Annotated in this window: 47 protein-coding genes and 1 tRNA gene (2 of these 48 running past the window's edge); 20 read left to right on the forward strand and 28 right to left on the reverse strand. The window is 66.8% G+C overall.

Features of this window, described 5'->3' with window-relative positions; all coding sequences use genetic code 11:
• The 3 genes from AB0L82_RS22500 to AB0L82_RS22510 all read right to left on the reverse strand — a co-directional run.
• Positions 1 to 176, reverse strand: the start of a protein-coding gene (locus tag AB0L82_RS22500; RefSeq protein ID WP_364639356.1) for a protein phosphatase 2C domain-containing protein. It extends 616 nt beyond the left edge of the window; the window shows 176 of its 792 coding nt (coding positions 1-176); it begins with the start codon at positions 174 to 176; the stop codon falls past the left edge of the window.
• Between the two features lie 143 nt (positions 177 to 319).
• Positions 320 to 1,087 carry a trans-aconitate 2-methyltransferase gene (locus AB0L82_RS22505; protein WP_364639359.1) on the reverse strand — a complete coding sequence of 256 codons (768 nt, stop codon included), beginning with the start codon at positions 1,085 to 1,087 and terminating at the stop codon, positions 320 to 322.
• A 108-nt stretch (positions 1,088 to 1,195) separates the two neighbouring features.
• A tRNA-Met gene (locus tag AB0L82_RS22510) sits at positions 1,196 to 1,269 on the reverse strand.
• A 534-nt stretch (positions 1,270 to 1,803) separates the two neighbouring features.
• On the opposite strand from AB0L82_RS22510, the gene AB0L82_RS22515 reads away from it, so the two are divergent.
• On the forward strand, positions 1,804 to 2,346 hold the full coding sequence (locus AB0L82_RS22515) for a transglycosylase family protein (RefSeq protein ID WP_364639362.1): 543 nt from the start codon (positions 1,804 to 1,806) through the stop codon (positions 2,344 to 2,346).
• 112 nt (positions 2,347 to 2,458) lie between these two features.
• Here AB0L82_RS22515 and AB0L82_RS22520 read toward each other — a convergent pair whose 3' ends face one another.
• Positions 2,459 to 3,310: an SDR family oxidoreductase gene (locus AB0L82_RS22520; RefSeq protein ID WP_364639365.1), complete on the reverse strand. Its 852-nt coding sequence runs from the start codon at positions 3,308 to 3,310 to the stop codon at positions 2,459 to 2,461.
• A gap of 144 nt (positions 3,311 to 3,454) precedes the next feature.
• On the opposite strand from AB0L82_RS22520, the gene AB0L82_RS22525 reads away from it, so the two are divergent.
• Positions 3,455 to 4,429 carry an AsnC family transcriptional regulator gene (locus tag AB0L82_RS22525; protein WP_364639367.1) on the forward strand — a complete coding sequence of 325 codons (975 nt, stop codon included), beginning with the start codon at positions 3,455 to 3,457 and terminating at the stop codon, positions 4,427 to 4,429.
• 99 nt (positions 4,430 to 4,528) lie between these two features.
• On the opposite strand, the gene AB0L82_RS22530 is transcribed toward AB0L82_RS22525, so the two are convergent.
• Positions 4,529 to 7,522, reverse strand: coding sequence for a UPF0182 family protein (locus AB0L82_RS22530; RefSeq protein WP_364639370.1), 2,994 nt, complete (start codon positions 7,520 to 7,522; stop codon positions 4,529 to 4,531).
• A 176-nt stretch (positions 7,523 to 7,698) separates the two neighbouring features.
• On the opposite strand from AB0L82_RS22530, the gene AB0L82_RS22535 reads away from it, so the two are divergent.
• Positions 7,699 to 8,301, forward strand: a complete 603-nt coding sequence (locus AB0L82_RS22535; protein ID WP_364639373.1) for a PPA1309 family protein — start codon at positions 7,699 to 7,701, stop codon at positions 8,299 to 8,301.
• 123 nt (positions 8,302 to 8,424) lie between these two features.
• On the opposite strand, the gene AB0L82_RS22540 is transcribed toward AB0L82_RS22535, so the two are convergent.
• Entirely contained in the window at positions 8,425 to 9,450 is a 1,026-nt protein-coding gene (locus AB0L82_RS22540; protein WP_364639376.1) for a PDZ domain-containing protein, read from the reverse strand.
• 85 nt (positions 9,451 to 9,535) lie between these two features.
• Between AB0L82_RS22540 and AB0L82_RS22545 the strand changes: the two genes are divergently transcribed.
• From AB0L82_RS22545 to AB0L82_RS22555, 3 genes are all read left to right on the forward strand, one after another.
• Positions 9,536 to 10,978 (forward strand): zinc-dependent metalloprotease, encoded by a 1,443-nt coding sequence (locus AB0L82_RS22545; protein ID WP_364639379.1) that lies wholly within the window; start codon positions 9,536 to 9,538, stop codon positions 10,976 to 10,978.
• A 124-nt stretch (positions 10,979 to 11,102) separates the two neighbouring features.
• Positions 11,103 to 12,044: a hypothetical protein gene (locus AB0L82_RS22550; protein ID WP_364639381.1), complete on the forward strand. Its 942-nt coding sequence runs from the start codon at positions 11,103 to 11,105 to the stop codon at positions 12,042 to 12,044.
• Between the two features lie 44 nt (positions 12,045 to 12,088).
• Entirely contained in the window at positions 12,089 to 13,474 is a 1,386-nt protein-coding gene (locus AB0L82_RS22555) for an AarF/UbiB family protein (protein WP_364640428.1), read from the forward strand.
• 84 nt (positions 13,475 to 13,558) lie between these two features.
• On the opposite strand, the gene AB0L82_RS22560 is transcribed toward AB0L82_RS22555, so the two are convergent.
• The 3 genes from AB0L82_RS22560 to AB0L82_RS22570 all read right to left on the reverse strand — a co-directional run bounded on the left by AB0L82_RS22560 (position 13,559) and on the right by AB0L82_RS22570 (position 16,701).
• On the reverse strand, positions 13,559 to 13,846 hold the full coding sequence (locus AB0L82_RS22560) for a WhiB family transcriptional regulator (protein ID WP_067572507.1): 288 nt from the start codon (positions 13,844 to 13,846) through the stop codon (positions 13,559 to 13,561).
• Between the two features lie 163 nt (positions 13,847 to 14,009).
• The gene (locus AB0L82_RS22565; protein ID WP_364639384.1) at positions 14,010 to 14,375 is read right to left on the reverse strand and encodes a hypothetical protein; all 366 of its coding nucleotides are present in this window, start codon (positions 14,373 to 14,375) and stop codon (positions 14,010 to 14,012) included.
• A gap of 184 nt (positions 14,376 to 14,559) precedes the next feature.
• Positions 14,560 to 16,701: an ATP-dependent DNA helicase UvrD2 gene (locus AB0L82_RS22570; RefSeq protein WP_364640432.1), complete on the reverse strand. Its 2,142-nt coding sequence runs from the start codon at positions 16,699 to 16,701 to the stop codon at positions 14,560 to 14,562.
• A 104-nt stretch (positions 16,702 to 16,805) separates the two neighbouring features.
• On the opposite strand from AB0L82_RS22570, the gene AB0L82_RS22575 reads away from it, so the two are divergent.
• Positions 16,806 to 18,071 (forward strand): low temperature requirement protein A, encoded by a 1,266-nt coding sequence (locus AB0L82_RS22575; RefSeq protein WP_364639387.1) that lies wholly within the window; start codon positions 16,806 to 16,808, stop codon positions 18,069 to 18,071.
• Positions 18,072 to 18,105: 34 nt separating this feature from the next.
• Here the strand turns inward: AB0L82_RS22575 and AB0L82_RS22580 are convergent, their stop codons facing one another.
• Genes AB0L82_RS22580 through AB0L82_RS22590 form a run of 3 tightly spaced genes read right to left on the reverse strand, consistent with a single transcriptional unit; the run spans position 18,106 to position 19,405 of the window.
• Complete coding sequence (locus AB0L82_RS22580; RefSeq protein ID WP_364639390.1) at positions 18,106 to 18,570, reverse strand: MarR family transcriptional regulator; 465 nt, start codon at positions 18,568 to 18,570, stop codon at positions 18,106 to 18,108.
• Positions 18,567 to 18,989 carry an EVE domain-containing protein gene (locus AB0L82_RS22585; protein WP_364639393.1) on the reverse strand — a complete coding sequence of 141 codons (423 nt, stop codon included), beginning with the start codon at positions 18,987 to 18,989 and terminating at the stop codon, positions 18,567 to 18,569. Before AB0L82_RS22585 ends, AB0L82_RS22580 begins: the two co-directional genes overlap by 4 nt.
• Positions 18,986 to 19,405, reverse strand: coding sequence for a hypothetical protein (locus AB0L82_RS22590; RefSeq protein WP_364639396.1), 420 nt, complete (start codon positions 19,403 to 19,405; stop codon positions 18,986 to 18,988). The genes AB0L82_RS22585 and AB0L82_RS22590 overlap by 4 nt, the downstream gene beginning before the upstream one ends.
• 93 nt (positions 19,406 to 19,498) lie before the next feature.
• Here AB0L82_RS22590 and AB0L82_RS22595 point away from each other — a divergent pair, with 93 nt between their 5' ends.
• Positions 19,499 to 19,750, forward strand: a complete 252-nt coding sequence (locus tag AB0L82_RS22595; RefSeq protein WP_364639400.1) for a mycoredoxin — start codon at positions 19,499 to 19,501, stop codon at positions 19,748 to 19,750.
• 72 nt (positions 19,751 to 19,822) lie between these two features.
• On the opposite strand, the gene nudC is transcribed toward AB0L82_RS22595, so the two are convergent.
• From nudC to AB0L82_RS22615, 4 genes are all read right to left on the reverse strand, one after another.
• Positions 19,823 to 20,725, reverse strand: coding sequence for an NAD(+) diphosphatase (nudC, locus tag AB0L82_RS22600; RefSeq protein WP_364639403.1), 903 nt, complete (start codon positions 20,723 to 20,725; stop codon positions 19,823 to 19,825).
• A gap of 140 nt (positions 20,726 to 20,865) precedes the next feature.
• Entirely contained in the window at positions 20,866 to 21,933 is a 1,068-nt protein-coding gene (locus tag AB0L82_RS22605) for a potassium channel family protein (RefSeq protein ID WP_364639406.1), read from the reverse strand.
• Positions 21,934 to 22,023: 90 nt separating this feature from the next.
• Positions 22,024 to 25,692: an ATP-dependent DNA helicase gene (locus tag AB0L82_RS22610; protein ID WP_364639408.1), complete on the reverse strand. Its 3,669-nt coding sequence runs from the start codon at positions 25,690 to 25,692 to the stop codon at positions 22,024 to 22,026.
• A complete protein-coding gene (locus AB0L82_RS22615) occupies positions 25,689 to 29,408 on the reverse strand; it encodes an ATP-dependent DNA helicase (protein WP_364640435.1) in 3,720 nt (1,239 codons plus the stop codon). The genes AB0L82_RS22610 and AB0L82_RS22615 overlap by 4 nt, the downstream gene beginning before the upstream one ends.
• Before the next feature lie 139 nt (positions 29,409 to 29,547).
• Between AB0L82_RS22615 and AB0L82_RS22620 the strand changes: the two genes are divergently transcribed.
• From AB0L82_RS22620 to AB0L82_RS22630, 3 genes are all read left to right on the forward strand, one after another.
• Positions 29,548 to 30,324, forward strand: coding sequence for an alpha/beta fold hydrolase (locus AB0L82_RS22620; RefSeq protein ID WP_364639411.1), 777 nt, complete (start codon positions 29,548 to 29,550; stop codon positions 30,322 to 30,324).
• 22 nt (positions 30,325 to 30,346) lie between these two features.
• Entirely contained in the window at positions 30,347 to 30,652 is a 306-nt protein-coding gene (locus AB0L82_RS22625) for an MGMT family protein (protein ID WP_364639414.1), read from the forward strand.
• Positions 30,653 to 30,731: 79 nt separating this feature from the next.
• The gene (locus AB0L82_RS22630) at positions 30,732 to 31,472 is read left to right on the forward strand and encodes a VOC family protein (protein ID WP_364639417.1); all 741 of its coding nucleotides are present in this window, start codon (positions 30,732 to 30,734) and stop codon (positions 31,470 to 31,472) included.
• Here the strand turns inward: AB0L82_RS22630 and AB0L82_RS22635 are convergent.
• Both AB0L82_RS22635 and AB0L82_RS22640 read right to left on the reverse strand, forming a co-directional pair.
• A complete protein-coding gene (locus AB0L82_RS22635; protein ID WP_364640438.1) occupies positions 31,469 to 31,789 on the reverse strand; it encodes a WhiB family transcriptional regulator in 321 nt (106 codons plus the stop codon). The two genes, AB0L82_RS22630 and AB0L82_RS22635, sit on opposite strands and share 4 nt — an antisense overlap.
• A 22-nt stretch (positions 31,790 to 31,811) precedes the next feature.
• Positions 31,812 to 32,231, reverse strand: a complete 420-nt coding sequence (locus tag AB0L82_RS22640; RefSeq protein ID WP_364639420.1) for a hypothetical protein — start codon at positions 32,229 to 32,231, stop codon at positions 31,812 to 31,814.
• Positions 32,232 to 32,452: 221 nt separating this feature from the next.
• Here AB0L82_RS22640 and AB0L82_RS22645 point away from each other — a divergent pair, with 221 nt between their 5' ends.
• A complete protein-coding gene (locus AB0L82_RS22645) occupies positions 32,453 to 33,334 on the forward strand; it encodes an alpha/beta hydrolase (RefSeq protein WP_364639423.1) in 882 nt (293 codons plus the stop codon).
• A gap of 12 nt (positions 33,335 to 33,346) precedes the next feature.
• On the opposite strand, the gene AB0L82_RS22650 is transcribed toward AB0L82_RS22645, so the two are convergent.
• Positions 33,347 to 34,177 carry a helix-turn-helix transcriptional regulator gene (locus AB0L82_RS22650; RefSeq protein ID WP_364639426.1) on the reverse strand — a complete coding sequence of 277 codons (831 nt, stop codon included), beginning with the start codon at positions 34,175 to 34,177 and terminating at the stop codon, positions 33,347 to 33,349.
• A gap of 350 nt (positions 34,178 to 34,527) precedes the next feature.
• On the opposite strand from AB0L82_RS22650, the gene AB0L82_RS22655 reads away from it, so the two are divergent.
• Complete coding sequence (locus tag AB0L82_RS22655) at positions 34,528 to 36,276, forward strand: NTP transferase domain-containing protein (protein ID WP_364639429.1); 1,749 nt, start codon at positions 34,528 to 34,530, stop codon at positions 36,274 to 36,276.
• Positions 36,277 to 36,287: 11 nt separating this feature from the next.
• Here the strand turns inward: AB0L82_RS22655 and AB0L82_RS22660 are convergent, their stop codons facing one another.
• From AB0L82_RS22660 to AB0L82_RS22680, 5 genes are all read right to left on the reverse strand, one after another.
• Positions 36,288 to 37,070, reverse strand: a complete 783-nt coding sequence (locus AB0L82_RS22660; RefSeq protein WP_364639432.1) for a helix-turn-helix transcriptional regulator — start codon at positions 37,068 to 37,070, stop codon at positions 36,288 to 36,290.
• Between the two features lie 153 nt (positions 37,071 to 37,223).
• Positions 37,224 to 39,029 carry an ABC transporter ATP-binding protein gene (locus AB0L82_RS22665; RefSeq protein WP_364639435.1) on the reverse strand — a complete coding sequence of 602 codons (1,806 nt, stop codon included), beginning with the start codon at positions 39,027 to 39,029 and terminating at the stop codon, positions 37,224 to 37,226.
• Positions 39,026 to 39,940: an ABC transporter permease gene (locus AB0L82_RS22670; RefSeq protein ID WP_364639438.1), complete on the reverse strand. Its 915-nt coding sequence runs from the start codon at positions 39,938 to 39,940 to the stop codon at positions 39,026 to 39,028. The genes AB0L82_RS22665 and AB0L82_RS22670 overlap by 4 nt, the downstream gene beginning before the upstream one ends.
• Entirely contained in the window at positions 39,937 to 40,896 is a 960-nt protein-coding gene (locus AB0L82_RS22675; protein ID WP_364639441.1) for an ABC transporter permease, read from the reverse strand. Before AB0L82_RS22675 ends, AB0L82_RS22670 begins: the two co-directional genes overlap by 4 nt.
• Positions 40,893 to 42,482, reverse strand: coding sequence for an ABC transporter substrate-binding protein (locus tag AB0L82_RS22680; protein ID WP_364639443.1), 1,590 nt, complete (start codon positions 42,480 to 42,482; stop codon positions 40,893 to 40,895). Before AB0L82_RS22680 ends, AB0L82_RS22675 begins: the two co-directional genes overlap by 4 nt.
• Positions 42,483 to 42,766: 284 nt before the next feature.
• Between AB0L82_RS22680 and AB0L82_RS22685 the strand changes: the two genes are divergently transcribed.
• Entirely contained in the window at positions 42,767 to 45,079 is a 2,313-nt protein-coding gene (locus tag AB0L82_RS22685) for an arylsulfatase (protein ID WP_364639446.1), read from the forward strand.
• Positions 45,080 to 45,159: 80 nt separating this feature from the next.
• Here the strand turns inward: AB0L82_RS22685 and AB0L82_RS22690 are convergent, their stop codons facing one another.
• A complete protein-coding gene (locus tag AB0L82_RS22690) occupies positions 45,160 to 45,897 on the reverse strand; it encodes a TetR/AcrR family transcriptional regulator (protein ID WP_364639449.1) in 738 nt (245 codons plus the stop codon).
• 31 nt (positions 45,898 to 45,928) lie between these two features.
• Between AB0L82_RS22690 and AB0L82_RS22695 the strand changes: the two genes are divergently transcribed.
• Positions 45,929 to 47,545: an FAD-dependent monooxygenase gene (locus tag AB0L82_RS22695; RefSeq protein ID WP_364639452.1), complete on the forward strand. Its 1,617-nt coding sequence runs from the start codon at positions 45,929 to 45,931 to the stop codon at positions 47,543 to 47,545.
• Here AB0L82_RS22695 and AB0L82_RS22700 read toward each other — a convergent pair.
• Entirely contained in the window at positions 47,505 to 48,002 is a 498-nt protein-coding gene (locus tag AB0L82_RS22700; protein ID WP_364640441.1) for a YdeI/OmpD-associated family protein, read from the reverse strand. The two genes, AB0L82_RS22695 and AB0L82_RS22700, sit on opposite strands and share 41 nt — an antisense overlap.
• A 316-nt stretch (positions 48,003 to 48,318) precedes the next feature.
• Between AB0L82_RS22700 and AB0L82_RS22705 the strand changes: the two genes are divergently transcribed.
• From AB0L82_RS22705 to AB0L82_RS22725, 5 genes are all read left to right on the forward strand, one after another.
• Complete coding sequence (locus tag AB0L82_RS22705; protein WP_364639455.1) at positions 48,319 to 52,023, forward strand: nitrate reductase subunit alpha; 3,705 nt, start codon at positions 48,319 to 48,321, stop codon at positions 52,021 to 52,023.
• 10 nt (positions 52,024 to 52,033) lie between these two features.
• Positions 52,034 to 53,716, forward strand: a complete 1,683-nt coding sequence (gene narH / locus AB0L82_RS22710) for a nitrate reductase subunit beta (RefSeq protein ID WP_364640444.1) — start codon at positions 52,034 to 52,036, stop codon at positions 53,714 to 53,716.
• Positions 53,713 to 54,393: a nitrate reductase molybdenum cofactor assembly chaperone gene (narJ, locus tag AB0L82_RS22715; protein ID WP_364639458.1), complete on the forward strand. Its 681-nt coding sequence runs from the start codon at positions 53,713 to 53,715 to the stop codon at positions 54,391 to 54,393. Before narH ends, narJ begins: the two co-directional genes overlap by 4 nt.
• The gene (gene narI / locus AB0L82_RS22720) at positions 54,390 to 55,124 is read left to right on the forward strand and encodes a respiratory nitrate reductase subunit gamma (protein ID WP_364639461.1); all 735 of its coding nucleotides are present in this window, start codon (positions 54,390 to 54,392) and stop codon (positions 55,122 to 55,124) included. Before narJ ends, narI begins: the two co-directional genes overlap by 4 nt.
• Before the next feature lie 159 nt (positions 55,125 to 55,283).
• Positions 55,284 to 55,499, forward strand: coding sequence for a hypothetical protein (locus tag AB0L82_RS22725; protein ID WP_364639464.1), 216 nt, complete (start codon positions 55,284 to 55,286; stop codon positions 55,497 to 55,499).
• Between the two features lie 52 nt (positions 55,500 to 55,551).
• On the opposite strand, the gene AB0L82_RS22730 is transcribed toward AB0L82_RS22725, so the two are convergent.
• A complete protein-coding gene (locus AB0L82_RS22730) occupies positions 55,552 to 56,331 on the reverse strand; it encodes an SDR family NAD(P)-dependent oxidoreductase (protein WP_364639467.1) in 780 nt (259 codons plus the stop codon).
• Between the two features lie 30 nt (positions 56,332 to 56,361).
• Positions 56,362 to 57,671 carry the 3' portion of an amidohydrolase family protein gene (locus tag AB0L82_RS22735; protein WP_364639469.1) on the reverse strand. It continues 442 nt past the right edge of the window, so the window shows 1,310 of its 1,752 coding nt (coding positions 443-1,752); the start codon falls outside the window, past its right edge; the stop codon is at positions 56,362 to 56,364.

Below are 57,671 nucleotides of genomic sequence, written 5' to 3' on the forward strand. Positions count from 1 at the left end.
GCGACGACGAAAGCCGTTCGGCCCGAACGTTCATCGGTGAAGGTGGCCACCGCGTCGGCGTTGATGGTGCGCGATCCGATTCGGCTCACCGCCGCACCCGCCACCCTGCCCAGCCACGCCTGGTCTGCGGGTTCCACCGGATCTCCGGCGCCGATCTCGAACGCCTCGCTGTGCATGGCCCCTCCTGGGACTCGGCCTCACGGGGTGCTGTGGACCAGCACTCCCTCATTCAACGGCCGAAAACCGTGCGCTACTCCCGATTTGCCTGTGTGATTGCTGTGGAAACCGGCAAAAGCCGAGATCAGAACGTTATCGCGGATCAGTGCGCGGTCTGCGCGACCACGAAGATCCGGCGGAACGGTAGCCAGGTCGCACCGTCCGGCTGCTGCGGATACGCCTCGCGCAGCAGCGGCGCGAGCTGGGCGCGGAACTCGGCCCAGGCCGTGTCATCGAGCACATCGCGGACGGGGGTGAGCGCCGTGCCGGTGACCCACTCCAGGACCGGATCCGGACCGGTCAATCGCTGCAAATAGGTTGTCTCCCAGGCGTCCACGGCACACCCCTGCGCGGTCAGCACCTGGGCGTACCCGGCCGGATCGAGCACCGCACGCGGCTCCAGCAGTCCGGCCGGAGCCAGACGCTCCCGCCACTGTTCCGCACCGGCCAGTGCGCGAATCGCGAGATGCGAAGGCGCGTCGAAGTTTCCGGGCACCTGGAACGCCAGCCAAGCCCCGGCGGGCAGCTCCCGCGCCCACGTCGCGATCAACTCCGGATGACCGGGCACCCACTGCAATACCGCATTGGTCACCACCACATCGGTATCCGGACCCGGCCGCCACTCCCGCACATCCACCAGTCGCGCGTCGATACCGCGCGCCCGCGCCGCCGCCACCATCTCCGGAGAGGAATCAGAGGCCTCCAGCGCCGCGTCCGGCCACCGCTCCCCCAGCGTCAGCGTCAGATTGCCGGGGCCGCACCCCAGATCCACCACGCGGCGCGGCCGCTCGGCCCGCACCCGCTGCACCAGATCGAAGAACGGCCGCGCCCGATGATCATCGAAGGCCAGATACTGCCGCGGATCCCACATGGGAGTCACCCTAATCCGCCGGGTGCGCGCGGTCGCGCGAGCGCGCGAGGCATATGCCGAAACGAGAGAAGGCCCTCGAAGAATGATCTTCGAGGGCCTTCTCGCTAGTAGCGGGGACAGGATTTGAACCTGCGACCTCTGGGTTATGAGCCCAGCGAGCTACCGAGCTGCTCCACCCCGCGTCGGTGAACATAACATTACACACGGCTCGCAGTCAGTACCAAATCGTATGGTCAGGGGCGGTTTCCTCGATTGCCGGTCCGATCTTGAAGGCGACGCGGAGCGGGTTTCAACCATCCGGATGGTTGCAAAACGGAGGTCTTGGACAGAAAAACCTCCGCCTGGGAAGGCCTTCCTGCGCGCGTGTCCCGCGAAACGCGCCCGAAACGTGACTGGAGTCACATTTTCACAGTGAGTTGAATCACATCACGAGCATATAACAGACCGATCGGATCTACGAATTGCAGCATAGCCAACCTGCATGAAGGCTATTTTTTCGGTTATTCGCTTCATGCAATTCCGAAGTTATCAAGACGTGATCTGTCGAGATTCCCCCGTTATCGTCAGTCTCGGCCCGGATCAAACCCGTGATGGGCACCGCACCGAACCGCCGCACGCCGGAAACCCTGTCCCGCGGTTTGGTACCCAGAGCCCCTGGGGACAGGGACACGGCAGCAAAACGCCTGGTCGGTCGTTCGCAGGGAGGGAAAAACACCATGAAACAGAACCGGAAGATCAACACCCGCGCCCTCGGCCTCCTCGCCGTCACCGGTGCACTTGTTGCCGTCCCGTTCGGCTTCTCCGCGACCGCCTCGGCAGCCCCCGCCCACGACTGGGATGGCGTCGCCCAGTGCGAGAGCGGCGGTAACTGGGGTATCAATACCGGCAACGGCTACTACGGCGGCCTGCAGTTCTCGCCCAGCACCTGGGCGGCGCACGGCGGCCAGGGCAGTGCGGCCAACGCCTCCAAGGCCGAGCAGATCCGCGTGGCCGAGAACGTGCTCGCGAGCCAGGGCGTCGGCGCCTGGCCGGTCTGCGGCCAGTACCTGCGCGCCGGTGCCTCCGAGCCCGAGCCGGAGCCCTATGTCGAGCCCGCGCCCGCCCTCCCCGCCGCGCCCGCCCCGGTCAGCGATAAGCAGGTCCTGATCGATCAGGCCAAGACCGCCGCCGGTGGCCTCGCCCAGCAGTTCGGCGTGCAGGATCAGTACCAGCAGGTGCTGGATCAGAACGCCTCGCTCATCGAGTCCTGGGGCCGCTGAGCGCCCCCGGGTCCACTGAGCCCGCGCACTCCTTCCCCATACCGGAAGTGACAGGAAAGCGCTGCCGTCGCCCATGACGGCAGCGCTTTTCCTGTTCCGCAGGGGAATTCGATCAGTCGGCGAACTCCGCGCGGTGCGCCAGCGCCCAGTCTCGGAAGCCGCGCGGCGGGCGACCGGTCACCTGTTCGACGGTCGGATAGACCACCGAGGTGAAGGACTCCAGCGCGGTGGCGCGCAAGGCCGTGATGGCATCGGCCATCTCCGGCGAGACGCCGAAACCGATTATGGCCGAGCGTGATTCGTCCGCCGAGGTCTCGACGTAGTACAGCGGGCGGCCCAGGACTTCGGCGAGAATATCGGTCTGCTCACCCGGCGAGAGCGGCTGCGGACCGCTGAGGGTGTACACCCGGCCCGAATGCCCCTGTTCGACAAGGGATCTCACCGCGACCGCGGCGATGTCCACCGGGTCCACCACCGCGATACGGCCCTGGCCGAACGGGGCGCGCACCGTATCGGCGGCGCGGATGCCGGGAGCCCAGTGCAGGGCATTGGACATGAAACCCAAGGGGCGCACCATGGTCCACGCAATCCCGCTCGCCCGGACCGCGTTCTCACCGGCACGATGCCACATCGGGATCGGATCATTCGCCGCTTCGTCCCCGGCTCGGCCCGAGGACAGTTTCACGATCCGGCTCACCCCCGAATCCGCAGCCGCGGCAGCGATATTCGCATCGTGCTTGGGCAGTTCGGGTCCGCTCGACAACAGGAACACGCTCTCGACACCGCGCAGCGCGGGGACCAGACTGTCCGGCTCACCGAGATCACCGCGCACCACCTCGACCCCGTCGGGCAGTCCCGCGGTCTCCGGACGGCGGACCAGCGCACGCACCGGCGCACCCAGTTCGAGCAGTCCGTCGATCACGGCTCGGCCAACGGTTCCGGTTGCTCCGGTCACAAGAATCATCACGCACTCCAGCTCTTCAGCGGCTCTGCGCGGGGTTGATCACCGCGCTGGAACCAGCCTGTTCCAAGCGCCGGGCAACATCCATGAACGAGATTCGAATCGCGGGGATGTTCCATACAGACCGCGAATGCGATGATTTCTTCCATGCTGGATGAGATCGACCGCGGACTGATCCACGCCCTGCACCTCGACGGGCGCGCCACTTTCCATCGGATCGGCGAGGTGCTCGGCGTCTCGACCCAAACCGTCTCGCGCCGCTACGCACGCCTGCGCGAGACGGCGGGGTTGCGCGTGGTCGGCCTCGCGAACCCCGCGCGCACCGGGACCACACAGTGGCTGGTGCGCCTCACCACGACTCCCCCGGCGTCCCGTCAACTCGCCGAAATCCTTGCCCAGCGCGCCGATACGACCTGGGTCATGCTCACCTCCGGCGGCACCGAGATCTTCCTGATCGTCGATGCCCCCGAGACCGGCACACCCGAGCTACTCCTGCACGATCTCCCCCGCACCTCGGTGATCACGGGGATCTCAGCGCACTATGTGCTGCACACCTATCTGGGAGGTCCCACCGCCTGGCCGGGTCGCCTCACCGTGCTGGACGCGGACCAGCGGCGAATGCTTCAGTCCGGCAACGAGTTCAATATCCGGCGACCCGCGGCGGAGACCGATGACGCACTCTTCGCGGCACTGCGCGCGGACGGACGATTCGGCCTCGCACACCTTGCGACGGCCACCGGATGGTCGCAATCCACTGTGGCGCGGCGTATTTCGGAACTGCGGGCGAGCGGTGCACTGTACTTCGATGTGGAAGTGAACGATAACGAGCTCGGTGTCACAACCCGCGCGCTGCTCTGGGCCACGATCGCTCCCGGCCAGCTCGACCGCGTCGCGAAAGCCCTTGCCCAGCATGCGGAATTGGCCTTCCTGGCCGCTACCACCGGCAAGTCGAACCTCATCGCCGAGGCACTCTGCCCCGACCCCGCCAGCCTGCACACCTACCTGACCCAGCGCCTCGGCGCGTTCGACGCCATCCACACCCTCGAGACCACACCCGTACTCGCAACGGTGAAGTCCACCTCACAGCCCACCCTCGCGCACCAGCCCGCCCGACGCCGCTGAACGAATCCCGAAGGCATTCACCGTGTCTGGAGCGGTCGCATGAAAAAGGCGCTGCCGTCGTTGTCGACGGCAGCGCCTTTTCAGTCAGCGGTCAGTGGGTCAGTTGCCTGCCTTCTGGTAGGCGTTCACCGCTGTCTGCAACTGTTCCAATGCCTTGCCGAGTTGGCCGAGGTCGCCGGACTTCTGAGCGTCCTGGACCGCGCGCAGCGCATCGTCGAGTTGTTTGACCGCGGCGTCCTTATTGGCCGCCGGTGGGGTCACCGTCCCTTGATTGGGCGGAGTCGTCCCCTGGTTCGGGGGTGGGGAGGCCTGGTTGGGCTGGTCGGTGGCGGCGCTGCCGGTGCCCGGGAGCACCTGTTCGAGCGCTTCCTTGACCGTCGAGCCGTAGCCGACCTTGTCCCGATAGCTGGCCAGCACCTTCACCAACTGCGGGAAGGACGGTGTATTCGGGCCGCCCGCATTGCGTTCCAGATACCAGGGTTCGACGTACAGGATGCCGCCGTCACCGACGGGCAGCGTCAGCAGATTGCCGTATTTGATCTTGTTGACATTGCCGCCGGTCAGCAGGTTCCGGTCCCTGGACACTTGATCGTTCGTCGTCATCGACGTCTGTGTCTGGCCCGGCCCCGGCGTCTGCGAATCCGGTGGCAACTTCAAAACGGTCAGCTTGCCGTAGTTCTCGGGATCCGAATGCGCCTGGATGTACGCGGACAGGAAGTTTCGCTTGTACCCGACCATGACACTGGTCAGATTGAAGGTCGGCTTATTCGTCTTCGGATCGCCCACCAGCACGTAGTACGGCGGTTGATGCGCACCGCTGGCCGCACCCTCCTGCGTCGGATCGTTCGGCACCGACCAGAAGGCGTTATTGGTGAAGAACTCGCGCGGATCGTCCACGTGGTACTTGGCGAGCATCTCGCGCTGCACCTTGAAAAGATCCTCCGGATACCGGAAGTGCGCCCGCAGATCCGGGCTGATCGCGCTCTCCGGCTTCACCGCGTTCGGGAACACCCCGCTCCACGCCTTGAGCACCGGATCGGTCTTGTCCACCTGGTACAGGGTGACGGTGCCGTCGTACGCGTCGACGGTCGCCTTCACCGAGTTGCGGATGTACGAGACCTCCTTGCGCGGCAGCAGCCGGCCGGTGGTCTGGTCGATGCTGTCCTCGACCACGCCGTCCAGCGAGGTGCGCTGGGCGTACGGGTAATTGTCGAGGGTGGTGTAGGCGTCCACGATCCAGAGCATGCGCCCGTCCACCACGGCCGGGTACACATCGCCGTCGGCGGTCAGCCACGGCGCGACCTGGGTGACGCGATCACGCGGATTGCGATTGAAGATGATCTTCGAATCCGAGCCGATCGCACCGGAGAACAGGATGTTCCGCTCGGCGTACTTGGCCGCGAACGCGAACCGGTTGAACCAGTTGCCGATCGAGACGCCACCCGAACCGGAGTACGTGTACTGATCGGTGGGGGTGTCGTATTCGCGCGGGGCCTGATTGTTGCCGCCCACGATGGCGTAATCGGAATCGCCCTTGGAGATCAGCTCGCCGTAGTAGATGCGCGGCTGATCCAGCTTGATGGCCTGCTTGTCCTTGGGCGTGAACAGATCGCTCACCGTGGACAGATCGCCGACATTGAACACCGGATAGCCGTAGCCGCCGCCGGAATCACTGCCCGCGGACTGCTGGGCCTGCTGCGTGTCCTTGGGCGGAGCCTGATTCACCCGATTCGCCGGGGACGCGACGAAACCATTGCCGTGCGTGTAGACCGTGTGCTTGTTGATCCAGTCGGTCTGGTTGCCGGACAGGTTCTGCGGCTGCAACTCTCGGGCCGCCACGATGTAATCGCTCATCTCACCGTTGATGGTGTAGCGATCGATATCCAACGGATCCGGGAAACCGTAGAAGTTCTGCAACTGCTGATTGCGCTGAATGAACGTCTGCGTCAACAGGTTCGGGTCCAGCAGCCGGATGTTCTTGATGGTCGCCTGATCGGACGGCACCATGACCGGCTGTTTGGTCACCGGATCGGTGGTCGCCTCACCCTTGTAATTGGTGTATTCGACCTTGTCCGGTGTGAGCCCGTACGCATCACGCGTGGCCTCGATATTGCGCTCGATATACGCGCTCTCCTTGGTGGCCGCGTTCGGGCGCACCGAGAACTGCTCCACCAGCAGCGGCCACACCGCGCCGACCAGCACCGAGGACAGCACCAGCAGCGCCGCCGCCATGGCCGGAATCCGCAAGTCGCGCAGCACGACTCCGGCGAAGAACGCGATCGCGCAGATCACCGCGATGGACAGCAGGATCAGCTTGGCGGGCAGCACCGCGTTGATATCGGTGTACGAACCACCGGTGAAGGTCGGCTCCTTACGCGTGCTCGACAGCAGCGCGTACCGGTCGAACCAGTACGCGATCGCCTTGAGCAGCACGAACAGTCCAGCCAGAATCGCCAGCTGCACGCGCGCGGCGGTGCTCAGCGTGCCCTCGCGACCCGCCAGCCGCAGCCCGCCGAACACGTAGTGCGTCACCAGATTCGCGAAGAACGCGATCACCACGGCGACAAACAGCCAGTTCAGCACCATCCGATAGAAAGGCAGATCGAAGGTGTAGAAACCGATGTCCAGATGGAACTGCGGATCCTGCACACCGAACTTGCCGCCGTGCAGGAACAACTGCACCGTGGCCCAGCTCGATTGCGCCACCAAACCCGACAGCACACCGATCAGCAGCGGAATCCCGATGCCGAACAGCCGAAGTCGGCTCATGACGGTGGTGCGGTAGCGCGCGATCGGATCGCCCGGCCCCGAGACCGGTACGAACACCGGCCGCGATCGGTACGCCAGCAGCAGCGCCAGCCAGATGATCGCGCCGACAACCAGCGCGACGACCAGGAACAGTAGGAAGCGGGTCAACAGGACCCGGTGGTACACACCGCGGAAACCGACCTCACCGAACCACAACCAGTTCGTATAGGCGTCGGTGAGCCGCGGCCCGACCAATAACAATGCCGCCAGTGCCAGTGCTGTCACCAGCAATATCCGGCTGCGGCGTGACAGCGAAGGTAAGCCAGTCGGGGGGCGCATGCCCACGATGCCACTCTCCCAGGGTCCGGCAGGCCCGCCCGGAAAAACCAGGCGGTGCACCGCAGTCCGATGATGCGAGTTGGTCCCAGGGGACCGTTCGCGCCCCACTCTACGTAAATCGCCCGGGATCCGGCCCAACACCCGGGCTCGAGAGCGCGAGATCTCGATGCGAGGATTGCGGGGTGAACCCTGAGCAGTGGGCCGCGTCCGCCCTGTACCGGTGCATCCGTGAAGTCGCCGAGTATGTCGACGGCGAGGGCTGGGACCGTCCCCCGCAAATGTTCGCCCTGGTACCGACGGTGGACCTGGTCGCCGCCGAACCCTCGCTGATGGATCAGGTGGACGAGAAGGACGCCCTGACTCCCATTGCGCAGGAGCCGTTTCCGGAGGACATCAACGGCGACCATCCGCGCGCGCTCGACGAATTCCTGGCCACCACCAGCTGGCCGCTCGCCGTCGAAGGCTGCGTGCTCGTGCAGCAGATCGTCGTGCTGCCGCCCGATGCCGAGCAGACCCTCGATGACGCGATCGAACCGCTGCTCGCCGATCCCGACGCCGCCGACTCGGCCGCCAGGCAGGCCGCGGTCTCGCATCCGGAGCGCCGTGACGCGCGGTTGTTCGTAGGCGTCCTGCGTGACGGCACCGCACTGTCGCTGCTCCAGGTCCGCCCCGCCGAGGACGAGGAGGACCCCTTCGGCGACCTCGACCTGCGCACCGCCCCCAACCTGGCTCCGAACCTGGTCGAGGCGGTCAGACAGACCTTGGACAACGAGCCCGAGGACTGAGCGGGCTTACCGCTGAAAGCAATTCGCGCCCCACTGCCCGATGGCAGTGGGGCGCGGCGCATATGGGGGTGGGCGACCCCGTCATCCCGGCATGGTTTCGGCCGGGATCCACACCGGGCAGGACTAGCTGCAGCTGGGGGTTTCCTTGCCGGCGTTGATGTCGTCCAGCGCCTGGACCGCGCCCGCCAGGTTTTCGACCTTGACCAGGCGCAGACCGTCGGGGGTGCGCTGGGCGGCCTCGTTGCAGTTGGCAGCGGGGACCAGGAAGGTCTGCGCGCCTGCCTCATGGGCGGCGATCATCTTGTACTGGATGCCGCCGATCGGGCCGACCTTGCCGTCCGGGTCGATGGTGCCGGTGCCCGCGACGAATTTATTGCCGCTGAGCTCGCCCGGGGTGAGCTTGTCGATCAGCGCCAGGGTGAACATGAGACCGGCGGAGGGACCGCCGATTTCGGCCAGGTTGAAGTCCACCTGGATGGGGCCGCTGGCGAATTCGCCCGGCGTGATGCCGAGGTAGCCCTTGGCGGAATCGTCGGGGCGCGCGCCCAGGGTGATCTCGGCGCGCTGCTCGGCGCCGTCGCGGCGGAACACCACCGGAATGGCGCTGCCGGGTTTGGCCGCGGACACCGCCGCCACCACATCCTTGGACGAGGCGATGGGTTTACCGTCGACGCTCACCAATTCATCGCCCTTGCGCAGCACATCCTTCGCGGGCCCGTCCTCGGTGACCGCGCGCAGTCGCACCACGGTCGGCATCTTCAGATAATGCAGGGCCGCCAATTCCGCATTGTCTTCGGAATCCTTGAAGTCCTGTTGATTCGATTTGTCTATCTCGTCACGCGACACTCCGGGCGGATACACCTCGGCACGCGGCACCAGACCGTGCTGACCATCGAGCCACAGCCCGAATGCCTCGAAGATATTCAGCTGATCGCGAACGGAGACCGTGGTCATATTCAGATTGCCCGCGGTCGGATCGACCGCGGCTCCCCGCACCTCAACGACCTGTTTTCCATTCACTTCGCCCAGCGTGTTGAATGTCGGCCCAGGTCCGAGTGCCACGAACGGGACGGTGACGACACTGCCGATGATTCCCAGCACCAAAATGGGGATCAGGGCGGCGAGCAGGGTGAATATCCGACGGTTCACGCGGCCAAGGGTACTGGTGATGCCCCCGATTGCCGCGTTCCGCTCGGCGGTTCGCCCCATCGGAGGCTCCAGTACCGTAGAAGCCATGAGTGATATGCCGTTCGGATTCTCGAATCGCGACGACGACCCGGAGCGCAAGCCCGGCGACGAGTCCAGCGGTTCCGGTGCGAACAACCCGTTCGGATTCGGTGGTCCGGGCGGCGGCGGATTCGATCCCTCGCAACTCGGCCAGATGCTCAGTCAGCTGGGTCAGATGTTCAGCACCATGGGCCAGCCGGGCGCGCAATCCGGTCCGGTCAATTACGACCTCGCCAAGCGGCTGGCTCGCCAGCAGCTCGGTTCCAGCGTCACCCCGGTGACCGAGGGCGCGCAGCGCGCGGTCGCCGATGCCTCGCATCTGGCCGAACTCTGGCTGGACCCGGTCACCACGCTGCCCGCGGGCGCGACCAAGACCGTCGCCTGGACCGCCAATGACTGGATCGAGGAGACGCTGCCGACCTGGAAGCGGCTGTGTGATCCGGTGGCCGAACAGGTTTCGGGCATGTGGACCGCGACCCTGCCCGCCGAGGCCAAGGAATTCGCCGCGCCCATGATGGGCATGCTCGGGCAGATGGGCGGGCTCGCCTTCGGTTCGCAGCTCGGTTCCGCGCTCGGCCAGCTCGCCAAGGAGGTGCTGACCTCCACCGATATCGGCCTGCCGCTCGGCCCGGCCGGCACCGCGGCGCTGCTGCCCGCGGCCATCTCCGAATTCAGCGCCGGACTGGAACAGCCCGAGAGCGAGATCCTGGTCTATCTGGCCGCCCGCGAGGTCGCGCATCAGCGACTGTTCGCGCATGTGCCGTGGCTGCGCCAGCAGGTGCTGGGCGCGGTCGAGGATTACGCGCGCGGCATCAAGATGGATTTCTCGGCCATCGAACAGGCCGCTGCCGGACTCGATCCGATGACCCTGGCCCAGGATCCGTCCAAGCTGGAGGAACTGCTCGCACAGGGCACCTTCGAACCGCAGACCACCCCCGAGCAGCAGGCGGCGCTGGATCGGCTGGAAACCCTGCTCGCCCTGATCGAGGGCTGGGTCGAGACCGTGGTCACCGACGCCGTCGGCGATCGGCTGCCGGGTGCGGGCGCGCTCGCGGAAACCCTGCGCCGCCGCCGTGCCACCGGCGGACCGGCGGAGCAGACCTTCGCCACCCTGGTCGGCCTGGAACTGCGGCCGCGCAAGGTGCGCGAAGCGGCCACGCTGTGGCGGCGGCTCACCACCGACGCGGGCATCGACCAGCGTGACGGCATCTGGGCGCATCCGGATCTGCTGCCGGATTCCTCGGATCTGGACGCCCCCGCGGGCTTCATCGATTCGGTACTCGGCGGCGGCACAACGGCTTTCGACGATCCGCTGGCGCAGCTGGCGGAGACCGAGGCGCGCGAACGAGCCGCCAAGGAAGCCGCCGAGGGCGGGGACAAGCCGGTGGACACCACCAAGCCGGAGCAGCCGACCGACGATGAGGGAGAGGGCGGTAAACCCGCCTCCTGAGCTCCACAACCAACCCCGGGCGGGCTCGATCTCGTTTCGTGAAGTTGTGGATAACCCTCGAAAGCGCTGGTAGTTAGGCGTTTTCGAGGGTTATCGCCGTTTCGGGGGCAGGCAGGGTTGGGGCATGACCACGCTTGCGCGTACTTATGGGCCGATGCTGGATCCGCGCGTCACGGTGCTGCTGCGCCGTAATGGGCTGGTGCAGTTGGGGTGGACTCCGGGGGAAGCGGTGCTGCTGCGGCCGGTGGGGCCGGTCGAGGCGGTGCCCGCGCTGTTGCGGCTGCTGGACGGGGTGCGGCCCGAGGACGAGATTCTTTGTAAAGCACGGGCATTGGGGTTTTCGGGGGAATCCACCTCGGCGCTATTGGACAGCTTGGCCGAGGCCGGACTATTGATCGACGCGGAAACGCCGTCGCGGTTGCGCCGGGTGCGGGTGCATGGGCGCGGGCCGCTCTCGGACACATTGCTGGAGGGGTTGGGCCGAATCGGGTTGCGCGCCAGTCACTCCTTTCCCGGGCACGCGCCGGGCACGCGATTGGAACGGCCCGATCTGGTGGTGCTGGCCGATGCCCTGGTCCCGGATCCCGCACTGGTGGCCGAGTTGATGCGGCAGCGGATTCCACATCTGCAGGTGCGAATTCGCGATGGGCACGGGGTGATCGGACCGCTCGTACTGCCGGGTGAATCCAGTTGCCTGCGCTGCGCGGATCTACTGCGCTGCGATCTGGAACCGGAGTGGCCGCATTTGAGCGCGCAATTGCTGGGCCGGGCCGGACAGGCCACCCCGGCGAGTATCGCGGCAGCGGCGGCGCTCGCACTGCACGAGATCGACACCATCGCGCACGGCGATGCCGAATTCGCACCGGCCACCCTGAATGCCACCCTGGAATTGCATCTCGATCGCCCGCATCTGGATTCCCGGCACTGGCCCGCCCATCCGCTCTGCGGTTGCCTGGACACCGCGCACGGCCATCCGGATGCCGCCACCGCACCCGCGAACGGCGAAATCGATTCGGACATCACCGATCCCACGGCTGCCCGTAATAGCGAATCGGAGTTGCTGTGACCGATACCACTAAAGCCCTGGACCCGCGATTACATCCGATTCCCATGGCGAACCGTCTGGGACATCGGCATGATGGGAACGTGTCAGAGATTGTGAGCAAGCGCTCTTCCCGCAATGCCAAGTTGGCGAAGATCCCACTGGGCATCGCAGGGCGGGCGGCCGTGGGTTTCGGCCGCAAACTGGCCGGGGGCGATAAGACCGAGATCAATGCCGAGCTGAACCAGAAGGCCGCCGAACAATTGTTCGCGGTACTGGGTGAGCTCAAGGGCGGGGCGATGAAGTTCGGACAGGCGCTGTCCGTCTTCGAGGCGGCGGTACCCGAGGAATTCGGTGAGCACTACCGCGAGGCCCTCACCAAATTGCAGGCCGCCGCGCCGCCCATGCCGACCGCCGCCGTGCACCGGCAGCTCGATCAGCAGTTGGGCACCGGCTGGCGGCAACGCTTCAAGGAATTCGACGATGAGCCGACCGCCTCGGCGAGCATCGGCCAGGTGCACAAGGCCGTCTGGTCGGACGGTCGCGTCGTCGCGGTGAAGGTGCAGTATCCGGGGGCGGACGAGGCGCTGCGCGCGGACCTCAAAACGCTCAATCGCATGGCGGGCATGATGGGCGCGCTCATTCCGGGCGCGGACGTCAAACCGGTACTGGCCGAGATCAGCGAGCGCACCGAGGAAGAACTCGACTACCGCATCGAGGGCGGCCATCAGCGCCAGTTCGCCAAGGCCTTCGACGGGCACGCGCGTTTCCTGGTGCCCAAGGTGGTGGCCAGCGCGCCCAAGGTGATCGTCACCGAATGGCTGGATAACGCGACCCCGGTCTCCAAGGTCATCGCCGACGGTATGGCCGATCCGGCGGGCACCGTCGAACTGCGTAATCGGGTCGCGGCGCAAATGGGTGAATTCCATTTCTCCTCACCGGCGATCGCGGGCCTGCTGCACGCCGATCCGCATCCCGGCAATTTCATGGTCATGCCGGACGGCCGCCTCGCCGTGATCGATTACGGCGCCTGCGCCCCGCTGCCCAATGGCTTCCCGCCGGAGCTGGGCCAGATGGTGGCGCTCGCGGTCGAGGAGCGCTTCGACGAACTGACCGAGTTGATGACCACCAATGGCTGGGTCATTCCCGGCAAAAAGGTTACGCACCAGGAGATTCAGGACTACCTGCGTCCGTTCACCGACCCCATCAAGACCGAAACCTTCCACTTCACCCGTAAGTGGATGCAGCGCGTGGCGGGCAAGGCCACCGATATCTCCAATCAGGAGATGCTGAAAACCGCTCGCGCCCTGCAACTTCCGGCCGAGCACGTGATGATCTTCCGCGTACTGGGCGGATCCATCGGCATCTGCGCCCAGCTCGATGCCGAACTGCCCTTCATGAAGCTCATGCAGGACTGGGTCCCCGGCTACAAGGAATACCGCACCGCGAGCTGAAAACCCTTCGGACGCAAAACGACCCGCTTACGAAGAAGTAAGCGGGTCGTATGCGTTCTTTTTCACCCCCGGCGCTCAGGCCGATCATGCCACCGCGACCTTGCGCGGACGCCCACGCGGGCGCTTACGGGCAATGACAACACCCTGATCGAAGATCTCGCCGCCCCAGACGCCCCAGGGCTCGGCGCGGTCGATGGCGGCGGACAGGCAGCCCTGCCGGATCGGGCAAGCCGCGCAGAGCGTCTTGGCCTCTTCCAGCTGAGCCGGGCTCTCGGCGAACCAGAGATCAGGGTTGCCATCTCGGCAAGGTACGGACATCGTGGCGCCCCGGCGAATGCGGGGAGTCGAGGCCACGGTGTTGCGGCATGTCACGCGGTCACGGGTAACCGTGGTGGACACGTCGGTCTCCTTCTCGTGCAGCGGTCGTTTCGGTGTTGTGAAGCGAAACCGGTGCCGTATGGCGGAGGCCGATATAACTATGGCCACGGTTTCGCTTCTTAGGCGATCCGTGGCCAGATGGTCTGGGAGTTATCCCTTACCTGAGTCGACTTCGGTGTCGACTCCTGTTCACGGTCGCGAGGTGGATGTTGCGGGGGCGGCTGGCGGCCGGCAGCAGATGCACCGGATCGACTCCGGCTTCCGCTGCGAAGGCATCGGTAGCCGCATACGCGACTGCCTGGTGCCAGCTGCCCTCGGGCTTGTCCTGCTTCATGACGATCTGCTCTGCCGCTTGGGTTTTGGTTGCAAAACCCTGAAGACCAAGATCACCGACGAAACCGGACAGACGAATCCCCTGCGTAGCGAGGATCCCCCGGGAGGCGGACATGACGGAGACGGTCGAAACCGTCGCCAAATCACCGGACATTGTCCGGACAGATGCGGTGTTCACGATGCCGTTCATTGGTCTGCCTCCCTCCTGCTCTCGTAGCCGATAAGTACCCATGCGCGCCGGGATTCCTCCCGTGTGCATGAGACCACCCTAAGTAGATATACAGATGCGCACAACCTATTTTTGACCAGCAGTTTTGCGGTCTTGCGCACTCCGATTCAGACGTGAAGCGTGACAACCCGTTCGGGTCGCGCGCTCACCGCTGCCGGGCCCGGACGATAGCCAGTACGTCCGCGCCGTAGGTCTGGAGCTTCTTCGCGCCGATACCCGGGATGGCGACGAGCGCCCGGTCATCGGCCGGTCGCTGTTCGGCGATGGCCGTCAGCGTGGTGTCGCTGAACACCACGAAATGCGGTAGGGACAGAGCCTCCGCCTTGTCCTTACGCCATTCCTGGAGCGCGGCCAGCAGTTCGGTGTCGATATCCGCGGGGCAGCGATTACAGCGGCCGAGCATTGTCGCCTGGGTATTGAGCAGCGGGCGGCCGCAGACCCGGCAGGTGGGGTGCACGCGCTTGGGGCCGGGCCGATCGGTGGTGCTCGGTGCAATGCGCGAGGCCGGGGAATCGTCGGGCACCAGGCCGATCAGGAAGCGGGAGCGGCGGCGCACCTTGCGGCCGCCCTCGGATCGGGCCAGCGCCCAGGACAATTGGAGATGTTCGCGGGCGCGGGTGACGCCCACGTAGAGCAGTCGGCGCTCTTCCTCCAGGGCGGCCTCGTCGGCGACGGCACCGTCATGACCCAGGACGTGCTGGATCGGCATGGTGCCGTCGGCCAGGCCGACCAGATAGACGGCATCCCATTCCAGACCCTTGGCGGCGTGCAGCGAGGCCAGGGTGACGCCCTGCACGGTCGGTGGGTGCCGGGCCTCGGCGCGCGCGGCGAGCTCGCGCAGCAGGCCGCCGAAGTCGAGTTCAGGTTCGTGCGCGCCGAGTTCCTCGGTGAGATTGACCAGGGCCATGAGCGCGGACCAGCGCTCGCGGGCCTGCACGCCGACGGGTTCCTCGGCGGTGAGACCGAGGCGGGCCAGTACCGCGCGCACCAGATTCACCAGTTCGGGGCCGCGAGCGTCGGGGAGGTCATCGCGGGCGGCCGCCTGGCGCAGCGCCTGCACTGCCTGGCGCACATCGGTGCGGTTGAAGAAGCCCTCACCGCCGCGCACCTGGTAGGGAATGCCGGCCTCGGTGAGCGCCTGCTCGTATGCCTCGGATTGGGCGTTGATGCGGTAGAGCACCGCGATCTCGGCGGCGGGCACGCCCTTCCCGAGCAGCTTCGAAATCGAATTGGCAACGGCCGCGGCCTCGGCGGGCTCATCGTCGTATTCGGCGAAGGACGGTTCCGGACCGTCGGGGCGCTGGCCGATCAGCTGTAGGCGGGTGCCCGCGATGCGGCCGCGCGCCGCGCCGATCACCCGGTTGGCGAGCGAGACCACCTGCGGGGTCGAGCGGTAGTCGCGCTCCAGGCGGATCACGGTGGCGTCCGGGAAGCGGCGCGAAAAGTCCAGCAGGAAGGCCGGACTCGCACCGGTGAACGAGTAGATGGTCTGGTTCGCGTCGCCGACGACGGTCAGATCGTCGCGTTCACCGAGCCAGGCGTCGAGCACGCGCTGCTGCAGCGGTGTGACGTCCTGATATTCGTCGACGACGAAACTGCGGTACCTACCCCGGAATTCCTCCGCGACCGAGGTGTAGTCCTCCAGCGCGGCCGCGGTGTGCAGCAGCAGATCGTCGAAATCGAGCAGCAGTCCGTCGGCTGTGGTCTTCAGCGATTCGTACCCGGAGTACACCGCCGCGACCTTCGACGCCTCGAAAGGCGCGTCGCGCTGCAACCGCGCCACGGCGGTCGCGTAATCCTCCGGCGCGATGAGTGAGCCCTTGGCCCATTCGATTTCGCTGGTCAGATCGCGCAGGGTATCGGTGTCACTGGCCAGCCCGGCGCGCTGCGCGGCCTGCGCCACGATCGGGAACTTACGGTCCAGCAGCTTCCACGGCACATCCCCAACCACCTGCGGCCAGAAATACCGCAGCTGCCGCAGCGCGGCCGCGTGGAACGTGCGTGCCTGCACCTGCCCGGCCTCCCCGCCGAGTCCCAATGCCCGCAGCCGACTCCGCAGCTCCCCCGCCGCTCGCGCGGTGAAGGTCACCGCGAGCACCTGATCGGCCCGCACATGCCCGGCCGACACCAGATGCCCGATCCGATGCGTAATCGTGCGCGTCTTGCCCGTCCCCGCCCCGGCTAGGACGCATACCGGCCCGCGCGGCGCGCGCACGGCCGCCGCCTGCTCGGCATCGAGATCGTCGAGCCGGAGCTTCTGGGTCGCGGCGGCAGTCACGCGCACCATCATGACAGTGCCCTCCGACAACCCGCCCGCCACCGGCGCTCCCCGGTCCGAATTGGTGTCACCGCTTCCGAGCATTGGGCGCTTTGCCGGGTTAGCGTGCCGTCGTGGTGAATGAGGCGCCCGGTACGGGTGAGGTGACGCATGACCGGCATGCGTCGTGGATGGAGTTGTTCTTCGATCTGGTGGCGGTGGCCGGGATCGGGCAGTTGACGCATCTGCTGCACGGCGGGCCCTCGCTGGAGCACGTGGTGCTGTATGTGCTGCTCTACCTGGCATTTTGGCTGGTGTGGGCGTGTATCACGCTGTACGGGGATATCGCGGGCGATCGAACGCATCCGGTGTTGATGTTGTCGGCGATGCTGGGGTTGGGGGTGATGGCGGCCGCGGTGGCCGGGGTGCCGGATCGGCACGCGACCACATTCGCGGCGGTGTACGTGGTGGTGCGGCTGGTCATCGGGCAGGTGTGGGGGCGCGGGCGGATCGTGGTCGATTTCCCGACCGTCCAGCTGACGGTCGGCGTGTTCCCGTGGATCGCCTCGCTGTGGGTGGGTGAACCGGGCAAGTACTGGTTTTGGGCCGCGGGCCTGGCCATCGATCTGTATCTGATGTTCGTGATCACCGGTGAGCGAATGCTGGCGGGGGCGCAGCAGGAATTCGACAAGCGGCTGTCGCGGATTCGGGAGTCACCGCGATTCGACGGCCGAGAATTGCCGAAACTCACCGCGATGCATGCCAATCCGGAGCATCTCGGGGAGCGGCTCGGGCTGTACGTGATCATCGTGCTCGGCGAGGGCATCATCATGGCGATCAATGCCGTCGGCTCGGCGGCATGGAATTTCCATGTGCTGGCCCTGGGTCTGGGCGCGTTCCTGATCCTGGCCGGGCTGTGGGCGCTGACGCTCAAATTCGGTGCGATACCGCGGCTGATGGGCGGTACCGACACGGCGGATCAGGTGCCGTGGCAGCACGTCATGGCCACGCACTGCATGGTGACCGGTGCGATAGCCACCATCGCCGCCGGATTGGGCATGACCATCGAGCATGCGGACGGTCATGTCTCGCCGGGGATCGGCTGGGTGCTGTGCGGCGGCACGATCGCGTATTTCGTCGTGCTCGCGGTGAGCGGGCTGCGCAGCCCGACCGGCTGGCGGACCCTGCTCGGTTATCCCCTGCCCTGCACGCTGGTCGCGGTGGTGCTGGGTGTGTTCGCCCCGCATATCGGCCCGCTCGGGCTGGTGTACGGCATTCTCGCGCTGATCGGGTGGTCGCTGGCCTGGCAGACGCATTCGGAAGGCAGGTGGCGCACCGGATCCGGTCCCGCACGCCCGCACCGGCGGCCGCGCGGTGACGGCGGGCCCGCCGCAGCCTGACCGAGAATCGCAGCGCCCCTTGATGATTGCGTTCTCAGTCGCGGTCGCGCAGGCGGCGCAGCGCGGTGGTGAACGCGCCGGTGCGCTCGCCCAGTGGGCCGAAGAAGTCGCGGTCGCAGGATTCGACCGCGACGATGGCCTGATTGACCAGTGCCACACCGGTTTTCGTCGGCACCAGGGATTTGGCGCGACGGTCGCTGGGGTGATCGCGGCGCTCGATCAGGCCCTTCTGTTCGAGCGCGCGCAACACCTGCGAGGTCATCATGGGGTCGGTCGCGGCGTGCGCCGCCAGATCGCGCTGCATGACCGGTTCGTCACCGGACGCGCCGGTGAGCCAGGTGAGCGAGGCCAGCAGCACGAATTGCACGTGGGTCAGGTCGAAAGGCGCGAGGGCGGCGCGCTGGGCGGCCTGCCAGCGGTTGGTCACCTGCCAGAGCAACAGGCCGGGACTTTCATCGGCATCACCGAAATCGGTATGCAGCTCATTGCGCGCCGTCACCGCCCGACCATAGCGCGGGAGATGGCCTCGAAATCGTGGGCGGTCAGTTCCACCAGGCCGCGCCGGAGCACGATGCCCCAGTTGGGGACGCCGGTGAGGTCGAGTTCGCCGCGCAGGTCGTCGATCGGGATCTGCCTGGCGTCGCGGTCGTAGCTGACGGCGCGCCGCCAGGGACGGAAGCAGCCGCCCTGATCTTCGGCCTGCCAGGCCGGGCGGTCGTCGATGGTGGCCAGGGCGGTGAAGGCGCGGACCGGTTCACCTTCGCGCATGCCGGTGCGCGGTGAGTAGTAGACGAGTCCGTCACCGGCCGCCATTCGTTCGACGGCGGCGCGTTTGCCGTGATTGGCCTGTGCGATACCGAGTTCCATGCCGCGGTGCACGTGGTCGCGGGAGACCACGGCGAGCCAGTACCGCCTCATGCCCGCACCGCCTCGGCGGCAGCGACCAGCGCGTTCAGGTCGGGCTGGGCGGATTTGGCGAGATCGGCGCCCATGATCTTGGTCCAGAACCAGCGCAGCGGGCCGTCGATGGAGACCTGGACCGAGACGGTGGTCTTGTCCTCGACGCTGACGGTGTGCGCGAAAACGAGCCGGGCGCCGATGAGCTTGGACACATCGATGAATTCGGTATCGGTCAGCTTTTCGACGACGAACCCGACCTTCGGGCCGCCTTTGGGCTTGAGGGTTCCGGTCGCGCCCTGGACGAAGGGGCCGTCGAGTTTCACCCATTCGGTGTCGTTGTTCCACTCCGGCCAGGTGGCCATATCGGCCCATTTGGCGAAGAAGGCGGCGGGAGCGGCGGTGGAAGTGGCGGTGGCCTGTGCGATGAAGTTCATGGATTTAGTATGCGCGCATACTAAATCTGCGTCAACCCCTGATCTCGGAAGACCGAGGGGAACACGATCGAAGCGGGTCACGTTGCACAGTCCGTGACTGCAAAAGACCTGACCATGTACTCGACGACCTGGTGCGGCTACTGCCGCCGGTTGAAGACCCAGCTCGACGAGGCCGGCATCACCTACACGGTGATCGATATCGAAGAGAATCCGGATGCCGCCGAATTCGTGGGCAGCGTCAACAACGGCAACCACGTGGTGCCGACCATCAAGTACAGCGATGGTTCGACCGCGACGAACCCGAGCCTGGCGCAGGTCAAGAAGGCGCTCGCTGACATCAGCTGAGTAGGCCGCATAGGGCGCAAGCCGTACATCCGGGGGATGTACGGCTTGTTCTCGTTCCGGGTGCGGCGCGAATCAGCTTGCGGCGGCCCAGGATTCGACAATGGTGCGGGCGATCGAGATGGAACCCGGGAGCAGCAGGCGCGCATCGGTCTTCGCACCCCACGCACCGGCGGCCAGCGCCTCGATCACCTCGGCGCGGGTGAACCAGTGCGCCTCGGCGATCTCGCCGTCGTGGAAGGTCACCGGCTGTTCCGGATCGGCGACGGCGCTGAAACCCAGCATGAGCGAGCGCGGGAACGGCCAGGGCTGACTGCCCAGGTAGCGGATATCGGTGACATCGACGCCGACCTCCTCGCGCAACTCGCGTTCGACGCAGCGCTCGAGCGATTCACCGGCCTCCACGAATCCCGCGAGCAGCGAGAACAGGCCCTCGGGCCAGGTGTGCTGACGCGCCAGCAGGACGCGGTCGCCGCCGTCGTGGATGAGGCAGATGATGGCCGGGTCGATGCGCGGGAATTCCTCGAAACCGGATTCGCTGGTGCGGGACCAGCCGCCCGCGGTGACGCGGGTCGGGGTGCCGTCGGCGGCGCTGTAACCCGCTTTGCCATGCCAATTCAGCAGGGCGATGGCGGTGGAGAGCAGCCCGGTGCTGAAATCGTCGAGTTCGAGGGTGCTGCCGAAGGCGCGCAGATCGGCGAGTTCGCCGTCGATGGCGTCATCGCGGACGGCCCACAGGTGGGTGTCGTCATCGACACCGAGGAAGACCGCGTCGGGGGCGGGATCTTCGGCGAGGGTGGTGGCCGAATCCAGCACCACCGCGCCGGTGTCCACGCGCACCTGCCCGCGCTTGTTCATCCGTAGCAGTCTGGCCTGCGCCCAGCCCTCTTTCAGGGCCTGCTCATCGGCGCGCAGGTGCTCCGCACGATCAAGGGTGGAGCGTGACAGGACCGGAACCGCGTTCAGCTGAAAAGACACAGTGTCTATCTTGCCTCCGCTGCGCTCCGGCGGGTTCGTGGCCCCTGAAGTCCCACTTCTTCCCTCCCTCCGCTCCCCCGCTTCGCTCCTCCGCTCCACTCAGTCCAGAAGTGGGACGGGCCACGAACTTTGGGGGTTTGTCAGACCTGTACGCGGCGGAGGTAGAGGAGTTTGTCCTCTTTTTCCAGGGCGTCGGTTTCGGGATCGCCGACCCGGATGAGGACGCCCGCGCGGACCACGCCCAGGACGATATCGCGCAGGTGGCGGGGGGATCCGCCGACTTCCTCGGGTTCCACATCGCGTTCGGAGATGGCGAAACCGGCCTCGGGGGTGAGCAGGTCCTCGATCATCTCCACGACGGTGGGGGTGGTGGTGGCGATGCCGAGCAGGCGGCCCGCGGTCTCGGAGGACACGACCACCGAATCCGCGCCGGATTGGCGCAGCAGATGGGTGTTCTCGGCCTCGCGGACGGCGGCGGAGATGCGCGCCTTGGGGTTGATCTCGCGGGCGGTCAGGGTGACCAGCACGGCGGTGTCATCGCGATTGGCGGCGACCACGATGGCGGCGGCGTGTGCGACGCCCGCCAGGCGCAGCACGTCGGATCGGGTGGCCGAACCGTGCACCGTCACCAGGCCCGCGTTGGCGGCGGCCTCGAGCACCTGTGGATCGGTGTCCACCACCACGATGTCGGCGGGTTGCGCGCCGTCGGCGAGCATGGCGTCGACCGCGGTGCGGCCCTTGGTGCCGTAGCCGACGACCACGGTGTGATTGCGCACGGTGTGCCTCCATCGCTGAATCTTGAAAGCTTGCCGGGATCGTTCGGTGAGCACGGCGAGGGTGGTGCCGACCAAGACGATGAGGAAGAGGATCCGCAGCGGGGTGACCACGAGAATATTGATCAGCCGCGCGGTCGGGGTGACCGGTGTGATGTCGCCGTAGCCGGTGGTGGAGAGCGAAACCGTCGCGTAGTAGGCGGAATCGAGCAGCGACATCTCTTCACGCGCGTTGTCGTGATAGCCGTCGCGGCCGATGTACACCACCGCGGTCGCCAGCGCGAGCAGCAGCACGGCCATACCGAGCCTGCGCGAGAGCGCCTGCCAGGGACTGTCCTGTCCGGTCGGGATCCGCAGAATGCCGACCAGGGCGAAGTCCGGCCGGTCCGTGAGCCGGGCCAAACCCCGTGAGGATTCACCGAACACGAGAATCACCAGCCATTTCGGGGACGTCTTGCTGCGGCACGGACCGGAGCGTACCCGGCGGTCGCCCACATTGCGGCATGGGCCGCAGGCGCGTCGCCACTACCGAATCGGGTCCGGGGGCAGCGATTCCGGATCGGGCGGGGGCTCGAATTCGGGGGGCGGGTCGAAGTCGGGCGGGGCCGAGTCGCCGGCCGCGGGATGCGAGTCCGGTGTCCACCGAAGCGAATCGACATCGATCTCCGGGGGCGGCTCCGCCGCATCGCCGCGATTTCCGGGTGCCGCGTCGGCGGGATCCGGGGTCGCGGTCAGGCGCAGCGGGGCGGCGGCGGTGATGAGGTGGGCGAGTTCCTCGGGGCCCGCGAGGTGTTCGGGGGCGATGGTGCGGACGGTGCGGACGTAGTGGAAGGCGGCATAGGTGTTGGCGAGGATGTCGGCTTCGGGAGCGCCGGTGCGGGCGGCCTCCAGGCGGGCCCAGGCCAGGCGGTAGACGGCGAGCTGGATGGCGACCGAATCCTCTTCGGCGGCAGCGGGTTCGCCGCCGGTCTTCCAGTCGACGATGACCCAGGCGCCGTCGGGGCGGCGGAAGACCGCGTCCATGCGGCCGCGAATCACGGTGCCCGCTATGGAGGTTTCGAAGGAGACCTCCACTTCGACGGGGTTGCGGTCGGCCCAATCCGAGGCGAGGAAGGCTTCCTGGAGACGGACCAGATCGGCGTCGGTGTCGGAAGTGTCCGCCGCGCCGGGGAGTTCGTCGAAGGCGAGCAGGCGGGCGCCGCCGAACCAGCGTTGCAGCCAGGCGTGGAAGGCGGTGCCGCGACGGGTGAAGGGGCTGGGCGGGTACGGGAGCGGGCGGCGCAGGCGGGCGGCGAGTTTCGCCGGATCGGCGCGCAGGTCGACCAGGGAGGTGGCGGCGAGCTGGCCGGGCAGTTCCACTTCGCGGACGGCCTGTTCGGCGGCGAGGTGTTCGGCGATGAGGGCGTCGACGTCGGTGGCCCAGCCTTCGGGGTCATCGTCGAGGTCATCCGGATCGGTTGCGTCGCTGTCGGATTCGCCGTCGTCGGGGTCGGTCTCGGCTTCGTCTCCGAATCCGAAGTCGAATTCGATCTGCTCCGGCTGGGATTCGACGGCGAGCGCGGTCAGGGCCGATTTGACCAGTGCCGCACCCTCTTCCACGAATTCGCGGCGGGAGCCGAGGGGGTCGCGCGGCCAGGTCGCCGAGAGCGGGTTGTCGGTGAAGGGGTTTACGGTATCGGGCAGGGGCGGATCGTCCCAGCGATCGATGCGGACGCCGCGATTGAGGGGGGAGCCGGGGACTTCACTGGCCTGTTGCAGCTCCAGCAGGAAATCGCTGGGGCCCTTGGGTTTCGAGCCGGTCTCGGCCCACCAGTGCGCCGAGACGAACAGGGCGCGCTCGGTGCGGGTGAGCGCGACGTAGAAGAGGCGGCGATCCTCGTCGAGGCGGCGGCGGGCCAGGGCTTTCTTATGCGATTCGAGGGCGCGTTCCAGATCCGCGCGATCGTAGAGGTCGGACAGATCCAGTACGGGCACACCGTCACCCGCGTCCTCCTGCACGCGATCACCGCGCAGTTGGGTGGGGAGTTCGGCCAGCGCGCCCATCCAGGTGGTGGTGCCGGTGCCGGACGGGAAGGTGCCGTCCACCACGTGCGGGACCGCCACCACCTCCCATTCCAGGCCCTTGGCGGCGTGCACGGTGAGCACCTGTACACGATCGTGCGCGACCTCCACTTCGCCCGGCTCCAAACCGTTTTCGACCTCCGCGGCGGCGGCGAAGAAGTCGAGCAGACCGGATAGCGAGGAGCGATAGTCGGCGGCATATCCGGCCACCACATCGGCGAACGCGTCGAGATGCTCGCGCCCGGCGGCGGCCACGGCACGGCGGGCCTGGGTCTCCACGCCGACGCCGATGGTGCGTTCGACATCGGCGACCAATTCCGGCAGCGGCTGCCCCGAACGCTCGCGCAGTGCGCCCAGTTCGCGGCCGAGTTCCAGAATCCGGGCGAAGCCCTGTACCGAATACTGTTCCGAATCACCGGGATCCGCGATGGCATCACCGAGTCCCGCGCGTTCGGCGGGTTCCGGGGCCACTTCGCGCAGGGCGTCGTCCAGCGCGGCGGTATCGGCGATTTCGGCGGACTGCCCGCCCGGTCGCCGAATCGACAACTCCCGCGCCCGCTTCGACAGCGCCGCGATATCCGCCACGCCGATGCGCCAGCGCGCACCCGTCAGAATACGCATCGCCGCGCTACCGGCCGACGGATCGGCGATAAGCCGAAGTGTCGCAACGATATCGGCGACCTCCGGGGTGTGCAGCAATCCGCCCAGCCCGACGATCTCCACCGGTAGCCCCTGCTCCCGCAGCGCCTCCGCCAACGGGGCGGCATCGGCATTGCGCCGCACCAGCACCGCCGAGGTGGGCGGCTCAGCGCCCGCGTCGGCGGCCGCCTCCCACTCCGCCTTGATCCGCTGCGCCACCCACTCCCGTTCCTGCGCAACATCTTCCGCCAATGCCAGCGCTACCAGCCCGGGCGTCGCATCCGGCCGCGGCCGCAGCGCGTCGACGGTCACTCCCCCGCCCTCGGCCGCCTTGAGCCGCAGCGGATCAGCCACCAGATTCGCCAGATCCAGTGCCTCCGGCGGATTCCGCCAACTGGTCAGCAGCGGCAGCACCGGTGCGGGAACCCCGGGCGCACGGGGAAAGTCGGTCGCGAACCGCGGCAGATTCGCGGCCGACGCCCCGCGCCACCCATAGATCGACTGCATGGGATCACCCACCGCCGTCACCGCAAGTGGCTGCGTGGTCACCGAATCATCTTGTTCCACAGGCTCTTCAGTGGCTGCATGCACGCCACCGAAGAGTGCCGAGAGCAGGATGCGCTGGGAGTGGCCGGTGTCCTGGTATTCGTCGAGCAGGACGAGGCGGAAGCGGGTGCGTTCGGCGGTGCTGACTTCGGGGTGGAGGGCGGCGAGCTTTGCGGCGAGGGACATTTGGGCGCCGAAGTCCAGCGCGCCGCGGCGGCGGAGTTCATCGGCGAGGCGTTCCACCAGGGGGAGCAGGGAGACGCGTTCGTGCTGGGTTTCCAGGAGGTCGAGGAGGGTTTTCTTGGGGCCGCCCTTTTGCCGGGGTCCGGCGGGGAGGGTGTGGACGAGTTGGTCCAATTCCTTGTGGGCGGCGGCCAATTGGCGTGGTTCGACCAGGTGTTCGGCGAGCTGGCCGGACAGGGCCAGCACCGCTTCGGTGACCGAGACGGGGCTGCGGTCGGTGTCCAGATCGCCGTCCCAGGTGGAAACGACGCGGTAGGCGAGCTGCCAGAGCTGGGTTTGGGTGAGCAGGGTGGCGGTGGGTTCGACGGGGAGCAGCAGGCCGTATTCGGTGAGCAGGCGGCCCGCGTAGGAGTGGTAGGTGCTGATCTCCGGTTCGGAGCCGGTGAGCAGGGCGCGCAGGCGTCCGGTGGGGTCGATATCGCGCAGCAGGGGTGCGCCCGCCAGGCGAGCCAGGCGGGTGCGGATGCGAGTGGTCAACTGCTGAGCGGCTTTTCGGGTGAAGGTCAGGCCCAGCACCTGTTCCGGTTCGACCAGGCCATTGGCGACCATCCACACCACGCGGGCGGCCATGGTCTCGGTTTTGCCCGCGCCCGCACCCGCGACCACCAGCGTCGGCCCCGGTTCGGCGGCGATGACCGCGGCCTGTTCGTCGGTGGGCGGCGGCAGGCCGAGGGCATCGGCGAGTTGCCGGGGGGTGATGCTCACTCGTCGGTCACTTGGCGGCCGGTGTCCTGTACCGGGCAGCTGCCCGCGACCTTGCAGTGGCGGCAGCCGTCATTGCGCATGGCGAGGTAGCTGGGTCCGGTGGAGGCGGCGGCCGCGTCGTGGATGACCCCGCGCCATTCGTCGATGCCACCGCCGTCGAGTGCGGGCTGCTGGCGTTCGGTGGCCGCACCGTCGCGGGCGCTGGGCTTGGCCACGTACACCAGGCGCGCGCCACCGGGTTCGCCGTCGCCGAGGGCGCCGGCGGCGGCCGCCACCTGATAGGTGGCGAGCTGGGCGTGTTCCTCGGCGGCCTGTTTGGTGATGGGCGTCTTACCGGTCTTCACATCGACAATCACGAAGCGGCCCTGGGCATCTCGTTCCAGGCGGTCCATGCGGCCGCTGATGCGCACGGGCAGCTCACCCGGGGCGCGCGAGGGCAGGACGCAGTCGATGGGCACTTCGACGCCGATATTGGTGAGCTCGTCGCGGGTATTGCGCAGCCAGTTCAGGAAGGTGTCGACCATGGTCTCGGTGCGGCGCAGTTCGGCGCGCGAATACCAGTTCTCACCGTCGCGGGCGGTGGGGTCGATCTTCTTCCACGCCTTGACCAGTGCCATCTTGACCTGCGCCTCGGTGACCTGACCGGCGAGCGCCTGCACCAGGGTGTGCACGAGATTGCCCTTGAGGGCGTGCGGGTTATCGCCGTCGCTGCCGCCGTGCCGTTCCAGCGCCCAGCGCAGCGGGCAGGTCTTGAGCTGTTCGACGGTGGAGGGCGAGAGGGCGACCGAACCGTCCTCGCTGTCCCAGAGCGGGGAGTCGGAGGAGAGTTCGGCGGTGCCGTACCAGTCGTCGGGGTGCGCGCCGCGTACTCCCGCGCGGGCCAGGCGGGCGAGTTGGCGGGCGGCGCGGATGCGGCGCTCCGGGGTGGTCTCGGGATCACATGCGGCCCCGCGCAATTCGGCGATGAGGGTGTGCATGGCCAGGGCTCGGCCCGGGTCCACGGCGGGCGGGATGCGGCCGGGCTGTCCGTCCGCGCCCTCGGCGTCGAGTTCGGCCAGGAAGCGGGACGGCACCAGATCCTGGTCGCCGGTGACGGATTCGACCGCAGTCACCAGCAGTGAGCGGCGCGCCCGGCTGCACGCGACCAGCAGCAGGCGGCGTTCCTCGGCGAGCAGCGGTGCGGCGCGGCTCACCTTCTCACCCGAATCTCCCACTCCGGCAAGCACATCGACCATTTCCTCGACCCCGAGCAGGGTGCCGCGCGGTCGCAGATTCGGCCAGATCCCCTCCTGCACCGCGGCGACCACAACGGTGTCCCACTCACGCCCGGCGGCCGAGTGCGCACTGCAAATCGTGACGGCCGCACCGGGATCGGTATGCGGTGCGTTGTCCTGCGGAATCTCCTGCTGCTCCAGGTATTCCACGAATCCCTCGATGGTGGCGCGCGGCAGCCGGTCCACATATGCGGCAGCGGCCTCGAACAGCCCGACCACCGCGTCCAGATCGCGATCGGCCTGCATGCCGACCGCTCCCCCACGCTCGGACTGCCCCACCCATCGCCGCTCCAGCGTCGACGCTGTCCACAGCCCCCACAGCACATCTTCCAGCCCGCCGCCCTCGCGCCGCACCTTGCGCGCCCGCCCGAGCGCCTTGAGCACCCGCTCCAACGGCGCGGCCTCGACCTTGGTGAGCTTGCTCAGCAGCACCTGATTCCCGGCCCCCACCAACAGATCCCGCAGAATCTCCGCCGACGACCGATCCAAATCCGCATAGCGATCCGCCGCGTTGGCTGTTTCGCCACCCGAATCCGCCGCGGCGACAACTCCTTCACGCCGAGGAGGTTCGTCGAGCTCGCTTTCGCGGACCTCCCGGTCGCGCTCGGGATAGCCGAGTTCCAGCACGGTGCGCCGAATGCCGCGCCGCAAGCGGCGCAGACTGATCTGATCCGCGCCGCCGAGTGGACCCGCGAGCAGATCCAAAGCGTCGTCGGCGGTGAACGCGATGGGGCGCGGGTGCCGAACCCGCGTCGGATCACCCGCGGTGACCGCACGCAGCGCCAGCATGGCCCAAGCCGCTCCCCTGCGGCGCGCCAATGGCACATCGGCCGGTGGCTGGCGCACGGGTACACCCGCCGCCAGCAGCGCACGCCGCAACGGAGCCAAAGACAATGGGACAGAACGGACTATGACCGCCATATTCGACCAGGGCACCCCGTGCGTGAGATGCGCGCGCCGCAGATGATCGGCGATGAGCGCGGCCTCCTTCGCCGGGGTGGTGAGCACCTGCACCCGCACCTCACCCTCGAATACCGCACCCGCACGAGCATTCTCACGACCCTCCGAGGCGTCGCCCCGACCGTCCGTGCCGGAATCCCGAGCGCCGCCGACGCGATAAGGCGCATCGCCCCAGGCATTCTCGTGATCGCCGGACCCGTCATCGGCGCCCGTTCGCCGCGCGTCGACGGCCCGGTCCTGGATGTCACCGCCGTCACGCATACCGCCGGGGGAATTCCCGGGGTCTCCCGGACCCCGGCCGTGCGGCCTGGTCCCGGGATATTGGCCGGCCTGGTCCGCGCCCGGGGTGAGTTCGCGGATGAAATCGGTGCCGCCGGGTCGGCGCAGCAGGGAGGCGGGTGGGGTGCGGTGGCGGCCGGTGCCGGGGAGGCGGGAGGTGATGCGGGCGGCGAGTTCTTGCAGGGCGGTGCCGGATCGGTGGTTGGGGCGCAAGGTGATTCGGCGGTCGGCGGGGGCGCCGGGGTCGGTGGCGAAGCGGGGGTCGGCACCGCGGAAGGTAAACACGGCCTGGTCCGGATCGGCGGCCAGGACGGTGGTGGCCGTGCCGCTGCCGAGCAGGCGAATGAGTTGGGCGGCAAGGGGATCGAGGTGCTGGGTGTCGTCGACGAGGATGGTGTGCAGGCGGGCGCGTTCGGCCGCGAGCAGGTCGGCGTCGATGAGCAGGGCGTCCAGGGCCGCGCCGATGAGTTCGGCGGCGTCCAGGGCGGGGGCGCTGGCTTCGGGGACGTCCATGCCGACGGACCAGCGCAGCAGCATGATCTGTTCGTAGCGTTCGTAGAAGCGGCCCGCGGCGACCCATTCGGGGTGCCGGTGGGTGTGGCCGAGGGCGATGAGGTCCTCGGGTCCGAGGCCGCGTTCGGTAGCGCGCAGCATGAGGTCCCGCAATTGTTCGGCGAATCCTCCGGTCGGCAGTGCCGGATGCAGTCGCTCGGGCCAGTCCGGGGCATCCTCGGCGAGTTCGCCGCGCAACATCTCCCGAATGACGATGTCCTGTTCGGAGCCGGTGAGCAGGCGCGGCGGCGGATTTCCGGCGGCGGCCGAGACGGTGCGAAGCAGGCCGAAGGCATAGGAGTGCAGGGTGCGCACCAATGGGCCGCGTGTGGCTCCTGGTACGCCACCCAGCAATGGATCGGCCTCGACAATTCGGGCAGTGATCGCATTGCGCACCGCGGTGGCCGCGCGTTTGGTGTACGTGAGCAACAGCACCGATTCCGGATCGGCCCCGGCCAGAATGCGTTCCGCGGCGATATCGACCAGCAGTGCGGTCTTGCCGGTGCCCGGCCCGCCCAAAACCTGCCAGGGCGACCAGCCGGGGTCGATACTGCTGTCCTCGAACAGCGGCCGGAGGGCGGCGTCCCACTCCCGGGGGTGGGAGACTGCCTCGGCCCGGCGCACCAGTTGCACCGAGCTATCCGATCGCATCACGTCGGCTATTTCAACAGACCGGCCCGACATGTTCCGTTTGCCATGTGTTGGCCGTGCCGCCGGTCACAGCCGGGCGGGTACGGTTCGGGGCGGACTCGGCTGGAATCGGGCGCGCGACGGCCAGCAGAATGGGCGGATGTCCGATCTTCATGTGCATTGTTTCGGTCCTTCGACCGGTCCGGTGGTGCTCGCGCTCCACGGTCTGACCGGGCATGGCAGGCGCTGGCAGGCCCTGGCCGAGCAGCAGTTGCCCGATGTGCGGATTATTGCGCCGGATCTGCGGGGACATGGGAGGTCGCCCGGCGTGCCGCCGTGGGATTTCGAAACGATCACCGCGGACCTGGTCACGCTGCTGCGGCGGGAGACGAGCGAACCCGTGGTGGTGCTCGGGCATTCGTTCGGCGCGGCGGTGGCGGTGCATCTGGCGCACGCGCGTCCGGAGCTGGTGCGGGCGCTGGTGCTGCTGGATCCGGCGATCGGACTTGATCCGGATTTCATGCTGCGGATCGCGAATTCCATGCTGGAGCATCCGGATTACGCGAACGTCGACGATGCCCGCTTCGACAAATTGGAGACCGCCTGGGCCGAGGTGGATCCGACGATCCTGGAAGCGGAGCTGGCCGAGCATCTGGTGCCCACCGCGGACGGGCGGGTGGGCTGGCGCGTGAGTATGCCCGCGATCATCGCGTACTGGGGTCAGCTGGCCCGCGAATTCGTGCTGCCGCCCGCGGGATTGCCGACCACGATGGTGCGCGCGATGAAGGTCGATCCGCCGTTCGTGACCCCGGCGTTCCGGGCCGCGCTGGCCGAGCGGCTGGGCGAGCGGCTGACCCTGCTCGAATTCGACTGCGATCATATGGTCGCGCAAGCCCGTCCGGCCGAGACCGCCGCGCTGGTGCGCGCGCTGCTCTGACCAATCCACCGAGGGAGAGTTCATGGCCACCACCGATGCCGAGATCGAGCGCGTGCGCGCCCTGGTGGCCGCCATTCCGCCCGGCCGGGTGTCCACCTACGGCGATATCGCGGCCGCGGCGGGGCTTTCCACACCGCGCACGGTCGGCTGGATCATGCGCACCGATTCGGCGGATCTGCCGTGGCATCGGGTACTGCGAGCGAATGGCACGCCCGCACCACATTTGGCCCATAAACAATTGCGCGAGCTGGCCGCGGAGGGCTGTCCGGTGCTCGATGACCGGGTGGATCTGCGGCGCGCCCGGCACCACTTCGACACGCCGGACTGATCTGCCGACCGGCCACAACACACCTACCGGGTTCGGCCAAACCTGATACGCGGTTCCCGGCCGCGGTTACCGTTGAAATATGTCCACCCGTCTGGCATGCGTGGTGTTCGATGCGATCGAGCCCAGGAGCGTAGCCCGCTTCTGGGCCGAACTGCTAGGTTGGGAGGTGCTGGTGGACCGCCCCGGCGAGGTCGATGTGGCCGCCTCCGACCCGGATGGGCTGGATGTGGCGCTCACCTTCCTACCGGCCCGCCAGTCCAAGTCGGCGAAGAATCGCATGCACCTGGATCTGTCCAGTCGATCGCTGGATCATCAACGGGTGCAGGTGGATCGAGCGCTATCGCTGGGCGCGCGGCGGCTCGATATCGGACAGGGCACGGTGCCGTGGGCGGTGCTCGCCGATCCCGAGGGCAATGAGTTCTGCGTGCTGGAGCCGCGCGAACACTATGTGGATACCGGTGCGGTGGCGGCGATCGTGATGGATACCGAGAATCCGTTGCGGCTGGCGGAATTCTGGTCGAAGGCGTCGGGCTGGCCCGTCACCCATGACAGTGCCCGCTATGCCGGAATCCGTTCGGCCACCGGGCAGGGACCCTGGCTGGAGTTCCTACGCACGCCCGAGGCGCTGGGCGAATGCAGTCGGCTGCATCTGGATCTCATCGCTTTCCCCAGCGATGACCCCGTGGAAGAAGCCGCGCGCCTGCGCGCCGCGGGCGCCCTGCCGATCACTCCGGATACCCCGTCGGCCAATGCGCCGGCACTGGTGCTGGCCGATCCCGAAACGAACGAATTCTGTCTGCTGCAAGCAGCTTCGGGTTAGGCCGCCCCGCGTTCGTAGCGGCGGCGCTCGCGCGGTGAGAGACCGCCCCAGATACCGAAACGCTGATCATGGGCGAGGGCGTAGTCCAGGCATTGCCGCCGCACCTCGCACGAACCGCAGATGCGCTTGGCCTCGCGGGTGGACCCGCCCTTGTCCGGAAAGAAGGCTTCCGGATCGGTCTGTGTGCACAGCGCCTGCTGATGCCAGGATTCCGGTTCGAATTCGTTTTTACGAGTGATGTTTTCGAACATCGCGTCGAAATTGGTGAAAAGCATTCGCACGTCGTTCACCTCTTCATTGACAGTGTCGGCAGAAATTCGCGTTCGGGCCCGCGGGCCGCTACTCGCCCGCGACGGCGGCCAATCGAGCCTGTTCCCCGCAGTGGAATACCCGGCGGGCGTGCACCGCGGCGGGTGCTTCGGACCACGGCGCGAGCGCGGTGGTGAACATGAGTTCGCACCAGGACAGCGCGGGCACCTCACCGAGCGCGAGCGTATTGAGCAGTGACAATTCGGTATCGGAGTCGTTCCAGGCGGCGAAGAGCCATGAGGAATCGAGTCGGCCGAGAAATTCCTCGGCGTCCTCCGGTACGCCCAGCGGTGCGTCGACCGCGAGATGCACGACCGCCGCAATGGCATGCCGCATACGCGCATCCAGTCCGACACCGTCGTGCAACAGCAATCCCTCGAGCGAATCTCGCAGTGCGGCTCCATGATCGATCCGGAAGTCGCGGCGAGCGGAAGCGGTGACGTCGAACATTATTTCCTCCCTATCGAATTGACGCCTTTCCCAAAAGCGTCACGCGCTGATTTAAAAGGCCGAAAGGTCTTGTTGTCCAGTTTTGCGGGCATCTGGGGCAAACCCCTAGCAGTACTGACACTGACCAGTGTGGGTACCCGTCGGGAACAGCACCGAAGGGGGTCTGGCACTGCACGGGCAAACATTAGGGCGCGGACTGTTCCGGCCTTTACGGTCTGACCATGCCTTATGTGCGATCAGGTGCTGCCACGGTGCATTTCGTGAGCAGCGATATTCCCGGACCGACACTCGTTCTCAGCCATGGATTTCTGATGGACGAAACCATGTTCGAACCCGTGCGCGAACCTCTGGCAGCTGCCGGAATCAATCTGGTGACAATCGATGCGCGTTGTCACGGACGTACGCAGACACCCGGCGGCGAACAGTTCACCTACTGGGATATGGCCGCGGACACCTTGTCGGTGCTGGATGAATTGGGGATAGAAAAAGCGGTAATCGGGGGGATGGGTCAGGGCGGATATACCGCGCTGCGGCTGGCGTTGCTGGCGCCCGAGCGGGTGCGCGCGCTGGCGCTGATCGCCACCGGGGCCGATGCCTGCACGGCCGCCGAACTCGATTGTCAGCGCGCGTTTTTCGAGCGCTGGGCGAGCCCCGAGCCGATGGCGCCGCTGGTCGCGGAATTGGCCCCGCGGCTGATCGGCGGTACCGATCCGCGATTATGGCGGGCCTGGACCAGTCGCTGGTACAGCTGTGATCGGCAGGCCGTGCTGCCCGCGGTGCGCTGCCTGCTGGAGCGGCGTTCGCTACTGCACCGGCTACCCGAGATCGCCGCGCCCGCCCTGGTGGTCCGGGGCAGCCGGGATGAGGTCAGCACCGCGCGCGAATGCGCCACGATGGCGGCCGGGCTGGTCGGCGCGGATGGCGTGGTGACCATTCCGGGCGCCGGGCACGGCGCGGCGTGGACGCATCCGGAAGTATTGACGCCCTTGCTGATTCGCCTGGTGCGGCGGGCCACCGCACGGCGCGGGAACATGCTCGCGCAGGCCCTCGCGCACCCATGGCTGCCCGGGCGCGCGGCGGCCGGAATTCATATCGCGCGCTGAATCCGCCGGGCGCTATTCGTCCCGGGTGAGATGCGGATGACCGGAGTCGAGCTGGACGCCGGTATCCGCGCACCAGGTGGGAATGCCGAGGAAAATCTGGATCTGAGTGGGATAGGCGGCGGAGAAGACGCTGAACAACTGCACATCGATGGCGCGACAGCGGCCGGTGACATCGTCCGCGAGATGCATGATCGAATTCGGCCGCCCATACGCGGCAATACCCTCATCCCATATTTCGCGGAACAGTCCGAAGCGGCCCAGTTCGGCCAGAAAGTCCGCCGACCAGGCGGTATCGCCGGAGCTGGCAATGAGGCCGCGCAGCCAATGCACGGTGACCCGGACTTCCTCCTCCCATTCGAGCATGACTTCGCGAGCCTTGTCGTTGCTGAGATACCAGCGCAGGATATTGACGTCTTCTTCGAGACCAGGAAACGCGCGTGCGTAACTCGTGTTGCAGGCCAGCACATTCCAGCGGGTGTCGATGTAGGCGGCGAGATTGGGCTCGTGCAGATCGAGCGCGCGGCGCATGTCATCGGTGATTTCGGCGCGGAGTTGCTGTATCGAGGGGAATTCGCTGACGCCTAGACCGGCCAGGTCGAGCAGATGCCGGCGTTCCACCACGGACAGCGGGTCTATTCGGTCCAGATATCGGACCAGGGCGTCCACCACCTCGCGGGTGGGATGTCCGCGATCGCCCTTCTCCAAATGGCTGATGTAGCTGGCGCTCACGCCCGCGTTGAACGCGAGCCTTTCGCGGGATACACCCCGGGTGTCGCGCAGCTTGCGCAGCAGGAGGCCGAATGTCGGCGGTTTCAGCTCTTCGAAGTCTCTATTCGGTTTCACGCCCAGCACCACGCCGTTCCCTCTCCACAAACATTCAGCAAACCAACCTTCATCGATCCGGTACTCGCTGGTTCCGGACAGCGGGACCCGCTGTAACGCCTGCTGTGAACTGTGGCGAATCTCCCTCGACCCCCTCAGCTCTGGCTCCGGATACTGCCATATGCGATTGTTCAGAAGTTCAAAACATGATCATTTCTACTATGTGTCGGGACACAACGTGCAACTCGACGCACAGGAGCAATTGCTTAGCAAGCCTTGGAAACTGCTGTCGAGACACCACTTCCGGGGCCGCCCGAGCGATAGCCACTACGATCTTCAACCATGATCATCAGCCTGTCCGCGTACGCCTCGTGACCACCGTCGACGCGATTGTGCTGGCCGGTGGGCGAGCCAGCCGGATGGGCGGGGTCGATAAGCCCGCCATTGTGGTCGGCGGCCGATCGATGCTGGATGCGGCGCTTTCCGCGGTGTCGGACTGTGCCCGGATCGTGGTCGTCGGACCGCATCGGCCGGAGCTGGGGCCGGAAATCCTACAGGCCCAAGAGGTCCCGGCCGGGGCCGGTCCGGTGGCCGCGATCGCCGCCGGAATGGCGATGCTCGACGGTTGCGAATTCCCCGCCGAGCACATTGTGGTGCTCGCCGCGGACATGCCATTTCTCACATCCAGTGCGGTAGACGAACTACTCGCGTACGCAAGGGAATCCGGAAGTGACGCGGTATTCGCGACCGATGAATCGGGACGACCGCAGTATCTGGTCGGGGTGTGGCGGCGGTCCGCGCTCGCCGAGGCGCTGAATCGTCTTGATTCCCTGGCGAATCGGCCGATGAAGGCACTGGTGCCGATCGACACCGCCACGGTGGCGCTGGCCGGGGTGCAGGACTGCGATACGCCCGACGATGTGCGGGAGGCCCGCACGGGTGCGGGGCGGTCGGCGGTACCGGTATCCCTCGATGAGGCGCGGGAGACGCTGCGCCGGAACATATCCCGGTTGCGGGTGCGGCAGTCGGCGGTGCGCCCCGCGCGCGGGGCGGCGCTGGCCGAACCGATGCTCGCGGTCGAGGCGCTGCCGCGTTTCGATGTCAGCGCCATGGACGGGTACGCGGTGAGCGGGGACGGACCGTGGCAGTTGCGCCGCGATATCGGATTCGCGGGCGGGCAGCGGCCGGTGGGGCTGCTACCCGGTGAGGCGGTGCGCATTGCCACCGGTGCGCATGTGCCCGACGGCACCGGAACCGTGGTGCGCGATGAATTCGTGCGCGTGGCAGCCGACGGTCGACTACATCGCCTGCCGGACAGCCCGATTCGCGATGATGTGCGGCGGCGCGGCGAGGACTGGCTGCCGGGGGCCGAACTCGCGCCCGCGGGTACGCCGGTGAATACCGCGCTGATCTCGGTGGCGGCCAGTGCCGAGGTGCGCACGCTCGCGGTGCGCGGTCCGGTGCGGGTGCGAATCGTCATGACGGGCGATGAGATTCGCAGTGAGGGCCCGCTGCACACCGGGCAGACCCGCGACTCCCTCGGCCCCATCCTCCCCGATCTGCTCACCTGGTACGGCATCGACACCGTGGACCGGGTTCACCTGCGGGACACCGCGAACGCCTTCGACGAGGTGTTCGCGGCCGCCGATGATTGCGATCTGCTGGTGATCGTCGGAGCCACCGGCGGCGGCGCGGCCGATCAACTCCGCGCCGCCCTGGATCGCGCTCGATCCCGGGTACTGCTCAGCCGCCTGCGCCTGCGGCCCGGCGGCTCCACCGTCGCGGCCCAACTGGCCTCCGGCCCAGTCGTTCTCGGCCTCCCGGGTAACCCGTATGCCGCCATGGCGACGCTCTTGGCGCTCATCCACGCGGTCGTCGAGGGTCTCACGGGCGCGCTCCCCGCGCGCCCGCTGATCGGCCCACTGGCCAATGCCGCCGAAATCTCCGGCCCCGCGCCGCGAATCGTCCCCGCCCGCGCCGATCCCGCGGGCGGTTGGATCGGCGACGTGGGCATCCGCACCGCCCACCTGGCCGGACTCCTGGACCGCGACGGCCTGGTCATCGTCCCCGCCGAGGCGGCGGACAACGCACCGGTGGAGTTCATACCACTCCCACGCTGACACAGCGGATCTCAGCTGCTGAGGCCGAGGATGGCCATGAGCTGGCCGGGGTAGGCGCCGGTGTCTATGCGGCCGGTCTGGGCATAGATCTTGCGGCGGAGGCCGGTTACGGGATTGCGCAGGTGCAGGGTCCAGACATGGGGCGCGAAGGCCACGCCGCCCTCGCTCCAGGCTTGCCGGAATTTCGGGAATTCGCCGAGTTCCTGGAGCAGATCGGTGAATCCGGCGGTATCGCCGGAGCGGCCGATCAATCCGCGCAGCCACCGGACCACCTGTCGCACATCGGCTTCCCAATTCACCAGGACGCGAGTCGCCAGATCGTTGCCGAACAGCCAGCGGAGCATATTGCCGTCCTCGGTAACGCCGGGGAAGGCGTCATCCCAGCTGTCGTTCCAGGCCAGCACATTCGCCCGGACGTCGATATAGGCGGCCAGGTTGGGGCGATGCAGATCCAGTACCCGGCGCATATTCTCGGTGATGGCGCCGCACAATTGCTCCACGGTGGGCAGATCGCCCGCTCCCAGCCCTGCCAGCTCACTCAGTTGACGATGGTCGGCCGCACCGAGCGGTTCCAGTCGATCCAGATAGCGAGTAAGCGCTTCCACAACCTCGCGGGTTGGGTTACCGCGCTCGCCCTTCTCCAGATGCGTTATGTAGCTGGCGCTTACGCCCGCGTTGAATGCCAGGCGTTCGCGGGAAAGTCCGCGGCCGTCGCGTAATCGCCGCAGCAGATTTCCGAAAGTGGGCGCTTCCAGCTCCCGAGATTCATGTCCGCATGGCGCATCGGCGACCACCGCAGCTCCCTTCAGCTCGCCCGGCGCACGGCATCCCGTTCGGGATGCCACCGGGTTGCCCCCTTCGGTGGATGCTCGCATGAATCGGGCGAATTACAGGTACGCGCGACTATCCCTGTTTGTATATGTCGGTGATCCTGATGGGAATTCGGCTCATGCCCCCAGCGCCAGCCGCGGCTGCTCGGGGGCGGAGCCGGCGCTCGGCCCGTCGAACTCGACGGCACCGTATGCCGAGCGCCGCGCCCGGTCCGGATCGGGTGCGGGAACGGCCGCCAGCAGGCGGCGGGTGTAGTCGGCCGCGGGATTGCCGAAAACATCTGCCACCGGCCCGGTTTCGACCACACCGCCCTGTTTCAGCACGACCACGCGATCGGCGATCTGGTTGATCACCGCGAGATCGTGGCTGATGAACAGGCAGGCGAATCCGTATTCTTCGCGCAGATCGGTGAACAGGTCCAGCACCTGCGCCTGTACCGAAACGTCCAGGGCGCTGGTGGGTTCGTCCGCCACCAGCAGCCGGGGCGCGAGCGCGAGTGCCCGGGCCAGTGCGACGCGCTGGCGCTGGCCGCCGGAGAGTTCGGCGGGACGGCGAGTGGCGTAATCGCGGGGCAGCCGGACCGATTCCAGCAGATCGCCCACCTTGGCGCGCAGCAGCGCACCGGAGGCGGCGCGATGCACCAGCAGCGGTTCGCCGATGGAATCCTCCAGCGTGCGACGGGGATCCAGGGACGCGGTGACATCCTGATGCACCAGGGCCACGTTCTTGCGCAGGCCGCGCAGATCGCGTTTGCCCAGGCCGTTCAGCCGTACGCCCTGCAACACCACCTCGCCGCCGGCGGACGGCACCAGTCCGAGCGCGGTGCGGCCGAGAGTGCTCTTACCGGAACCGGATTCACCGACCAGCCCGATCACCTCGCGCGGCGCTACCGTCAGCGAGACATCCTGGAGCGCGCGGAATTCCTTGCGCTGGCGGCGATACACCACCGAGACATGCGAAAGGCGCAGCACCGGTTCCTCTTCCGGCGTTTCGACAGGTGCCGAGATGACGGATCGGCCGAATTGCCCGGCGCTCGCCGCCGAGGACGCGGGAAGTGACGAGATGCCGTCGGGTACCACGGCGGCCGATTCGGTGACCGGAGTCGTATCGCGCGGCGCGGGAACCGTTCCGGGGAGCACCGGGACGGCGTCCAGCAGCGTTCGCGTGTACTCCTGCTCCGGATCGGTGAAAAGCTCGCGCACGGGCCGGGTTTCGACGACCCGGCCCGCGCGCATCACCACCACGCGGTCCGCGATGGCCGCCACCACGCCGAGGTTGTGCGTGATGAACAGGATGGCGGTGCCGGTGCGGGCTTGCAGTTCCCGGAGCAGGTCCAGGATTTCGGCCTGCACGGTGACGTCCAGGGCGGTGGTCGGCTCATCGGCGATGAGCAGATCGGGTTCGCCGGACAGCGCCAGCGCGATGACCACGCGCTGTTTCTGCCCGCCGGAGAGCTGATGCGGATACCAGTCCACCCGCTTGGCCGGTTCGGGGATGTCGACCAGGCCGAGCAGTTCGATGGCGCGGGTTCTGGCCTCGGCCTTGCCGATCGACCGGTGTGCGCGCAGCGCCTGGGCGATCTGGGTGCCGATCTTCTGCACCGGGTTGAGCGCGGTCTGCGGTTCCTGGAACACCATGGCGGCGCGGGTGCCGCGCAGTGCGCGCAGTTCGGCGTCGGGGGTGCCGATGATCTCGGTGTCGCCCAGTCGAATCGAGCCTTCGGCGTGCGCGCCCTCGGGCAGCAGGCCGAGTACCGCGCGCGCGGTCAGCGATTTCCCGGATCCGGATTCACCGACCAGCGCCACCGTCTCACCGCGGCCGACCCGCACCCGCACCCCGTCGACCACGGTGCGAGTGCCGAAGCGCACCACCAGGTCCCGAATATCCAGCAGCGCCCCGGGCGCTGTCTCGTGCTCGCTCATCCGATCCTCCGGGCGCGGCCCAGGGCCTGGGCGATCAATAGGAATCCGAGGGTCAGACCGGACACCACCAGCAGCGGTCCGATGGCGAAGGCCGGGTTGGCGTCCAGATTGGCGATGGATTCGGAAATGAGTGATCCCAGTGAGGGATCCGGCGGTCGCACACCGATGCCGATGAAGCTCATCGCGCCCTCGACGAAGACCGCGAGCGACATGGACAGCGCCAGCTGCACCGAGAGCGGTTCGATCACATTGGGCAGCACATGTTTCCGCAGTGTCCACCAGGTGCCCGCGCCGATGACCTCGGCGGCCTCGACGAAGGGCTGTTCGCGCACGGCCAGGATGGCGGTGCGAATCTGCCTGCCGAAGATGGGGACCTCGGCGGCGATGATGACCACGATCACCGCCTGCACCCCCGGTCCGGTGATGGCGGACAGCGCGATGGCGAAGATGAGCGCGGGGAAGGCCAGAATCAGATCGAAGATGCGCTGGGTGATCACATCGGCGATAGTGTTGACGCTGGCCAGCAGGCCGGTCAGCGCGCCGAGCAGCGCACCGGCGGGCACCGCCACCAGGGCGATGAACAGGTCGATGCGAATGCCGTAGAGCACGCGAGTGAAGACATCGCGATTGACATTGTCGGTGCCGAGCCAGTGGTCGGCGCTGGGCCCGAGCAGGTTCGCACCCGGAATCTGCTGTAGCGGATCGTATTTCGTGAGCAGTCCGGCGGCCAGGCCCGCGAGGGCGATGATCGCGACCAGCAGGACACCCGCCAATCCCTGCCCCCGGCGCAGCGCCTGCCAGCTCGGCCGGGCCGAATTCGGTTCGCGCTCGGCGTTTTTGACCGGCGTCTCGGCGCTTTCCACCGGATTCCCGGTGCTGTCCACCGATTCGGCGAGTGCGAGGTCGCTCATGCCCGGCCTCCGATGCGAATGCGCGGATCGAGATAGGCGTGCACCACATCGGTGGTCAGCTGGATGATCACGAATACTCCCACCGAGAACAGCAGCAGCGCCTGCACCACCGGATAGTCGCGGCGATTGATGCCCTGTTCGATCAATTGCCCGATACCCGGCCAGGCGAAGGCGGCTTCGACCAGCACCGCACCGCCGAGCAGCTGCCCGGTCTGGATGCCGAGCACGGTCAGCAGCGTCGGCAGGGCGTTGCGCAGCGCGCCGCGGGTGACGATCCGCCGATGCGAAATCCCCAGTGCGCGTGCGGTGAGCACGTACGGCTTGCGCAATTCGGTGCGCAGCGATTCGGTGAGGAATCGGGTCAGCGCCGCGATCACCGGCAACGACAGGCAGATCGAGGGCAGCAGCAGATACTGCACGGCGATATCGGGTTTGGCGATGAACCCGTCCGGCGGGATGCCACCGGCGGGCAGGATCGGAATGGCGATGGCGAAGACCAGCACCAGCAGCACTCCGGTCACGAACACCGGTACCGCCACCGCGACCGTATTGATCGCCGCCACAACGGCATTGAGCCAGCGCCGGTCGAACAGCACGGCGGACACGCTCACCACCAGGCTGACCGTGATCGCCAGGAACAGCGAGAACGCGGTCAGTACAAGGGTATTGGTGAGCCCGCGCCCGACCAGATCGGAGATCTGGCCGCCGATGATGTACGACCGGCCCAGATCACCGGTGAACACCCCGTGCAGCCAGCTCAGGTATTGCGCCGGAATGGACCGGTCCAGCCCCAGCTGATGCCGGATGCTCGCGATGGTGTCGGGGGTGGCGTCCGGCCCGGCCAGGGTCTGGGCCGGATCGCCGGGCACCAGCCGCAGCAGCAGGAAGATCAGCACGGATGCGCCGAACAACACCGCCACGGCCGAAGGCACCCGGCGCAGCAGATACGCGATCATGACAGGAACGTCTCCCGCAGATCCAGTTCGCGGCGCTTGGTCCAGCCGACATTGTGCAGTTTGCGGGTGGCGGAACCCTGGGCGAGGCGGACGCCGATCTCGATCAGGAACAGGCCGTCCAGTAGCTGATCGCTCAGCGCCTGGTAGGCGCGCACCGCGTCGGGTCCGGTGCCCTGCGGCAGCTTCCAGGCATTGTCGGCCGCGGCGATATAGGCGGGCGATTCGTAGTGCGAGGCGTTCTTGCGGGCATTGAACGGGTAGGCGCTGACCGTCAGCGTGGACGGTACGAACTGCGCCCAGGAATGGTCGGTGATCCACAGACCCGGGAACTGCGCGCCGATCAGCTGTTTGACGAAGGTGGCGTATTCCGTTGGCACCAGCTCGGTTTCGATGCCGATCTCGGCGAGGTTGGCCTGCACGATCTGCGCGGTCGCCTCGTGGGTGGCGTAACCGGCACTGTAGGCCAGCGGCAGCTTCGGCGGTTTGGGCACCCCGGAGAGCGCCTGCTTGGCCTTGGACACATCGCGCTTGAACCGGGTGTTGCGGGCGTCGTCGAAGGCGGGAGAGGACTTGGGCCACGGCAGATTGGTGGCATAGCCGGAGCCGCGGAACACCTCGGCGATGACCCGGTCGCGGTCGATGGCGTACGCGATGGCCTGGCGCAGTTTCGGATCGGCGAGGGCCGGATCCTGCACGTTCGCACCGACGTACATCTGGAGTTCGGCGCCCTCGTAGTTGATGACGCGGTAGCCGTCCGTCTTGGCGAGGTTCTCGTTATCGCGGTAGGTGATGCCGTCCGCGAAGTGGATCTGACCGGACTTGAGCGCGTTCAACTGCGCCTGGTTATCGGAGATGATGGCGAATTCCACCCGGTCCAGGTACGGCCGGTCCGGCACTCGGTAGTCCGCGTTCTTCTCGAAGACCAACTGCTGGTTGGGGATTCGCTGCACGAACTTGAACGGTCCGGTGCCGACGATCTTTTCGCCGGTGCCCAGCTGATCGATGGACTCGCTGTCCAGAATGGGCGCGGTATCGAGCAGATCGAAGATATTGCCCAGCGGCTGCGAGAACGTCAGCTTGATGCGATTCGGATCGACGATGTCGTATCCGGTGATGGCGGCGGCGGTGCTCTTGAGCTGCGCGGACCATTTCGGATCCGCGTAGGTGCGCAGCGAGAACTCGACATCCTTCGCGGTGAAGGCGCGGCCGGAATGGAATTTCACATCCTTGCGCAGATCCAGGGTGATGGACTGGCCGTCCGGGGCGAGGGTCCATTTCTCGGCCAGCAGCGGTTGCGGTTCCAGTTTGTCGTGCGGGTAGCGCACCAGGGTTTCGAAGACCAGGCCCACCACGTACGGCGTGGTACCTGTATTGGTGAGGATATTCGCGGGCACCAGATCCGCGAGCACGCCGTACTTCAGGGTGCCGCCCTTGACCGGCTGGGCATTGTCGTCCCCGCCACCCTTGCTCTGGTTCACCGCGGAGGTGCAGGCGGCCAGTGCGCCGCCGCCGAAGATGGCGAGTGCGGCAACGCCGGAATTGCGCAGGAAACGACGACGATCCAGTCCGCCGGGGGACGAATTCATGGGGAAATCCTCGAGATTTGTGGCCGCGCGGACGGCGGCCGGGGTGCTGCGGACGCACCCGTGGGGACTTTTTCAGAAATGCGGAATACGCGCGGGCCGGGCGCGTCAGGCACAGGGTCGACAGCACAGCACCCGAGCGGGCCGGATGATTCCGGTGCTGGGCGTGCAGAAGCGACTGGTGTGCATGCGGCGACGCTAACAGCGGGTGAGCACTCGATCACCGGTTGTGCGCAGCGTGCGCGAAACCCTGGCCGATGCGGCGCGACCGGATCTTTGCTGAGAGAATGCCTGTTCCCCCTCATGCTCGTGGTTACGAGAACTTCGCCGGTGAAATCGGCCGCACCACCGCCGATTCGACCCCGGAGTGGATCTACCCGCCGACCGCCCCGGCCGGTGCGCCCAACATCATCGTGGTGCTGGTCGACGACATGGGTTTCAGCGATATCGGCCCGTTCGGCTCCGAGATCGACACCCCCACGCTGGATCGCATTGCCGCGAATGGTCTGCGGCTCACCAACTTCCACACCACGCCGCTGTGCTCGCCGTCGCGGGCCGCGCTGCTGACGGGCGTGAATTCGCATCGCGCCGGATTCGGTTTCGTCGCCAATGCCGATCCCGGTTATCCGGGGCTGCGGCTCGAGCTTGCCGATGATGTGCTGACGCTGCCGGAGATCCTGCGCGGCAATGGATATGCCACCTACGCGGTGGGTAAATGGCATCTGGTGCGCGATGCCACGCTGCATCCGGCCGCGAATCGCGATTCCTGGCCGACCCAGCGCGGATTCGACCGGTACTACGGGTCTTTGGAGGGCCTGAACTCCTTCTACCACCCGAATCAGCTGGTCTCGGACAGCTCACCGGTGGATGTGGAGGAGTATCCGGAGGGCTACTACCTCACCGACGATTACACCGATCGCGCCATCGGCTATATCAAGGAACTGCGCGCGCACGACGCCGATAAGCCGTTCTTCCTGTACTTCGCGCATACCGCCATGCACGGCCCGCTGCAGGCCAAGCCGGAAGACCTGGCCAAGTATCGCGGCAAATACCGGGAGGGCTGGGATCGCCTGCGACAGAGCCGATTCGCCTCCCAGCTCGCACAGGGCCTGTTCCCCGAGGGCACACAGCAGAAGCCGCGCAATACCGAGCCCGGTTATGAAGCGCAGGAATGGGATTCGCTGACGCCCGAGCAGCGGTCCCGGTTCGAGCGGTACATGGAGGTGTACGCGGGCATGGTCGACAGCATCGACCAGAGCCTGGGCCGGATCGTCGAAACCCTGGAGCAGTTCGGCGAACTCGACAATACGATCATCGTCTTCACCTCCGACAACGGCGGCACCGCCGAAGGCGGCCCGGAGGGCACCCGCACCTATTTCGCGCAATTCGCGCAGGTGGACGAGCCGGACTGGGAACGCGATGTGCCGCACGATGACGAACTCATCGGCAGCGCCAAGCTCGGCGTGCACTATCCGCGCGGCTGGGGCCAGGCGTCCAACACCCCGTTCCGTTTCTACAAGGGGCAGACCTTCGCGGGCGGCGTCCGCGTCCCGTTCCTGCTGTCCTGGCCCAAGGGCCTGCCGCGCACCGAGGACGACAACGGCATTCGCCAGGAGTACACCTACATCACCGATCTGACCCCGACGCTGCTCGAGCTCGCGGGACTGGAACGCCCGTCGGTGCGTAATGGACTGCCCGCCAAGGAATTCGACGGCATTTCGGCGATCGAGGTGCTGCGCGATCAGCGGGCCGTCTCCCGGCATATCGAACAGTATTCGGAGATGACCGGCCACCGCGGCTTCTACCGCGACGGCTGGAAACTGCTGGCCCTGGCCGAACCCGCACGCGGCGTGGACAATCCGCGCTGGCAGCTGTTCGACGTGCGCACCGATCCCACCGAATTGCACGACCTCTCCGAGCGCTTCCCGGAGAAGGTGGCCGAGCTCTCCGCCGCCTGGGACGACGCCGCCTGGCACAACACGGTTTTCCCGCTCGTCACCCGCCAGGATCTGGCCACGCGCCGCCCGGAAGAGGCGCGATTCGGCGAACGCGTCCGCATCCTGCCCGGCACCCCCACCCTGGAGCGCTACCGCTCCCAGCGCCTGATCGCCTACCGCGACTTCACGATTGCCGTCGAGGTGGCGGACTACCGGCCCGGTGACGAAGGCGTCCTGGTCGCACACGGCGACCCCCAGGGCGGCTACCTGCTCTTCGTCGAGAACGGCCACCTGTTCTTCGGCTACAACGCCTACGGCCGCTACACCACCGTCGACGCGGGGGCGATTCCCGAAGGCAGCCAGCACTTCACGGTCTCGGCGGTGGTCCGCCCGCATCTGCGCTGGGATTTCACCATCGGCATCGACGGCGTCCGCGCTGCCCACCTCCCCGACCAGGTCCAACTCGTCGGCATGGCTCCGTGGACCGGCATCTCCGTCGGCCTCGACTCCCGCGGCCCGGTCGATTGGGACCTGCGCGACCGCCGCGGCGTCTTCCGCTACACCGGCGACCTCCGCTCGGTCACCTACCGCCCGGGCGCGATCGGCGTCGATGAGGACACCCAGCGCGCACTGGATTCCGAAGCCGAACTGATCGCCGAATAGCGACCGGCAGACCGCAGGCCCGCACGTGATCGTGCGGGCCTGCGTCGTATCCGCTATTCGTCAGATGTCCTGCGTCATAACTATTTCGGGAGATCGAGCCGATCGGTGATTCCGTCCAGCAGTGCGGCCAGCGTCCAGGCCACCGGGCCTTCGGTATCGATCAAGTCCGCGAGGGTGCGGTTGTCGCGCCAGCGGGCGAAGGCCGGATACTCGCCCGTCGCGAGGGTGGGTTGCAGGAACGGGGTGGCGACCGCGTCGAGTTGGGCGTCGGTGTGCAGGCCGGTGCGGGTGCGCATGCGCATTTCCTCGGCCAGTTGCAGCGCGGTGCCGATCAGATGCCCGTCGATCGCATTGGTGATGCGGGTCATGTCATCGGCGGAGATGCCGAGCGATTCCAGCAGGGCGAAGCGGAAGTCGAAGTAGCGCAGGGCGTTCGGGCCGAAAGGGGGGCGGGTGTGCACCAGGTGACCGAACCAGAGGTGGCGCTGGATGACGGCCCAGGTGTCCAGGGATAGCCGTTCCAGGGTCACGCGCCAATGGGAAGTCGTTGGGGGCAGCGGGATTTCGGCGTAGACCGTATCGATCATGAGGTCCACCAGGCCGTCTTTGCTGCCGACGTAACGGTAGAGGGACATGGGGGTGGACGCGCCGACGGCGGTGGCCACTCGGCGCATGGTCAGCGCGGCCGCGCCTTCGGCGTCGGCGATGGTCAGCGCGGCGCGCAGGATATCGGCACGGCTCAGCGTGGTAGTCGGTCGCCCCGGGGGTTCGGGCAGCGTCCAGATCAGTTGGCCGGGTGGGGATTGGTCGTCGGTCACGGTCACCTCCTTGCGACGAATTCAACCATTCGTGTACAACGTACACATGATGTACGGCGTACACGCACCCCGGGTTCTGATTATCGGCGGCGGATTGGTCGGGCTGTGCGCCGCACTGTTCCTGCGGCAGCACGAGGTCGAGGTGACACTGGTCGAGCGGCGGGCCACCACCTCTCCCCAGCCGAAGGCGCGGCGCATAAATCTCCGGACGATGGAGCTGTTCCGCCAGCTCGGGATCGCCGACCAGGTCTTCGACGCGGCACGGGACCTGGCGAATCATCAGGCGATGGCGGCGGGGCCGACGCTCGCCGAGGCCGAGCGGCTACCGGTGATGTTTCCCGGCGGGATGCCGGATTGGGACGCGATCACCCCGGCGGGGGCGTGCCTGTGCGCACAGGATCTGCTCGAACCGGTATTGCGGGAAATCGCCGAGGCGCGCGGGGCCGATATCCGGTTCGGCGTGGAACTCATGGACTTCCGTGAACACCACGGCCGGGGCGACACCGCGCACACGAATGATCTACCGAGCGCGCCACGGGATGGCGGTCCCGGCATTCGTGCGATCGTGCGCACCGCCGGGGGCGCGATGGACACCCTCGACGCCGACTATCTGATCGCCGCGGACGGCGCGAACAGCCCGATCCGGGAGCGGCTCGGGATCACCCGCGGCGGGCGCGGCACGCTCGGCAGCGCGGTGAACGTGTACTTCCGGGCCGATCTGGGCGAGCTGGTGCGCGGGCGCGAGTTCAATCTCTGTCAGATCGAGAATGACCGCGTGCCAGGGGCTTTCGCCTCCGTCGACGGCACTCGGCGATGGATTTTCACCAGCGGCGTCGGCGTCGACCGGCCGGCGCGGGACTGGCCGGAAGCCCTGCGGGTCGCCATCGGCGTACCCGATATCGATATCGAGGTGCTGAGCGTATTGCCCTGGGAGCCCGGAATGTTCGTAGCGGACACGTTCCGCTCCGGGCGGGTTTTCCTGGCGGGGGACGCGGCGCACGTCATGCCACCCTTCGCGGCGGCCGGAGCGAATACCGGTATCGAGGACGCGCACAACCTCGCGTGGAAGCTGGCACGCGTCCTGCGGGGCAGCGCCGATCCGGCGCTACTGGACACCTATCACTCCGAGCGGCATCCCGTCGGCTGGTTCATCGCCGATCAATCGAGCATTCGCACCCTCAGTCTGCGCACCATGACCAGGGAGTCGACCGATGGCACCCCGCTGGCCGATCCGATCGCGCTGATTCTCGGAAACCGTTATCCCGCAGGCGCGTTCATCGACGACGCGAGCGCGCACACCATGACGCGGCTGGATACGAGCGGCCAGCCCGGCACGCGTATGCCGCACGCGTTCGCGAACCCGGGCCGATCGACGCTCGATCTGATCGGCAACGAGTACGTCCTGCTCACCGGACCGGCGGGCGGCGCATGGCGCGCGGCAGCCGCGCGGGCGGGCATCGACAGCTACGAGATCGACGAAAACTACTGCGTGACAGCGGGTCTCACCGCATCGGGCGCACTGCTCATCCGTCCCGATCAGATAGTCGCGTGGCGCGCACCGGAATTGCCCGCCGATCCGGCGGCGGCACTGCGCACCACCCTGGAACTCATCGACCGCGCTCGCGCGCGGCATCGACTGCCTTCGTAATGCGCTTGGCCCGCGTCTCCGGCCGCTTGGCCTCGGCGACCCCGGTGGCCAGCTCCCGCCTATTCGTATAGGACAGTCCGTCGAAGGCGTCCCGCACGCCCGCGTCCGCGAGCGCGGCGGCCAGGTCGTCGGGCACCTCGACGGTCCGTTCGGCGGTATCGCGCCGCACCGTCACGGTCACCGTATCGCCCGGTGCCTTGCCCAGCTCGGCCCGAATGCCCTTGAGAATCCCCAGGCACGGCCCGTCCCCCATGGACATGATCGATCCGGTGTACGCGATGCCGTCGAAGGTGGCGCGGACGGGATACGGCCCCCACCGCCGAGCGCCGCGATAACGTCGGCGGGAATGGGGATATACGCGCCGCCGCCGGTGGCTTCGTGGATCACGCCCTCGAATCGGTGCATGAGCGCATGCTATTCGAGGCGCTCGCGAGTACGCGGGATATTCACCAGCGATCCAATAGCAATCGGATTTCGCTTCGAACTTGTGTTAACAAATGTAAACCGCGAGAGAACCGGCCGTTTCCGAAGTATCACCGCGAGCGCCCGAAAACCCTTGTGTAGCGCGGCTATTTACCCTCCACAAGGACATTTCCGCAGGTGGGGGTGGATCACATCCCCTCACGTCGCAACCCGCCAGTGACCACCACGTTGCGCCGACCTCACAGCTCACAATGGGGGTCAGCGCATTGTGAGACAACCGTTTTGCCACCCGCCCGCACCTCTTTACAGTCGAGCCAGCAGCCCGGTTCTTCACTCTCGATAGGGGCGTCATGGCTAACCCGCACACCGGAACTTCGTCCGGCGATGCACTGCTCCGATTGGGTAAATACTTCCAGCGCGGTGAGGTCTCCGGCGATTTGCGCACCCTGCATCAGGTGGGTGGACGCGATGCCGACGAGTTCTATCGGGATCGGTGGTCGCATGACAAGGTGGTGCGGTCCACGCACGGTGTGAACTGCACCGGATCGTGCTCGTGGAAGATCTACGTCAAGGACGGCGTGATCACCTGGGAGTCGCAGCAGACGGACTACCCGTCGGTCGGCGCGGACAAGCCGGAGTACGAGCCGCGCGGCTGCCCGCGTGGTGCGTCCTTCTCCTGGTACACGTATTCGCCCGCGCGCATTCGGTATCCGTACGTGCGCGGGGTGCTGCTGGAGCTGTACCGCGATGCCAAGACGCGGCTGAAGGATCCGGTGCTGGCGTGGGAGTCCATTGTCGAGGACCCGGAGACCGCCAAGACCTACAAGTCCGCGCGCGGTAAGGGCGGCTTCGTGCGCGCCGAATGGTGGGAGGCCGCCGAGATCGCCGCCGCCGCGCATGTGCACACCATCAAGAAGTACGGCCCGGACCGGGTGGCGGGCTTCTCCCCCATTCCGGCCATGTCGATGGTCTCGCATGCGGTTGGGGCGCGGTTCATTTCGCTCATCGGCGGTTCCATGCTCTCGTTCTACGACTGGTACGCCGATCTGCCGGTGGCGTCCCCGCAGGTGTTCGGCGATCAGACCGATGTACCCGAATCCGCGGACTGGTTCGATGCCGGATACCTGATCATGTGGGGCTCCAATGTCCCGGTCACCCGCACCCCGGACGCGCACTATATGACCGAGGCGCGCTATCGCGGCCAGAAGGTCGTGGTGGTGTCCCCCGACTACGCCGACAACACCAAATTCGCCGACGAATGGGTGCCCGCACGCCCCGGCACCGATGCCGCGCTCGCCATGGCCATGGGTCACGTGGTGCTGCGAGAGTTCTTCGTGGACAAGCGAACCGAGCGTTTCGACGACTACATCAAGCGCTATACCGACCTGCCGTACCTCATCGCGCTGGACGATAAGGACGGCGTCGCGGTGCCCGGTAAATTCCTGACCGCCGCCGATCTCGGAATCACCGGGGAGAGCGTCGAATTCCAGCCGGTGCTGCTGGACGCGGACGGTAATCCGCGGGTGCCCAATGGTTCCCTGGGCCACCGCTTCACCGAGGCGGGCAAGGGCAAGTGGAACCTCGATCTCGGGGATATCGATCCCCTGCTGACCCTGCACGGCCGCACCGATGACGCTGCGGCCGTGCAGTTCCCGCGATTCGACGGGCCGTCAGCGGAGGTCCTCACCCGCGGCGTGCCGACCACCGTCATCGCGGGTAAGCGGGTGACGACGGTGTTCGATCTACTGCTGGCGCAGTACGGCGTCGCCCGCCCCGGCCTGCCCGGCAGCTGGCCGACCGGCTATGACGATCCGAGCGAGCCGTACACCCCCGCCTGGCAGGAGACCATCACCGGCGTCCCCGCCAAACAGGCCGAGCGCATCGCACGCGAATTCGCCGATAACGCGGACCGTTCCGGCGGGCGCTCGATGATCCTGATGGGCGCGGGCACCAACCACTGGTTCCACAGCGATCAGATCTACCGCGCCTTCTTCACTTTGACACTGCTCACCGGCTGCCAGGGCGTGAACGGCGGCGGCTGGGCGCATTACGTCGGCCAGGAGAAGTGCCGACCCGTAACCGGTTGGTCCACACTGGCTTTCGCCTCGGACTGGCAACGCCCGCCGCGCCAGATGCAGGGCACCGTGTTCTGGTACCTCACCAATGACCAGTGGCGGTACGACCCGTTCACCTCCGAAGCGTTCGCGTCTCCGCTGGGCAAGGGCACCTTCTCCGGGCGCACGGCGGCCGACAATATCGCGCTCGCTGCACGTTTGGGCTGGATGCCGTCCTATCCGACGCTCAATCGCAATCCCCTGGACCTGGCCGATGAGGCCGAGGCCGCGGGAAAATCCGCCGCCGACTACGTGGTCGACGGCCTCAAATCCGGTGATCTGCGCTTCGCCTGCGAGGACCCGGACGCACCGGAGAACTTCCCGCGCGTGCTGACGGTCTGGCGCGCGAATCTGCTGGGTTCCTCGGGTAAGGGCAACGAGTACTTCCACAAACACCTGCTGGGCGCGGATTCGAATCTCCAGACCGCCGAGGCCACCGGGGTGCGCCCGCAGGAACTGGAATGGCGCGAGGAAGCTCCCACCGGAAAGCTTGATCTGCTGCTCTCCCTTGACTTCCGGATGACCAGCACCACGCTGTTCTCCGATATCGTGCTGCCCGCCGCCACCTGGTACGAGAAGCATGATCTGTCCTCCACCGATATGCACCCGTTCGTGCACGCCTTCACCCCCGCCATCTCGCCGCCGTGGGAGGCGCGCACCGATTTCGAGGCGTTCCACCGCATCGCGCGCGGCTTCTCCTGGCTGGCGGAAAAACATCTGGGCGTGCGCAAGGACATCGTCGCGGTACCGCTCCAGCATGACAGCGCCGATGCACTGGCACAGGCCGGTGGCCGGGTACTGGATTGGAAGAAGGGCGAATGTGAGCCGATTCCCGGCGTCACCATGCCCAAAATCGTGGTGGTCGAACGGGATTACCCGAATGTCGCGGAGAAGATGGCGGCGCTCGGTCCACTCGTGGAGCGCATGGGCCTCACCACCAAGGGCGTCACGACGGTTCCCGACGCCGAGGTCGAGTACCTGAAGGGCATGAACGGCACCGTGGTTTCCGGTGTGGCACAGGGGCGTCCGTCCCTGGCCAAGGATATCCATGCCGCCGAGGCCATTCTGGCGCTGTCCGGCACCACCAACGGCAGGCTCGCGGTGGAGGGCTTCCACGAACTGGAGAAGCGCACCGGCACCCAACTGGCCGATCTGGCCGCCGAACACGAGGGTAAGCGAATCACGTTCGCGGACACCCAGGCTCGGCCGGTGCCGGTCATCACCTCACCGGAATGGTCCGGCAGCGAGACCGGGGGGCGCAGGTACTCGCCGTTCACCATCAATACCGAGCGGCTCAAGCCCTGGCACACCCTCACCGGGCGGCAGCACTTCTATCTCGACCACGACTGGATGATCGAACTCGGCGAACAGTTGCCGATCTACCGCCCGCCATTGGATATGACGGCGCTGTTCAGTGAGCCCGGCATCGGCAGGGTGACCGAGAATGGCGTCACCGTGCGGTATCTGACACCGCACTCCAAATGGTCCATCCACTCGGCCTATCAGGACAACCTGCATATGCTGACGCTCTCGCGCGGCGGGCAGGCCATCTGGATGTCCGAGGTAGACGCCGCCAAAATCGGTGTCGCCGACAATGATTGGATCGAGGCCGTCAACCGCAACGGCGTGGTCGTCGCCCGCGCCATCGTCTCGCACCGCATGCCCGAGGGCACCGTATTCATGTATCACGCCCAGGACCGCGCGGTGAATGTGCCGCGTATCGAGGGACCGGCCGAGAATGCCGAGGGCGCACGGGAATTCAAGGGCCGGGGCAAGCGCGGCGGTATCCACAACGCGCTCACCCGCATCATGATCAAGCCCTCGCACCTCATCGGCGGCTACGCCCAGCAGTCCTTCGCGCTGAACTACCACGGCCCCACCGGAAATCAGCGCGATGAGGTCACCACCATCCGCAAGCGCAGCCAAGAAGTGGAGTACTGATATGCGCGTCATGGCACAGCTGGCGATGGTGATGAACCTCGACAAATGCATCGGCTGTCACACCTGCTCGGTCACCTGCAAACAGGCGTGGACCAATCGCGCGGGCACCGAGTACGTGTGGTTCAACAATGTGGAAACCCGTCCGGGACAGGGGTATCCGCGCCGATACGAGGATCAGGAGAAGTGGAAGGGCGGGTGGACCCTGAACAAGAAGGGCCGTCTCACCCTCAAATCCGGGTCCCGGATGAAGCGGCTGCTCAATATCTTCGCGAACCCGGATCTGCCCACCGTGTCGGATTACTACGACCCGTGGAGCTACGACTACGACACTCTGCTGTCCGCACCGCAGATGGACACCACGCCGGTGGCGCGGCCCAAATCCCTTATTACGGGCGAGAATACGGATGTGACCTGGGGCGCGAACTGGGATGACTCGCTCGGTTCCGGCCCGGAGCAGGTCGGTAAGGACCCGCTGCTGGCCAAGCTCTCCGAACAGGTGAAGCTCGAATTCGAGCAGACCTTCATGTTCTACCTGCCGCGCATCTGCGAACACTGCCTGAACCCGTCCTGTGCGGCGGCCTGCCCGTCGGGGGCCATCTACAAGCGGTCCGAGGACGGCATCGTCCTGGTCGATCAGGACAAGTGCCGCGGCTGGCGGCAGTGCGTGAGCAGCTGCCCGTACAAGAAGATCTACTTCAACCACAAGACGGGCAAGGCGGAGAAGTGCACCTTCTGCTATCCGCGCGTGGAGGTCGGCATTCCGACGGTGTGCTCGGAAACCTGTGTGGGACGGCTGCGGTACATCGGCGTCATGCTCTACGACGCGGACGCCGTACTCGACGCCTGTTCGGTGACCGAGGACAAGGATCTGTATCCGGCGCAGCTCGGGGTGTTCCTCAATCCGCATGATCCGCGCGTGATCGCCGAGGCCGAGGCCGCCGGCATCTCCCCGGATTGGATTCAGGCGGCGCAGGATTCGCCGGTCTACCAGCTCATCGTCGACTACAAGATCGCACTGCCGCTGCATCCGGAATACCGCACCATGCCGATGGTCTGGTACGTGCCGCCGCTGTCACCGGTGGTGGATGTGCTGTCCGAGACCGGACATGACGGTGAGAACGCCTCGAACCTGTTCGGCGCGATCGACGCATTGCGAATTCCCTTGGAATACCTCGCCGAATTGTTCACCGCGGGTGAGATCGGCCCGGTCCGCGACGCACTGCAACGACTGGCGGGCATGCGCGCGTTCATGCGGTCGATCAATCTCGGGCAGGAACCCGATATGGCGATCCCGGATTCGGTGCACCTCGAACCCGAGGAGATCGAGGCCATGTACCGGCTACTCGCCATCGCCAAATACGAGCACCGCTATGTGATCCCCAACGGCGCGACATCGCGGGCGCACGAACTGGATTCGCTCGCCACCGGGTGTTCGCTCGACACCGACGGCGGGCCGGGAATGACGGCGTTCGATGTGATGGCCGAGAAGTTCCATCTCACCGACACCAATGGCGCCGCACCGGAGGAGAAGTCGACCCGGGTCAACCTGCTGAACTGGGACGGCAAGAGCGCGAACGGCCTACTGCCCACCCGCAACGGCAACGCCAACGGCACGAACGGCGACGGCACGAACGGCGACACTCCTCCCGGCGATGATCTGCCCGAACCGATTACGACGGGTGCGAGCCGATGAGCCTGCTGAAACTGCGCCGCCGCCCCGAACCCGTGGTCGCGCTCTCCGAGCGGGACCGCCATCTGGTGTGGCGGCTGGCGGCGCTGCTGCTGGACTATCCACATGAGCGCACCCTCGCCATGCTCGACGAATTGACCGGCGCCACAGCCGAATTGCCGACCACGGTGCGCCCACACCTGGAGGGCTTCCTCGATCACCTGCGCACCACCTCCCCCATCGCACTGGCCCAGCAGTATGTCGAAACCTTCGATATGCGCCGCCGCGCCAGCCTGCACCTGACCTTCTACGCCTACGGTGACACCCGCAAACGCGGTATGGCCCTGCTGCGTTTCAAGCACGCCTACCGTCAGGCTGGGGTGGAACTCGGCGATCAGGAACTCCCGGACCATCTCCCGGTACTGCTGGAATTCGCCGCCACCGTGGACCCCATCGGCGGTGAACGCCTGCTCGGCGAACACGTCCCGGTGCTGGAACTGCTGCGACTTTCGCTGTCCGACAGCGGATCTCCGTACGCGGGCATCCTGACCGCCGTCACCTGCACGCTGCCGCCGGTCACCACCGCCGATCGCCGCCGCATCGCCGAACTCGCCGCCCAGGGTCCGCCCGAGGAAGAGGTCGGCCTGGAACCCTTCGCCATGGACCCCCTGGCCTTCGCCGGATCGGAAGCCCGCCGATGACCCCCGCCCTCTGGCTGACGCTCCCCTACGTCGCCTTCACCTCCTTCGCCCTGGGCCATCTGTGGCGCTACCGCAATGACCAGTTCGGCTGGACCACCCGCTCCTCGCAGGTCTACGAATCCCGGCTGCTGCGCCTGGGCAGTCCGCTGTTCCACTTCGGCATGCTCGGCGTGATCGGCGGGCACGTGCTGGGTGTGCTCATCCCCGAGTCCTGGACCGATGCGGTCGGCATCTCCGAGCACCTGTATCACGTGGTGGCGGTCTCGGCGGGCACGGTCGCGGGCATCGCGGTGATCGCCGGCATCGCCATCCTGCTGTATCGGCGGCTCACCGTGACCGCCGTGCGCAAGGCCACCACCCGCAACGATCAGGTCATGTACGTCCTGCTCGCCGGGGCGCTCATCACCGGTCTGCTGAACACGGTCGGCAGCAACCTGCTGTGGGGCACCTACAACTACCGCGAGACCGTCTCCCCGTGGTTCCGCAGCCTGTTCTCCATCCATCCCCAGCCCGATCTCATGGTCGGCACGCCCTGGACCTTCCAGGCGCACGGGCTGATCGTGCTGACCCTGATCGGCATCTGGCCGTACACCCGCCTGGTGCACATGTTCAGCGCCCCGATCGGCTACCTCACCCGCCCGTACGTGGTCTACCGCAGCAAGGAGACCAACGCGGCCGACAAACGCCGCTTCGCCCGCGCCTGGGAAACCTCATCGCTGCCGCCGCGCTAGTTCGCGAAAACCCCCGTCGACCTGCCTTGTGACAAGCGACAAACGCGTTTCCGGGCGATCTCATTTCTATAACTCCGGCCACCAAGTAGGGTAAGGAATAGACGGTGTTGACCCGATTCATTCGGATACGGCAACCCGACACGGCCTGGGAAGACTTCTATGACCCTGATCAACCAGACCACCAACCTGCGCGATGCGCAGGGTGAGTTCGGTGCGGCACGCGCCGCGGAGAAGGCGGCCTGCGCCAAGCAGAACGCACAGGCCAGGCATACGGTCGCCGGTCACGCACTGGACGCGGCCGATTGCGATTACCTGCTGCAGATGCTGGGTCTGGACGCGGCCAGCCTCGGCCCGGACGGTCTCGCCAAGGATTGAAACACAACTGCCGGTCACCAGAAATTCTGATGACCGGCAGGAGTAGTCGTAATTACCCGGCCAGTTTGGCCAGGTTCGGGAAATTGCTGATTTCCCAGCCGCCGTCCACCACCAGTTCGGTACCGGTGATGTACGAGGCGTCGGCACTGGCCAGGAACAGACACGGTGCGGCGACCTGTTCCGCGGTCGCCGCGGCACCCAGCGGAATACGGTCCAGGAACATCTGTTTCGCCGGTTCGTACCCCATGACCGCGGCCACCAGCGGGGTGTCGACGAGGCCCGGCAGCACCGAGTTCACTCGAATTCCGTACTGGGCCAACTCCAATGCGGCGTTCTTGCTGAACATCACCACACCGGCCTTACCCGTGGAATAGGCGCTGCCGCCGGGCATGGGCACGCGGCCGTCCAATGACGAGATGTTCACGATGGCACCGCCGCCGGACTCGCGCATCAGACGGGCCTCGTGTTTGGTGCAGAGGAACACGCTCTTCTGCACCAGATCGACGGTGAAGTCCCAATCGGATTCGTCGAGATCGGTGACCGCGCCGATGCGGGAGCCACCCGCCACGTTGAAGGCCGCGTCGAGACGGCCGAAACGCGTCGCGGCAATGGCGATTCCGGCGGCGATCTGCGCCTCCACCGTCACATCGGCCACGGCGGGGACGAAGGCGTCGCCGAGTTCGGCGGCCTTCTTCTGCAAACCGGCCTCATCGATATCGAGGCCGACCACCGACGCGCCTTCGGCCACCAGTGCGGTGGCGATGGCCGAACCGATACCGGAGGCCGCGCCCGTCACCACGGCGGTCTTGCCACCGAATCGTGCTGTGCTCATTGTGAATTCCCTGATCTGCTCATTGATGCGCTACTGCCCGCGCCGACCGGCGCGCAGGAACTGCCCGGTGCGCTGTTTACCGAGGGCCGGGGATTTCTCGCCCAGCCCGAAGACGTGCTCGCCGTTCACCAGGACCGCGGTGACGGTGTCGTCATTGCGATTGACCATGCGAGAGAGGTTGTCGTACTCGGGAATCGGGTTCTCCGCGTACGCGTCCAGGCTCTCGTCCAGGTGCGCCGGATTGATGATCACCACATCGGCACGATCACCGACGCGCAGGTGCCCCGCGTCCAGGTCGTACCAGTCCGCCAGCTCGCCCGTGACGCGGTGCACGGCGTGCTCCAGGGTCATGAACGGCTGCCCGGCCTGCTGCGCCCGATTGACCCGGCGCAGCAGGCGCAGGCCGAAGTTGTAGAAGGCCATATTGCGCAGGTGCGCGCCCGCATCGGAAAAGCCCAGTTGCACACTGGGATCCGCGGCGAGCTGATCGAGCACCTCCGGCCGGTGATTGGAGATGGTGGTGCGCCAGCGCACCTTGGGGCCGTACTCCACCACCAGATCCAGGAAGGCGTCCACCGGATGCACGCCGCCGCGATCCACGCCGACCTGACCGAAGGTCTTGCCGATCACGCTCGCGTCCGGGCATTCGGTGATCTCGGCATCGAAGAAGTCCCGATGCCAGACCCGCGGACCCCACTTCTTGTCGTAATCCTTGCGGAACCAGCGCCGGTAGTTCTCATCGGCGAGCAGCTCGCGCCGCTCGTCGATCTGATTGGACAGGTGTAAGGCGGCCGCGCCGGAACCGAATTCCTCGAACACCGGCAGGTCGATGCCGTCCGAGTAGACCTCGAACGGCACCGGCAGATGCTGCCAGCGGAAATCGCCGCCGAGCCGGTTCAGGATCTTGCCGATGAGCGGGAAGACCTTCACCACACCGGGGATCGCCTTGATATCGGCGGCCGAGAGCAGGCTGACCTTCAGATTCGGCCGGAAGATGCCGAGACTGCTCACCGCCATGGCGACCAGGCTCTGCGGGCGGGCCACATCGGGACCGCCCTGGAGCGCCCGCTTGCGTTCGCGCAGAATGCGATTCAGCCGTCGCCGTTCCCTCGGCTTGGCGTAGGTGGAGGGCAGCGTGCGCGAGCGGCACACCTCACCGTCGAGCTTGTCGAACAGCAGCTGCTGTGACGACATGCCGACGAATCCGGCGTCGAGGGCCTCGGACAGCTTGTGCTCCATGGCCCGCAACTCGGATTCGGTGGGCGTGACATCGGGACTGGTGGCCCGCTCCAAACCCATCTGCGCCGACCGGATATCCGAATGACCGATGAATGCGGCCA

Source organism: Nocardia sp. NPDC052001 (assembly GCF_040680615.1).
Lineage (GTDB): Bacteria > Actinomycetota > Actinomycetes > Mycobacteriales > Mycobacteriaceae > Nocardia.

What these genes read in the sequence shown, in the direction of transcription:
- AB0L82_RS22680 (WP_364639443.1), bottom strand. Translation starts at nt 42,482, where the DNA reads ATGAATTCGTCCCCCGGCGGACTGGATCGTCGTCGTTTCCTGCGCAAT.
- AB0L82_RS22515 (WP_364639362.1), top strand. Translation starts at nt 1,804, where the DNA reads ATGAAACAGAACCGGAAGATCAACACCCGCGCCCTCGGCCTCCTCGCC.
- narH (WP_364640444.1), top strand. Translation starts at nt 52,034, where the DNA reads ATGGCACAGCTGGCGATGGTGATGAACCTCGACAAATGCATCGGCTGT.
- AB0L82_RS22505 (WP_364639359.1), bottom strand. Translation starts at nt 1,087, where the DNA reads ATGTGGGATCCGCGGCAGTATCTGGCCTTCGATGATCATCGGGCGCGG.
- AB0L82_RS22525 (WP_364639367.1), top strand. Translation starts at nt 3,455, where the DNA reads ATGCTGGATGAGATCGACCGCGGACTGATCCACGCCCTGCACCTCGAC.
- AB0L82_RS22520 (WP_364639365.1), bottom strand. Translation starts at nt 3,310, where the DNA reads ATGATTCTTGTGACCGGAGCAACCGGAACCGTTGGCCGAGCCGTGATC.
- AB0L82_RS22555 (WP_364640428.1), top strand. Translation starts at nt 12,089, where the DNA reads ATGGCGAACCGTCTGGGACATCGGCATGATGGGAACGTGTCAGAGATT.
- AB0L82_RS22570 (WP_364640432.1), bottom strand. Translation starts at nt 16,701, where the DNA reads ATGGTGCGCGTGACTGCCGCCGCGACCCAGAAGCTCCGGCTCGACGAT.
- AB0L82_RS22730 (WP_364639467.1), bottom strand. Translation starts at nt 56,331, where the DNA reads ATGAGCACAGCACGATTCGGTGGCAAGACCGCCGTGGTGACGGGCGCG.
- AB0L82_RS22590 (WP_364639396.1), bottom strand. Translation starts at nt 19,405, where the DNA reads ATGAACTTCATCGCACAGGCCACCGCCACTTCCACCGCCGCTCCCGCC.
- AB0L82_RS22705 (WP_364639455.1), top strand. Translation starts at nt 48,319, where the DNA reads ATGGCTAACCCGCACACCGGAACTTCGTCCGGCGATGCACTGCTCCGA.
- AB0L82_RS22685 (WP_364639446.1), top strand. Translation starts at nt 42,767, where the DNA reads ATGCCTGTTCCCCCTCATGCTCGTGGTTACGAGAACTTCGCCGGTGAA.
- AB0L82_RS22550 (WP_364639381.1), top strand. Translation starts at nt 11,103, where the DNA reads ATGACCACGCTTGCGCGTACTTATGGGCCGATGCTGGATCCGCGCGTC.
- AB0L82_RS22640 (WP_364639420.1), bottom strand. Translation starts at nt 32,231, where the DNA reads ATGTTCGACGTCACCGCTTCCGCTCGCCGCGACTTCCGGATCGATCAT.
- AB0L82_RS22585 (WP_364639393.1), bottom strand. Translation starts at nt 18,989, where the DNA reads ATGAGGCGGTACTGGCTCGCCGTGGTCTCCCGCGACCACGTGCACCGC.
- AB0L82_RS22665 (WP_364639435.1), bottom strand. Translation starts at nt 39,029, where the DNA reads ATGAGCGAGCACGAGACAGCGCCCGGGGCGCTGCTGGATATTCGGGAC.
- AB0L82_RS22670 (WP_364639438.1), bottom strand. Translation starts at nt 39,940, where the DNA reads ATGAGCGACCTCGCACTCGCCGAATCGGTGGACAGCACCGGGAATCCG.
- AB0L82_RS22545 (WP_364639379.1), top strand. Translation starts at nt 9,536, where the DNA reads ATGAGTGATATGCCGTTCGGATTCTCGAATCGCGACGACGACCCGGAG.
- AB0L82_RS22625 (WP_364639414.1), top strand. Translation starts at nt 30,347, where the DNA reads ATGGCCACCACCGATGCCGAGATCGAGCGCGTGCGCGCCCTGGTGGCC.
- AB0L82_RS22620 (WP_364639411.1), top strand. Translation starts at nt 29,548, where the DNA reads ATGTCCGATCTTCATGTGCATTGTTTCGGTCCTTCGACCGGTCCGGTG.
- AB0L82_RS22725 (WP_364639464.1), top strand. Translation starts at nt 55,284, where the DNA reads ATGACCCTGATCAACCAGACCACCAACCTGCGCGATGCGCAGGGTGAG.
- narI (WP_364639461.1), top strand. Translation starts at nt 54,390, where the DNA reads ATGACCCCCGCCCTCTGGCTGACGCTCCCCTACGTCGCCTTCACCTCC.
- AB0L82_RS22565 (WP_364639384.1), bottom strand. Translation starts at nt 14,375, where the DNA reads ATGAACGGCATCGTGAACACCGCATCTGTCCGGACAATGTCCGGTGAT.
- AB0L82_RS22630 (WP_364639417.1), top strand. Translation starts at nt 30,732, where the DNA reads ATGTCCACCCGTCTGGCATGCGTGGTGTTCGATGCGATCGAGCCCAGG.
- AB0L82_RS22675 (WP_364639441.1), bottom strand. Translation starts at nt 40,896, where the DNA reads ATGATCGCGTATCTGCTGCGCCGGGTGCCTTCGGCCGTGGCGGTGTTG.
- AB0L82_RS22645 (WP_364639423.1), top strand. Translation starts at nt 32,453, where the DNA reads ATGCCTTATGTGCGATCAGGTGCTGCCACGGTGCATTTCGTGAGCAGC.
- narJ (WP_364639458.1), top strand. Translation starts at nt 53,713, where the DNA reads ATGAGCCTGCTGAAACTGCGCCGCCGCCCCGAACCCGTGGTCGCGCTC.
- AB0L82_RS22615 (WP_364640435.1), bottom strand. Translation starts at nt 29,408, where the DNA reads ATGCGATCGGATAGCTCGGTGCAACTGGTGCGCCGGGCCGAGGCAGTC.